This window comes from Leptospira soteropolitanensis (genome assembly GCF_026151655.1).
Classification (GTDB): Bacteria; Spirochaetota; Leptospiria; order Leptospirales; family Leptospiraceae; genus Leptospira_A; species Leptospira_A soteropolitanensis.
This window is the reverse complement of record NZ_JAMQPN010000001.1, coordinates 1-57,671: the sequence shown is the minus strand read 5'-3', so window position 1 is coordinate 57,671 and position 57,671 is coordinate 1. Positions and strand designations below refer to the sequence as shown.

Here is a 57,671-nt window from a genome sequence, read left to right as displayed (position 1 = left end):
TTTTTCAATAAGGTTAGATTTTGCTTTTTTGGCTAAATTGATATCATTACCTTTCATTGTATGCACTTCTTCTAACAATAAATTAATATATTTATGTAATTCTTCATGCCCTTGTCCGGTCATTGTACATGACGAAAGAATTTCATTGATTATGGATGTGATTTGGTCCGCTTGTCTATGGTATTCCTCTATTGATTCGTCAGAATTTGCATGGTGAAATAATTTGTCCATCTTCTGAAACCCCATCCTTGTCGAATCGTCGGCCACCCAAGGTTTACCATTGTTTAGTTCCGGAAGTTTTGAACCCGCATGTTCATGACATGAATAAGTTACGCTAAATAAGAATAATATAAAACCATAAAAGGTGAATTGGTAAAACTTCATGATACAAACTAGCATTTTTGTTTCAGGAAAGAATTGATCTAAATCAATTTTGATTTTTTTTTTATAAATTTTTTACAGAGCAACTATTGGTTATAGGAAATCACACGAGACCAAGCTATCTTTATAAAAGTGATTAAACCTAAAAAAATTAGAAATTTTCCGATTAGAACCAAAAATTCAAAAGGAAATATAAATTTTGTGATTAAAAATAAAACTAAACCCGAGTTGTAACTATAAAATAGAAACCAAACTTGCCAGGTAGACCCTCTCGGCTTTTCGGAAAGAAACTTTGGAAACATCCAATAAGCGGTACCCATGATCAATTGTATGAAAAATCCCCAAATTAAAATCGAATAATGGAGCGGAAGGTATCTCCATATTTCTGGATCTAAGTTAAATGCTTTATTTAACATTAGGATGGCACCTAATGAAGATCCAATCATCAAATAAATTAATGAAACTCGAATGAACCAAACGGATGGGCGGGGAAACATAACTATTATTTTTTGCCCTGCGGTTCTAATCTTGGCCAAATTTCCAAGACAAAACAAAGAATTCCTAACAATTGAAATAATATGGAAGAAACAAATGGAAAAATAGAAAGTTCTTTATGTTTATATAGGAATGGTTCTGAAATGATCCGAAGAATAAGTCCAAAATTTAAACAAAAATAGGCCATCCAAGCAATGTTAGATCCGTTTTTTGGCGACGGATTTTTTCCTTTTGGATACATCCAAAGAGAAACACCCATGATAATTTGAGTGATCCATCCAAGAGTTATCATGTGCCAATAAACGGGCATTAGATGGATTTCCCATTGGGATCCTGGAAATTCAGAGAAAGCATAAACAATAACTCCGAAAAACAAATATAACATTCCAGATTTTATAAAGTATCTTGAAAGTTTTGGCATAAGAAATTCGGTTTTAATTTAAGTTTATTTTTCTTTTACGTCTACTTCAATTTTGTAACTAGCATGGCAAGCGACACAGTTACGAGTGAGTTCATCCATCTCTTTCAGTAGAGAATGAATTTCTTGTTTTTTGCGAATTTTGACAGCAATTTCATCAAATTTTTCATGCGTTCCAAATCCCAATTTTTTAAACTCCACGGGGAGTTTTAATAGAATTGTTTTTTCTTGGTTCTCTAAACTCGCAACAAGTCCCATACCGACTGCATCAGCTGCTTTAGCGGCAATCTCATAATCTTTGTCTGCCAGCCCAGAAAGCATCCCATTGACTGCTGTGAGGAGTGCTCTCATTTCAGTAAGTACTAATTGTCGCTCTGCTGGTGTTAGGTGGATAGCCGTTCGATAGTCAAGAGAACGACTTGTGCTGCCGAAATAAAAAAAATATCCTAATGTAATGACAGTAACAATCCAAAGTCCAATGGCAAATTTTCCAATTAATTTTGAATTCATAGATTTTCCTTTTATATATTTTGTTCCATTCCTAGATAAATACTAAATACACTCATTTGTTTGTTATAAGCGAATTGAAATGGATGGATTTCTTTATTAGAAAAAACGGCATGTGATAAAGTCCAGTCGGAAGTTTTTCCACCATAAGTTTTTTTAGGAAATCCATACTCACAAGCAATATGAAACGAAGTATCGTTCCAAGAAATACTTCCTCCCATTGCAAGATGGTGTTCGATACTTGCCCCCAACATCGGACTCACTCCGCTTGCCGGAATGACATTATTACCATAACTATATCCCATACGGCTCATAAATCGTTCGTTCCATTTGTATTCAAATCCAACTGCCAATATGGTTTGGTTTTTCCAATTCAAGTTGAATTGAAAAGCATTGGCTTCGACTCCAATCGGTGTTCTCATCCAAACATCTTCCAATCGAAACTTACTTGTGTTAAAACTTTCTGACCAAGGGATATATTTGATATCAAAATCGATGATAAACTTATCGGTGCGGTATGAAATCCCCGCTACATGTTTGTCAGGCCAAATCATATAACGAGATACTCTTGTTCCAAAGGATCGTTCCGGTGCATAACCGTCTACTTTCATGGTTCCATCCATAGGCAAAAAATTTCTGGTTGTATAAGAATAAGCAACTCGTATGTTTTCTGTTAAATCATAGGAGACTCCGATTTTTCCTCCCATTGTATATGCAGAATCACTTTGGTAACGAATTCCACCAGGAATGGTAAGGCTTCTTGTTTCATCTTGGTAGGTTCTTTTTAATTCCATAAACCCATATACAAGATCAATTCCTGCTCCAATCGCAAAGTTTCCTTTCTTGTAACCAGCACCAAACGTCGATTTCATGGTCATAAATCTAAAATTTAAATCTTCAACTGCATTTGTGTTCTCTCCGATGAAGGGAATATTGATACCAAAGGTTTCATTTAATGTTCTTCCATCAGGAGTATGCCGTTTGATATTTTTAAATTGTCCACCGCCACCTCCTTGTGCATAGAGAGCAAATCCAATACTGATATTTTCTGTTACCGGTTTTATGATACCGACATAAGGTAGAACTGCCCTCGGATGTTCTATGGTAGAATTTTTGTAAGAACGACTAGGATTTGGATCTGTATATTCATCATTGTATTCGATGGTTGGGAGATGGATAGCAGAACCTAACTCCCATTTGGTCTTTTTTACTCTCGCTAGGTGGGAGGGATTGGATTCTAAATCCAACACCGATCCACCGACTGCTTGGAAGGCTCCCCCCATCCCCGCTTGTCTTGCTCCAAAGGCAGGTTGCATGATCCCGTGAAAAGCTTGGAGTTCTGTTTCCCGAAAGCCCGGCTCCAGGATTAGAATTAGAATGAAAGTAGATATGAAAATGCGACTCGGAATCATTTGTTTCAAGGAAAAGAGGGAGTCTTGGGTGTCAAGGGGAATAAACGGCTAAAAAATGGAGAACCCTCGGGAAACCAAAATGCCAAAAATGGCAATGGTTACAGAAACAAGTAGGTTAAACCTTCCAAAAAAAGCAGAAGTTTTTCTATACCGTTCAAAACGTACGGGATCGGATCTGAGATAAGTAAAAGTTTTAGGTCCGGTGACAAAATCATGATACAAAGAAGATAAAAATAAAACAGTGAACAAACCAATTTTGGTTATAAACATGAAACCAATGTTAGATGCCCATAGATTCCAATTCATTCCATTTTGAAAAAAACCTTTTAAATATAAAATTCCTATTCCTGAAATGATAAATATAGAAAATAAATAATAAGAAATATTTCGAAATTGAATCGCTGTGAGTTGTAGTAATCGAAGTTTTTGATCTTTTAGTTCTGGGTTCCGAATGACAGGAATAAAAACGATTACATAAAAAATCATTCCTCCTACCCAAATCATTGCTGAGAGAACATGAAAGATTAAAAAGAAAAAGTAAAGGAACATGATAACTTAAAATTAAAAATATGGATCTCTTTGTCGTTTCCTTTTTTGATTTTAGAAACAATCTAAAATTCTTTCTATATATTTTTCCTTTTGAGAAATGAGGATTCTTTTGGGATGGATTTAGAGTGTGTCCCAGATGAGAAAAATTCCAGAATTATTACTACCTGCAGGAAATTTAGAAAAATTAGAAATTGCTTATCTTTATGGCGCAGATGCCGCTTATTGCGGAGTGCCTCGGTTTTCGCTGCGTGCGAGAGAAAATGATTTTACGATGGAAAATTTGGAAAAGGGCGTCGCACTCGCAAGGCAACTTGGTAAAAAAATTTATTTTACGGTCAATAACATCCCAAGAAATTCAAAACTTCCTTCTTATCCTAAATATTTGGATCAAATGGCAGCATTAAAGCCAGATGCATTGATTATGGCAGATCCAGGACTAATTCTCATCACAAAAGAATCTCATCCCGAAATTGACATTCATATATCGGTTCAAACAAACACGATGAATTATGCGGCTGTTAAATTTTGGAAAAAGTTTGGCGCCACACGTGTGATACTTTCACGTGAAGTTTCTATTTCTGAAATTGCTGAAATTAAAAACCAAGTTCCTGAAATGGAAATTGAAGTTTTTGTTCATGGGTCGATTTGTATTGCTCATAGTGGTCGATGTTTTATGAGTAACTATTTCAAAAAACGAGATGCCAATCAAGGTTCTTGTAACAATGCATGTCGTGATTTGTATAAAGTGTTTGTCACAAATCCCAAACAGAACGATGAACCTATGGAACTCATTACTGATGAAGAAGGAACTTTTTTAATGAATTCGAAAGACTTACGTGCGATCGAATTCTTGCAAGAGTTATGTGATGCTGGCGTTGATTCTTTGAAAGTAGAAGGTCGAACAAAAAATGATTATTATGTAGGAATGGTGGCTCGTAGTTACAGGAATACATTAGATAATATTGCACGAGGAGAAGGTTTTGATCGAAAGTGGTTAGAAGAATTGGATAAAGTTTCTTCTCGGAAATATTTTTCTGGTTTTTTAAGTCGTGGGATGGAAGACAAAATTCCTGAAGAGGAAAGGGACTTTCAAAACAATGAATTTGGCACTAGTTTGCATATGAGTCAAAAGTATGCAGGTTTAGTAAAAGAATATAAACCGGATACAAAACGTATTGTGATTGAAGTTAAAAATAAAATCCAAAAAGGCGATTTGATGGAAGTCATCACTGCCATTGATTCTAACCCTACAACCTTCACCGTTGACCAAATTTTTTATAAACAAAATCCAGTAGAAGTGATTAGCGGTGGGATGGGAACTGTGGAGTTGGAAGTTCCTTTTGCCATTCCTTCGAAGTCGTTTTTAAGCAAAAAAATATAAGGATCTTTTGGTGTTGGACTTGCCCTAAACATGAGAAACTTTTCAGTGAGAACTGTTAAGTGTAAATAGAAACAAGTAGGGTCTTACGTGAAAAAATTGATTAAATTGATGATCTTCATTTCTTTTGCCTTTCTTTTACAGTGTGGCAAGGAATCAAACGGAGAAACTTCTGCACCCGCGGAAGCAGAATTGCGTTCTATGGACATGCCAATGGAGAAAAAAATGGCTCCTGGTTCTTCAAGTTCGCAAGAAGCCATAGAACCTCCGTCAGTTGAAAATCAACTCGGACAGGTATTTGTTCCCATCCAAAACACCTCAGAGCGATTACTCGAATACCAAGTTCAATTAAGTTACCAAACTCAGGATTTGATTAAAACTAGAAAAGACATCCTTGGTTTTATCACAAAGTATGGTTATATCGAAAGCAGTTCCGCAGTTAATACAGATGCACCATTTATGAGTTTGCGAATTCATATAAGGTCAGAAAAATTATATGAGGCTTTGATTGAATTAGATACATATGGAGTGTTACTCAGTGAAGATATAGCAACTGTGGACCATACAGAAGGAATGGTTTGGCAAAAGATCAAATCAAACCGTGAAAAAATTCGTTTAACACGACGAACGAGTGCAAACAATCAAACATCCGCAAATTCTAAAAATTGGCAGGCGATTGAAGAAGCTGTAACAGATAGTGAAAACAATTTGGATCATGCAGAACACGAAATTTGGAAAATAAAGGACAAAGTCAAATGGGCCACGTTGAGTATCAATTTTTCAAGTCCGATTCCTCCAGATAAAATTCAAGTTCCTACATATAGAAATGCTTTTGTTGGGATTTTGAACGTATTTTTAGAGTTAACCTACTATTTGATTTGGATGATTCCCTTTCTTTTGGTGGCAGTGGTTATCTATTTTCCCATAAAAAAAATTTACAAAAAGTTCCAGAAGTAAAAATGGCTTTGTAAATCATTTTATTTATTAATTGTTACTTTAGATTATTTATCACAACTTCCGGAAGAGAGATTAAATTCTTTTTTCTCTTCTGGATCTATAATTGATTTTCCATAATTACTTTGGAGTTTGAAGCAACTCATCCTGTTTTGTATTCCTTCTTTTTGAAAACAATCACAAACAGCCGATACTTTTTCTTGTGTTGTAAGATTTGTATTAATTTCTTTTGATCCAGCTAATTCTTGTTCGCACTTCTGTATGTAAGATAGATACAAGTCATAAGATTTGGATCCTTTTTTTAGGGTTGAAACATGCGTTTCTCTAAGGGTCAAACATTCCTTTTTATTTGATTCGTTTTGTGGTGTTTTTCCATTTTTTAGACAATCGCAAAGTGCTTTCGCCTTGGATTCAGGATTTGCAATCAAAGAAGTTTCAATTAAGAATAATAAAAAAATGATAGTTTGTTTTTTCATTCCAGTGATTGTAATTTATTAAATGAAATGTCAATTAGGATTGTAGTTTTCCAATTAGAGAACAAGATTCTTTTCTAAATACAAAGATCCATTTCACAATGGAATAGGATGGATCTTTGTATTACCTTTTTATAAGTTAAAGTGTAGACACCGGATAACTACGGATCCATTTTTCCGATTTTTCTGGATCATCATAAAAATGTTCTGATGTCCTTCCGAATCTGCGTTCATATTCATTGATTTTATAACTATCATGATGGCAATGAACAGCGGCTAGGCACTCCATCCCGTTTTCAGATGTTAGCTTTAAATCTTTTGCTTCTTCGAATAAATCTAAATATCCAATCCGCCAATTGTATTTGCTTAAGAGAAGTGGGATGATGTCCCGGTAGGCTTTGTGCGCAGAGACGGAAGTAGGATTGAGTCCATAAAGGTTGACAAAGATTTTAAATTTTGCTCCGGCTGGAATTGAAGAGAAGGTTTTTTCTAAACTTTGTTTCCATTCAGAAACTTCTGCTTCAGATATGGCCCCAGAAATGCGGGTTATGACTAAGTTGGAATCCTTTTCCCATTTAGTATAGATTTCATTTTTCATATTTCTTGGACTTGAGGACTTACCCTTATGTTTTGAAAAAAGGATTTTTCTTTAGAATCGTTCTAGGTAGATTGCCAAAAATCAAAGATTTCAAACTCTGTACAAAAAGCATGGGATTATGGTCTTTCCGTATATTTTGATATACTAAACCATCTTCAGCACAAATCCAGAGGAAATTTTATGCAGCGTAATTCGATTAAATTCATTTTGTTACTGAGTGGTGCATCCATTCTATTGGTTATCAGTTGTCTGGTTGGAACTGTTGCCTATTATTTTGGACAAAAAAAAATACAAGAAGCTTATGTCGGACAAATGCAAGGGACTGTTGCCATTGTTGGCCAATCAATAAGTGACTTTTTTCAAAGTCACGTCAATGTAATTAAAACTGTTGCAAAAGACCAAAGGACGATAGCTTCTATCAAAACAGGAAAACCTCTTGCACAATCATATTACAAAGAGCTTACCGACCTCTATAAAGTTTACGAAAATATTTATACTCATACTTATGATAATGATCCTCGTGTCGTAACTGATGCAACTGGTAAAGCTATCGGATGGAAAATGAAACCGGCAGATATGGATCCTGCCGAACTGAAAGCTGGTAAAGAAAAAAGACATTTTATTGGAAAACCACTTTTAAATCCACTTACAAACAATCCTGTCTCAACAATTACTTACCCAGTTTATGAAAATGAAAAGTTAATTGGAAATTCAGGAATTGCACTTTCATTAACCGATCTAACGGATTTAGTAATTAATAAAATTAAAATTGGTCGCGATGGTTATGTGTTAATTGCTACGACTGAAGGACTCCTAATTGCATTAAAGGATAAATCTCAAATATTAAAGTATGATTTTTCGAAAGATGAATCAGGCGCACGTATGTTAGCATTAAAAAAAGGTGAAGTACTCGAATTTGATTATTTAGAGAAACCTCATATTGCTGTAAGTTATCCATTAAAAGAATGGGGAGTAGTTATACTTGCCATCCAACCAAAAGCAGAAATTAAAGAAGCACTTTTCGATTTAATGACGACCATAGTGGTTTCGTCAATTTTCATTGCATTGGTATCAATTTGGCTATTGTATGTATTGCTTAGCAAACGATTGAATCCATTGGAAGATGTTAGTGGAATATTTAAAGCTATGGCTGAAGGAGATTTAACTTCTTCCATTAAAGTTATTTATGATGATGAAATTGGGAGGATGGGCAACGGACTCAATGCTTTTATTGCAAGTTTAAGAAAATCTTTTGAAGAAATCCAAAGGATAACGATGGAATTGGCTTCTGCATCAGAACAACTTACTTCATCTTCCAATAATTTTGCAACTGGCGCTCAGTCAACAGCAGCTTCTTCAGAAGAAATGTCCGCTACCGTTGAAGAAATGTCAGCTGGTATGGAATACATCGCTGCTTCAACAGAAAGGCAGTTTGGAAACTTCACAAACTTTCATTCCAAAATTCGCGAATTGTCTGAAAGTATTCGTAAAATTGGCTCAGAAATAGAAAGCACTTTGAAGTTAGCAGAATCTATTTCCAACCAGGCCAAAAAAGGCGAAGAGTCAATTCAAGGAATGAGTCAAATGATCGAGAATATCCTTCATTCCTCAGGAGAGATGACAGCCATCATTCAGATCATCAACGAGATTTCCGACCAAACACAACTATTGGCTTTGAATGCTGCGATTGAAGCGGCAAGAGCAGGTGAGGCGGGAAGAGGGTTTGCTGTGGTTGCTGATGAAATTTCTAAACTCTCAGAAAAAACGGCTTCATCCATTAAATCCATTGCTACAATGATTACAAAGAACAATAAAGAATTAGATTCAGGTGCCAACGCCATTCGTTCTTCTGCTGAGATTTTACGTAATATCATCCAAAATGTAGAAACAGTAAACTCAGCAATGAATAAACTATATTCAATTACATCCGCACAAGAATCTATTAAACGAGAAGTAGATGAAGGTGCAGAACTAATGGGGCAGGATGCAGAATCGATTAAACTCTCCACGAACGAACAGAAAAGAGCAGTGAGAGAAATTTCTGAAGTCATCATTCAGATCAACGAACACACGTTAAGTACTGCTTCTGGTTCAGAAGAAATGTCCTCTTCTGCGCAAAATTTAGCATCTACTGCAGAAATTTTAAAAGGAATCACTGACCGATTTAAGTTATAAAAAATAGTTCGACAGAGAATCAAAATTTGCCATAGTATTTTTACCAAGTAGTCGTTTAGGGGATTCTATGGCTAATTTCCATAAAGTTTTAGTCTTTTTCTTTGCGTTTGTTTTTTTCTTCCAATGTTTCGGCACTCGCCGGCCCATCGATCCTTCTTATATTGATCCGCAAGGAAATCTGCGAGATGCAGTCGTTGGGAAAAAGTTTATGGTGGCTACAGGCAATCCGCTTGCTACGAAGGCTGCTATCAAAGTATTGGAAAGTGGTGGCAATGCAGTCGATGCAGCAGTGGCAGCATTGCTTGTGTTAAACGTAACTAATGGAGAAGCCGCAAGTTTTCCATCGGTAGCTCCTACCTTAATATATGATCAAAAAACGGGACAAGTAAAAAGTTATATAGGAGCTGGTACGGCCCCAAAAAAAGCAAACATCGATTGGTTTAAAGAGAATGGATACGATGTGATGCCTAAAAATTCCATTTTAAGTCAATTATTGCCAGCTTCTCCAGATGTCATCGTACGTTTGTTACAAGATCATGGAACAAAATCGTTTTCTGAATTAGTGCAACCTGCGATCGTTGCTGCTGAAGTTGGGTTTCCTGCCAATCGCATCCTTGTCAAAAACTTAGACTTACCATTTTATAAACGTTTAGGTTTTACCATTATCATGCCGTATAATTCCGAAGTGTATTTGGAAAAAAAATGGTGGTATGGCATTCGAGAAGGTGAATTAACCAAACGTTTGGATCTTGCGAAAACTTGGCGATCTATGGCGAATGAAGAAGTTATATCTCTCAAAAAAGGAAAGACCAGAAAACAAGCTTTGGAGTCAGTAAGAGATTATTTTTACAAAGGACCGATCTCTGATGCAATCGTTAAATTACATACAGAAAAAAATGGATTATTCACGAAGGAAGATTTAGCAAATTATTCGGGTGGTTGGGAGAAACCAGTTTCTGGTGAGTTTGGAGAATATAAAATTTTATCCAACCAAACTTGGACTCAAGGCCCAGTAGTTCCTATGGTTTTGCAACTGTTAGATGGTATAAACCTAAAAGCTCTGGGCCATAATTCACCTGAATACATTCATACTGTATCACAAGCGATTGAACTTGTTGTTGCAGATAGAGAAAAATACTTTGGAGATCCGAAATTTTTAGATGTTCCTTTGGAAGGTTTATTATCTAAAAAGTATGCAAGCCTAAGACGGAAGTTAATTCAAAAAGATGCCTTTGGAGCAACTCCCCCTTTTGGGAATCCTTGGACGTTTGATTCTAAGAAAACAACCTCTTCCAATAACCAATCCTATGAAACCAAAGACCAGGATGTTAGTGAAATCAAGTATGGAAAAGATACAACTTATTTGAGCATCATAGATGCGGAAGGTAACGCAGTTTCTCTTACTCCAAGTGATTTTCCTCAATCACCAATGGTTCCTGGTACAGGATTAACATTGGGTATACGAATGACTCAGTTCCGATTGGATCCAAACCATCCATCTGCTCTAGCCCCTGGCAAACGACCAAGAATCACTCCTAACCCAGGTATGGTTTTAAAAAAGGGAAAGTTATGGATGAGTTTTGGAACTCCGGGAGGAGATGTTCAAAGCCAAGCTATGATCCAATTCTTTTTGAATATCATAGTTTTTGGAATGGATCCGCAAAAAGCAGTGGAAGCACCTAGATTTCGTTCGGTGAACTGGCCGGATAGTTTTTCGCCACATACATACAGACCTGGCGGAATTGAATTAGAAGAAACGCTATATACTTCCGTTTCTGATTCTCTGAGAGCAAAAGGATATAAAGTTTATAAAAAAGGTCATTTAGACAATGATTTCGGTGCAGTATGTGCAGTGTTAAATGATGAAAAAAAACTAATTGGTGTGGCAGATCCTAGAGAAGAGTCTTGGGCAGAAGGAAAATAGTTTTTAAATAATGACAAAAATACTTCTGATCGAAGATGAACCAGGAATTCAGGAAACCATTCAAATAACATTGGAGTCAGAAGGGTTTTTTGTAACTCTCGCTTCCACTGGAAAACAAGGAATACAACTACTTTCAAAGGATCTATCTTTAATAATCCTAGATATTGGATTACCTGACCAAAATGGATTTGAAGTATTAAAAGAAATTCGGAAAAGACAGCAAACTCCTGTTATATTTTTAACTGCAAGAAATACAGAGATTGATAAAGTATTGGGTTTGGAGATTGGAGCAGACGATTACATTGTTAAACCTTTCAGTCCCAGAGAGCTTTTGGCAAGGATACGCGCTATTTTTCGAAGGACGATTATACCACAATCGATAGAAGAATCTAAATTTAGCATTTCATTGGACAAGAAGTTAGTTTATTTGAATGGAAAAACATTAAACCTTTCTCCTTATGAGTACAAAACGTTGGAGTTGTTTTTTAGGTGGCCCGGTCGAATTTTTACTAGAGAAGAAATAATGGACAGTGTTTGGACAGAACCAGAAGATAGTTTCGATCGCGCAGTAGACACTGTAATTAAAAACATCCGTGCTAGGATTAAGGAATTGGAACCAGACTTCGATCCCATTGAAACACGAAGGGGACAAGGGTATGGGTTAAAGGAAAAGATATGAGCCTTTGGATTCGAATCATGATTAGTTTTTTTTTATCCTAAGCATTGGTTTCTATTATTTAATCGATAAAACAGAAGATTCAATACGACCTCGTTACATGGAAACTGTAGAGGAGTCGTTAAATGACACAGCTCATATTTTATCTGCGATTGTGGAAGAACAGTTGATTCAAAATCCACAGGCATATTCAAAGTTTAAAGTTACCTTACATTCCATTTTTTTTCCTGTTTTCAAAAATACCCAAAAACGGTCTTTTAATGCAAAAATTTATTCTCTTATAAAAACCAATACTGACATCCAAGTTTATATCACGGATGAAAAAGGAATAGTGATTCTTGATTCGGAAGTCTATCGGGAAGGTCTCGACTATTCAAAGTTTAACGATGTATATCTGACTCTACAAGGTAAGTATGGAGCAAGATCTAGTAAACTTTTGGATAAGGAAGGTGAAGGGGCTCTATTTGTTGCTTCACCCATCCGATACAAAAACAAAATTGTTGGAGTTCTTACTGTGATCAAACCCAAAACCGGTGTGATTCCTTTTATCGAGGAAGCAAAAAGAAAGTTTTGGCGTATTTCACTCCTCGTGGCTTCGTCGATTGCGCTTTTATTTAGTTTACTTGCGTATTTATTTTTTCGACCGATTTTACGCCTTTCCCAATATGTAAGTTCTCTTCGAAAAAAAGAAAATGTTATATTTCCGAAAATCGGAATTCGTGAGTTAAATGAATTGGGAAAAGAAGTGGATTTATTAGTCCAAGAAATTGAAGGTAAAAAATACATAGAGTCTTATGTCCAAACCTTGACACATGAAATTAAAAGCCCTCTTTCTTCTATATTGGCATCTGTAGAACTTTTACAATCCCATCCAAACGAATCTCTCCGACTTACCAAAAATATTCATGAGGAAGCAAAACGAATTCAAAATCTCATTGAACAAATGTTAGAGCTTTCTTCTCTTGAGGGCAAAAAACATATCTCACTGGATGATCGAGTCCTTTTATACGATTTGGTTCAGGAAGTTCTATCAAATTTTAAATCCGAAATAGAGTGGAAGTCGCTTCAGGTATTAGTTCTATGTGAAAATAGAAAATGGGAGGTAAAAGGAAATCGAAATTATTTATATTTGTCCATAGAAAATATAATTAGAAACTCAATCGATTTTGCAAATAAACAAGATGTTATCAATATTGAAATAAAAGAAGAATTGGAAGGTTTTCTTAGGTTTTCTGTTTTAGATGAAGGAAATAAGATTCCCGACTATGCGTTAGATCGGGTAACCGAAAAATTTTATTCTTTGCCAAGACCAACGAATAACCGTAAAAGTTCTGGTTTAGGTCTTAGCATTGTAAATCAAATTGTGGATCTACATGGAGGTAAATTAGAGATCCAAAATCGGGAACCTCGTGGAGTGTCTGTATCGATATGGTTGCCAAAAAGCTAGACCCTCACACAATCCTCACATTTAGAACATAAAAGACTCACGATAAAGATCTATCCTAAGGATAGGAGATTTTTTATGAGTAAACTACAAACATCTGTCAACCTTCGTTTGGTTATCCTTGGAGGTATGGTTTTATTATTTATCATACCTTTGGCAATGATTGGTTCTTTAATCGAAGAAAGAAATACAGCTAGAAACGAAGCTGTTATCGAAGTTGGAGAAAAATGGGGAACGAATCAAACGGTAATTGGTCCTATTTTAATGGTTCCTTATAACGTAAGGATTCCAAAATCAGGTTCCACAAAAGAAAAAGATAAATGGGATTATATCACAGATTATGCATATTTTTTACCTGATGAATTGGATTCGGTGGTTGATATGAAAACGGAACTTCGTAAAAGAAGTATATACGAAATACCATTATACACGAGTAAGGTGAAAATTGCCGGAAAATTCTCATCGATTTCGTCCTCTGATTTTCCTAATGACACTACATACATTTATTGGGATGATACGCGGTTGATTCTTTCTGTTTCAGATTTGAAGGGGCTTGGTGGAGAAATGAAGTTAACTTGGTCAGGAAAAGAAAAAAAGTTTTTGCCAGGAACCAGATCCTCACATTTACAATCAGGACTTAATGTTCCAGTTTTAATTACCGATTCTGGTAATTCCATTCCTTTTGAAATCCAGTTAGAAGTGAAAGGATCGGAATCCTTTTCTATGATTCCTATTGGAAAAAAATCTAAACTTTTCATGAGTTCTGATTGGAAAGATCCGTCCTTCAATGGAAATCTTTTGCCAAAAGACAGATTGATTCAAGAAGATGGGTTTTCTGCAGTGTGGGAGTCAACTTATTTTGCAAGATCCTATCCACAAGTGATTCATTCTATGGATGACTCTATTTTAAACACAATTCTGAATTCAGGATATGGAGTGAGTCTTGTGATCCCTGTAGATCATTATCTAAAGATGGAGAGATCTGTAAAGTATGGACTTCTATTGATTGTTACTAGTTTTGCTTTATTCTTTCTAATGGAAGTGTTTGGTGGAGTTTTGTTACATCCCATTCAATACATTTTAATTGGATCTGCAATGGTTTTATTTTATATTTTGAATTTGTCTTTTTCAGAACACTTTGGTTTTTTATTAGCCTATATTGTTTCAAGTACCGCAGTAACTGGACTCATCGGTTATTATGCAACCAACGTTCTAAAAAATAAAAAAAAGGGAATCATCACTGCTCTGTATTATTTGGTTTTGTATTCCTTTTTATATGTGATTTTAGCCTCCGAAGAACAAGCATTAATATTGGGATCTTTAGCTCTATTCTCAATTTTGGCAGCGGTGATGCATTTTACCCGTAAGGTGGATTGGTATCAGTTTGGATTGAAAAAGGAAGTCTAAGGGAAATATAAAGAAAAGAACCATCTTAACTGAAGTAAATGGATAAAAAACCTAACAGAGAACTTCATCTCTGTTAGGTTTTATGGACTATTCGTCGAAACTTTTAGAAAATTCAAAAGTGATATTCATAGAACCGAATTCCATTCTTTGTTTTTGAGAACTTTCTAATGCTGAATAAACCATTGTAGATGGGATATCATCATCTACATAAAGAAGGTATTTTTTGTATTTTACGTTATATCGTTCAATTGTATAACCCCATCTGGTAGCAAACCAAGAAGAGAATCGAAATACAAAGTCTAATGTTGTTTTTTCTCCTGTATAACTTACTAAACCTTTTGAAAAATCAAAATAGCCAAATAATAGATTAGTATTTCTATCATTTACCAAAACGATATCAATTGTTGACCTAGTGTCATTTCCTGAGAGATTATAGAATTGTTTTCCAATATGAATTTCAAACCAACGTAATGGTTTAATTTCAATATGGATTCCTGGCACAGTGCCTCGCACGTTCATGCTAAATTCTCTATTTCTAGGGCCAATGAGTGGAGGAAAAAGATCAAATAACAAGTAGTTATTTTTTGTGTTTTGTTCGATATCAACCTGCCTCAAACTAAACCCAATATTAAAATTAGGAGATAAAGGATGAAAATAAGCTACACCTAAACTAACATAATCTTCTTTGAATTGTAAATTTCTCTGGTCGTTTTTTCCGGCTTTTAAATTCACTAAGGATCGAGTTTCATAAAAAACTCGGAACTTATCCATATAACGATATTCAAGTTCATGTTGAACAGAAATCGCATTATAACCATCATTTTTTGCAAATGCTCTAATCGCAGTATTAGTATCATATCCTTGAACTAAAATTGAATTAAAGTTCTCGTAACGTAAGTAATCCATGACAGGAAAATTGATTCCGCCATAACCTTCATTGCGACGAAAATAAATTCTATGTTTATCAGGTTCCCTTACTTTTGGTAATTCATGTGTTGAGTCAAAGTCCTTGGAGAGAATACTACTAGAATATAAGCAACTAATCCAAAGAACAATAATGAATATTTTATGGGACACGGTCTATTCTCCCCAGACTATCACACATTCTCGATAAAAAATACCGAATGGCAGAATAGTCAGAGATTCTCTATCGACGACTGCAATCTTTTGAATATTTGCATGCTGAGATGCTTCCTCAATGGAGTTCCCCGCACCATAAAAGAAAAGGTTCACCACAAATCCAGAGAAACTACAAGACTTGCCTGATTTCTCTAATTTAGCAGATGTTACCATATTGCCAGTGGCATCACCATTTAAATGTTGAGTTGTGTATGTGAAATAATAACCAGGAATAGGAGTTGTTACACAATTGATAACAAATAATAAACTTAGGATTGGAAGGAATAGATATTTCATAATTATTCTCCGTAAACGATCGTACAATAAGATCGATAAACACCAGTTAGAAATGATACAGTCGAATGATCGATAGTAGCGATTTTAATAATTCCATTTTGTTTTGCTACAGAGCCTGCACCGGCGTCTCCGAAACTAAAAAGATATAAAACTGTAAATTGGCATCCAACGCCTTCTTTTATAGCTTTAACGTTATTTTCTGGATTAAAAGTTCCGGCAAATCTTGTTGAGGTTAGTATATAACCATGCGTAGGTCCAATTGCACAATTTGTGAGCAGGAATAAACTAAGTAAAAAGATAAAGATAGGTTTGATTTTCATAATTAATACCGTTTATGATCCTTTAACAATGGTGCAAAATCTATGATAAATTATACCCATAAAAATCCCCACTTGTTCGTAATCCAAATAAGCTACTTTCGTAATGTTTCCTGCTCTTTTTGCGGCCTCGATGGTGGAATTTCCTGACGAAAATAAATGCAGAACCGACTGACTACAGCTTCGTCCCTCTAAATTGCCTTCTGTATTTAATCCAATAGGTCCAGGAACATATGTTTTGTGATAGATAAATCCACCCTTGAGTAATACCGATGGTGTTGCATATTCTCTTGTCGGGTTTGTATTGGCATTCGGAACATAAGTAGAATGTATTGAAGCACCAGTACAGTTGATGGATAATAGAATCAAATTTATTGCGATAACAAAAATTATATTTTTTTTCACATAACTCTCCATATGATTTTCTGACAGTAGTTATATTTTTCTATTTTATGTCAATCGACTGGTGATTTCTTTGAATAAAAACTAACAGCAATACTGTGGCAAATTAGGAAAAACCATAATATTAAATAAAACTAATGGTTTTGTTTGGGTTTGTAGCTTAATGTTGATATTGTGAGGATGGGTGGATTTTTAATTTTATTTAAAGTCTTGTTTTGAAATGTTTTATCCTTCTTGGACCATTTCGAAACCATAGCATTTTCTCCCCTTACTTACAAAAATCCCTAGATAAACATTTTTTTTTACAAACTATCTCATTCTTTTCGTCCAATACATTTTAAATGAAATTGATTTTTGAATCATTTGGGTCCATTGATTTAGGAATGGAAATGAAATTTGTTCTTGAGAAGGGATTTGGGAATGATATTTCTTGGTTACTATTTTAGAATTTTTCTAGTTGCCTTAGGGACGTTTCTTGCCAAACGATCCATTTCCTAAAGTATGACATTAAAATTAGTCTAGGTATAAAGAAGGTTCTGTTTGATCGCTAAAATTTTTTCCCCAAATAAGGTGATGACCATTTCCGAAGACCTTTTCACGGAAGTGATGTTACGGAACAACAAACGTATGTTCATGTCGTTTCTTTCGATCCTGGCTCTTGCGAATGTAGCAACATTATCCATCAAAATAGCCGGGAAAGGCTCTGATTATTTAACCTATCAGAGCATATTGATAGAATTTGTTCTGGCAACGTCGATATTGATCGTTGGTTTTTTGCTTTCCAGTAGATTAAAAACACATTGGTCTTCGAGTTATATATCCATTACCGGTGTGACATTATGTTTGCTTGTGTTTCAGTATGTAATTTATGGTGCGACGGAACTTGCTGCGACTTTTTATATTTCGTTTGTACTCAGTGTTTTATATTTTAATCGAAATGCCTCTATTTATAATTTTATTTTAATAATCGTTTCTGAGATTCTTTTGTTTTCCTTTAGACCAGAACTAATACCTGGTGGACCCAAAAGTAATATTATTGTTAGGTTTTTGATTTTTGTATGGGTTGGTATTGGAGCGACAGTTGGAGCAACCGCAACGAGAAATCTACTGAACTTAGCTGTTGAGAAACAAAAAGAAGCAAAAAAAACTTTAGACAATTTAATGAATATGGCTAAGACCATTCTTCAAACCATTGATCTTATGAAAGAACAAATCAGAAATCAGGATACTATATCAGATGAGCTGAAACATATATCGGAACACCAAGCGTCCTCCCTATCTGAAATTTCGACATCTTTATTGGAATTATCTTCAAAAGCAGACTCAAACAATAGAATCGCCAAATCCTTGTACAATGAATCAGAAGTTTCGATTCAATCGGTAAATGATCTAAAAGCAATTAATGAAACTGTTCAAACCGGGACAGGAAGAATTTATAAAAATTTAGATGTAGTTATGAGTTATTCGAATGATACATCGGAACATATTCATCTTTCAATCAATAAGTTTAATATTTTACAAGAGAAGAGTACAGAAATTTCGGATTTTGTTTCAGTGATTAACGATATTGCAGATAAAGTAAATTTGTTATCTTTAAATGCGGCCATTGAAGCTGCAAGAGCCGGCGAACACGGTCGGGGATTTGCTGTAGTAGCGGAAGAAATCTCAAAATTAGCGGAAGCAACAACTCGAAACTCAAAAGAAATCTCTAAAATCATCCAAGAAAATCTTTCTCTGATTGGAGAAAGTAGCGAACTCATCAATCGATCTTCTGATCTTATGGGAAAATTAGACACTGCCATTGGAATCATCAAAAACGAAATCACCGGTGTAGGTTCTAAAATTGTGGAAATTGATAAGGCAATCGAAACGATCGACAACTTAAATACAAGGATTTACGAAACCAGTAAAACCATCGAAAATTCGACAAATTTCCAAAAGATCGCAACGGAAGAATCTACTAAAATTACAGCGAATATTTCCGAATACGCTGCCAATATAGTCGAAATTTCCAAACAAATTTCGGATAGTAGCAAATCTACCGGAGGAATCATCGTTCAGCTTGATTCTTTGGCGAAAGAAATGACAAATTAACATTGTATTTGCGGAAATTTTTAAATTCGCACCAAGGCATTCGGTTTTAGCCCCCAATAGATAAAAAGTGAGTGAGAACTCATTTCCTGGTTGACCGATTTTTTTTAGTACGTAATGTCCATCATTTGTGTACTTCCCTAGGTCAATGAATCGATATTGCAGCCATGTTCTTTTTTCCTTACTGGTTAGTTTTTGTTTGGTGACGCCGAGTTTCCTTTTGGCTCAGGAATACGTTCCCAGTGCTGGCTGCGAAAAAGATCCTCCTCCCAAAAATCTTCCCTTCCCTATGGATGTAACCAAACAACTCTGTAAAAAAGATATAGAGGACAAAAGAGAAAGTTGGTATTTAACTGGATTGCCGCTGATCAATTCTGACCCGAACGAAGGGATTGGTTATGGAGCTCGTGCCTATGTGTATGATAACGGAAAAAAATCTGACCCACTTTTTTATTACACACCTTATCGTTCCCGCGTGTTTGCTCAATATTTTAATACCAATAAAAATGCGCAGTACCACCAAGTTAGTTTGGATATGCCATTCATTGCGGATACACAATGGAGGCTACGGGCAGACCTCTTTCTTACGATCACACCAACTACACTGTATTTCGGTATTGGCGAAGATACAATGAAACCTTTGTCCTATTTGGATCGTAATCAACAAGATGGAAGGCATATCATCAATGCGAGTTATATCGATCAGGAAAATAACCTAGCTTACTATCGACCAGGAACTAGGTCAGACCCGATTAGTTTCGGAGGAAAAACCTATTCTGGATTTCCGCCAACTCCTGGTTATGTTGTAACAGATAAAATGTACAACCGTTATATTATAGAAACTCCAATGGCCACTACAAGTACAGAGCGTTCATTTGTTGGTGGGACTGTCAGGCTTGTCGCTGGTTTAAAATTTTCTAACAATATTGTTAGAACCTATGATGGTAAGTTGGCTCGTGGTGTAGATCCAATTCTTGGTGGGGAACATACTGCAGATGTACCGAATGGGAAAACACGCCTTACAGAAGATTATGAAGCAAAAAAAATAATTGGGTATAATGGTGGTTATGTGAATGCTCTTCGTGTGGGTTTAGTATACGATACTAGAGATTTTGAGCCAGATCCGAACTCAGGAATTTTTGCAGAGGCAACCTATGAAAAACACACCAAGGCCATCGGATCTGATTACGATTATCAAAAATACTTTGCTCAGACTAAGTTGTTTTGGAGTCCTTTCCCTAAGGTTTTTGATAAATTAGTCATCGCCAATCGATTTGGACTAGGTGTCACCGATGGAGAAGCACCTTTTTATGAGTATAGGAATATGTGGGGAACAGAAGGACTTGTTGGGGGACTCGGTGGACTTAGAACACTAAGAGGTTTCAAACAAGATCGATTTGTTGGCCGTGCAATGGGTTGGGGAAATACGGAGATTCGTTGGAAATTTGCAGAGGCCAAATTTGGAGATGAATTTTTTGCCTTTAATTTAGTTCCTTTTTTTGACTATGGTCGTGTATGGGACGACGAACATAAATTAGGTTGGAAAGGGTATGCTTATTCGCGGGGGATAGGCTTGCGAATTGCTTGGAACCAAGCAACAATCATTATGATTGACTATGCGAAATCAAGAGAAGATGAGCAGCTATTCGTCAACTTTAGCCATGTTTTTTGATTTAAACTATTGATTTTAAATATTCTTCAGGACTTAATCCTATTGTGTTTTTGAAATCTTTTATAAAATGAGACTGATCGTAATAACCAAGATCTAAAGCCATTGCTGCATAATGAATTTTTTTTTCTTTTTCAATGAGTTCGGCTACCTCTTGGATTCTAAATCGTTGGATTACCCATTTGGGACTAACTCCGACATATTCCTGAAAGAGCCTTTGTAAATTGCGAAGACTCATTGAAAATAGTTTTGAGACTTGGTCTACTGATTGGATGGACCTATCTGATTTTACTCTATCTATAATATGATTGATTATTAATACTTTGGGATCTTTTTCGGGTAGAATAGTTTCTAACCAAGTTTCGATGATTTTAATTCTACTTTCGTCATCTTCTTTTTCAAAGATACTGGATTCGAGAGAAAGAATATTTACTTTAGTTAGATCTGAAATAGGTATCGTTTTATTTGTGAGTATTGAGATGTTTTTTTGTAAGAAGGGGAAAAATCCTCCAGGCCGAAATTTGATACCGAATACAGAACCTTTTCCTTGTAATAAGGTGGAAAACCTGCCTTTGGTAACTCCAAAAATTTTCGAATTTCCCTTTTCGAATACAATATGTATGCTTGGATAGGGAAGCGTTTCGGCAAGATAGGGATCTTTATTAGTTAAATCCCAACTAACAGTCCAATAGTGCTCAATAAAAAAATCTAGATTCTCATTGGCAAAAAACCGATTGTGTTTGGCAATCAGGTTGGCTTTGGATTGGCGTAGAACTCCGCGGGTCGGTTTTCCTTTTTCCTTCACCATACAACTTATTTATTGTTTTGTCGCTTTTTTACAATCCAAATCTTTTCTTATTTGTTATCTTTCTTGTAGGAGTAAAGAAAACAATGAATACCACAAATCAAATGAATCATAATTTAACATTGAGTCTTACAAAAACCATTCCCTCTAGTCTGGAACGCATTTGGGAAATACTGACAACCCCAAAATACATTAAACAATATTTGTATGATACTGATGTTATCTCTGAATGGAAAGAAGGCAGTTCCCTTATTTTTAAGGGAGTTTGGGAAGGAACTCCTTATGAGGAAAAAGGAAAAATAATCGTACTGCAACGTCCTCAAACATTTAAATATTCTTATTTTAGTGAATTTTTTGGATTACCTGATCTACCTGAAAACTACTCCATTATAGAAAATAAGTTAACATTCGCAGACGGTTTTGTGACTATCCACTTAACTCAAACTGGTTTTACCGCAGAAGATAGACGAGAACATTCTTTGCAAAGTTGGAAACAGTGTTTAGATATCATAGAAGGCATTGCCAAAACATTGAATTAAGAACTATGTGATTTGATAAGAGAAATAAATGTTTTGCATTATATAGAGGGTCTGAAAGAATTTTGTCCTAGAGGCTCTCGGCGAGAAATCAAAGGTAGTTGTCAGTTTTGATCCAGAAAATGAGAATCTGGAAGAAATGCAACGCGGCGGATGGCAAGCCATTCTAGATAACTTTAAAAAGTATGTAGAGGCCAATTGAACCTTTCTTCTGGAATGAGGGTAGATTTTAGGGTTTTTTCCTTTATTAAAAAAAATGATTTACGCGGTTCCCATTCGCCTTCTATTTTTAATGATTTTTTCGTCTTTATGTATGTATGTTTTCTGCGAATGCAAAGATTAGAAATTACATTCGGGAAATTTCTCTCCAGACCTTTGTATTTTTAATTTATCTCATTGCAGGAAAACTAAGTTTAACCCTTTCCTCCATTGATGGTTACAGCACGCCCATTTGGCCTCCAGCAGGTTTTGCCCTTGGCTTTGTTTTGTTATTTGGCAATCGTGTTTGGTTTGCCCTCTTCTGTGGTGCTTACTTCACCAACACGACGCATCTTCCAACCTTAGAAACCTTAACGCAGTTTTTAATTTCTGATCCACAGAATTTAACGATATCGTTAGGAAATTCAACTTCGGCATTGTTAGGTTCTTTTCTATTAAAAAAATATTCAAAATCAAATTTGAATATTTTCCAAGCAAATGAGATAATGCATTTTTTTGTTTTTGCGGGGCCAATTACAGCTCTAGTATCTTCTGTGATCGGTAGTTTATCTCTATTATATTTTAAAATCATTTATTTCGAATTTCTTTTCCAAACATGGATCACTTGGTGGATGGGTGATACGATCGGGATTATCATTTTTACTCCGTTAATGGTTTTGATTTATAAATGGTATAAAGGTGAAGAAAAACTTTTAAGATTAATTATTTTTGCATCCGCAACAATGAGTACTTTTGTTTTTACATTATCGATATTCTTTTTAACCCGCAATTGGGAAAAGGAATTTATAAAGTATCGAATTAAATCGGATGGTCAAATTATTTCAGCAGGAATAGAAAACCGATTGTTAGAAAATTTAAGAGTACTAAAAGGTTTGGGTACTTTTATCTCTCTAACAAATAACTTAAACCGTAAATACTTTGAAGCTTTTTCTAAAGGTTTTTTGACAGATTCTGACAGCGTAACTACATTATCATGGAATCCTTGGATTAGTCATTCTTCACGATCAACGGCAGAGGCTAATTTAAAAATCGATTATCCAGGTTCCATTGGAATTTCAATTCAAAAGGATCGAAAATTATATCCATCGCCAAAATACGAAGAGTATGTATATATTAAATATATATTTCCATATGCAGAAAATAAAGATGCCATTGGATTCAATTTACTTTCAGACATGACAAGAAAAGAGGCACTTCTCCGCGCCAAAGAAATGTTTGGAATTGAGATGACTGGAAAAATCAACCTTGTCCAAGTTGCAGAGAATAATGTAGGTTTTTTGGTTTTTTATCCAGTTCGTAGAGGGACTGGAGAGTTTGGGATGGCTACCGCTGCGATTCGTATTTCAAAAATCATAGATAAAGCATTAATTGGAAATGATCAAAATCATTTGTGCATAAAAATTGAGGAGAAAAGTAGCCTTTATCACCAAGAAATTTTTTCGAAAAATTGTTCTAATATGAAGGAGAAAATCTTTTCTGATTTTTTTTATGAACATCAACTGACGATCGGTTCTCATATTTTAAAAATCAAAACAGTTGCAACTAAAGAATATTTTGACAAGAATCTAACGAATGCATCTCGTTTTTTACTAATCATCTCATCTCTATTAACTGGATTACTTGGTATATTGCTTCTTATCATTATGGGAAAGGAAAAAAGTATTCAGGATATTGTTGAAAAAAGAACGTTTGAGCTTGAAAAAGCAAATCGAGTTAAGTCTGAGTTTTTAGCAAATATGAGCCATGAAATTCGCACTCCAATGAATGGTGTGTTGGGTATGTTGACCCTTCTCGAACAAACTAACGTCGATGCTGAACAAAAAGACTACTTGGATAATGCAGAAAAATCAGTCTTATCTCTCCTCACTATTATAAATGATATATTGGATGTTTCTAAATTAGAGAACAAAAAGTTAGAAATTGTTCCAAAACCTACAAATATAAATAAACTATGTAAAGATATAACTAACTTGTTTTTATCGGATGCAAAGAAAAAGAATTTGAATTTGAGTTTGAATGTAAATGATTTGGAACCAAATCTATTCATTCTGGTTGATGAGAATCGGCTTCGACAGATATTAATTAATCTAATTGCTAATGCTATTAAATTTACAATGGCTGGGTCAGTAAGTTTGAATGTTCACCTAAGTGAGGACAAGAAGTTTATTATTTTTGCAGTTAGAGATACCGGGATTGGCATTTCAGAAGAAAACATTAACAGGTTATTTGATCGATTTGTTCAATTGGAAGATTCAAGAACCAAAAAATTTGAAGGTTCCGGTCTTGGTCTTTATATTTCAAAACAACTAATCAATTTGATGGGTGGTGATATAAAAGTATTTAGCATTTTAAATGAAGGATCAACGTTTCAATTTTATATTCCATTCCAAAGGACGGATCAAAGAGAAGAAAATTTGGGAAACGTTAATACTATGTTCGTAAGTTCCGAAAAAAAATTTCATATTTTGATCGCAGATGACAATTTATTGAATCAAAAGTTCATGGTAAAAATTTTTCAGAAAGAAAAAATGAATGTTAGTATTGCATCCAATGGTCTCGAAGTGATTCGTCTGTTAGATGAATCACTACCACATTTGGATCATCGGTTCGATATGATATTAATGGACATTCAAATGCCAGTTCTGGATGGATTGGAAGCAACGAAACTCATTCGAAAACGAAACGATTCTTATCGAAACATACCCATTATCGCAATCACTGCAAATAGTATGGAATCTCAATTGAATGAATATTTGGAAAATGGTATGAACGACTGCGTCAAAAAACCGATTATCCTTTCTGAACTCCTATCAACAATATATAAAAATATAAACTAACTTTGAATATATAGTATTTTAGTCTGCCTCGTACCTATTTGATTTTTTTGATTTTCATTCGTTTTATTCCATTGACAAAATATGTCTCTTTGGGTTTCTTTAGATTCTATTCCGGGAGGAATGAGGTGAAACTCCTCAACTGACGGTGCAACCGTGAATTCTTATCTGTTTCGATAAGGAAAGTCGGATCTTCCCACAGATGAATCGCCCGTAAACGATCATTTGTACCGAAATTTTTTTCAGGGCCCCGGACTATTTTTACCGGGATACCCACAGCCTCTCCTTAAAGAAAGATGTATGTGTTCCGGACTAAAGGAGATTTAGTCTTGGGAAAATACGAGCAATCCAAAACTTTCTCCGTTAGCAAACAAGCGCTTGTTGGTTTTATCTATGTAAATGGATTAAATCATAAACAAAATATATAAAATTCGGAGCTGTTGTATGGATTATAAATCGGAAATTTTATTAAAAGAAAATAAGGATCGTTTTGTGATCCTTCCTATCAAGTATCCACAAATTTGGGAAATGTACAAGAAGCAACAAGCTTCCTTTTGGACCGCCGAAGAAATTGATTTAAGTAGTGATTTAGATGATTGGAATTCACTTACAGATAATGAGCGAATTTTTTTGAGTTATATATTGGCGTTCTTTGCAGCAAGTGATGGTATTGTGAATGAAAATTTGGCTGTTAACTTTATGAGAGAGGTTCAGCTTCCCGAAGTTAGGTGTTTTTACGGATTCCAGATTATGATGGAAAATATACACTCAGAAACTTATTCGCTTTTGATTGATACGTATATTAAAGATCCCACAGAAAAGGACCGATTATTTCATTCGATAGAAACCATACCTGCAGTACAAAAAAAGTCAGAATGGGCATTACGATGGATAGGTGAAGGGAATTTTGCCGAACGTCTAATTGCTTTTGCGGCCGTGGAAGGTATCTTTTTTAGTGGGAGTTTCTGCGCTATTTTTTGGATGAAAAAACGGGGACTTCTACCCGGACTTAGTTTTTCAAATGAACTAATTAGTCGAGATGAGGCGTTACATTGTGAATTTGCTTGTATCCTTTTCAAAATGTTAAATGACAAGCCAAGTGCAGAGCGAGTTTATGAGATTTTCTCAGATGCGGTCAATATTGAAAAAGAGTTTATCACCGAATCATTGTCAGTTGATCTTATCGGTATGAATGCTAAATTAATGCAACAATACATTGAATTTGTTGCAGATCGATGGCTCATTGAACTCGGATTTGAGAAACTATTTTATTCCACAAATCCTTTTGATTTTATGGAAATGATTTCATTACAAGGTAAAACCAACTTTTTTGAGAAACGCGTAGGAGATTATCAGAAAGCTGGCATATTCAATTCCACTGTCGGTTCTAAATTTTCGTTGAGTGAAGATTTTTAAATTTTAAAGGATATTATATGTTTGTAATTAAAAGAAATGGAAAACACGAATCGGTTAAATTTGATAAAGTTACCGCAAGAATTGAAAAACTATCTTATGGATTAAGTCGTTTGGTCAGCCCGATCGATGTTGCGAAAAAAGTTATCGAAGGTATTTACGATGGAGTTAGCACTTCGGAATTAGACAATTTAGCTTCGGAAATCGCTGCTTCACTGACGACAAAACATCCTGACTATGCGCTACTTGCAAGTCGCATTGCTGTGAGTAATCTTCATAAAAATACAACTAAATCTTTTTCGGAAACTATGGAACGTCTTTATTCCCACGTTGATTCGAAAACAGGAAAATGGATGCCACTTATTGCTGATGATGTTTGGGAAATTATAAAGGAACATTCAGAATTGTTGGATAGTTCAATTATTTATGATCGAGACTTTGGGTTTGATTATTTTGGATTTAGAACATTAGAAAAATCATATTTGTTAAGGCTAAATGGAAAAATATTAGAACGCCCCCAACATATGTACATGCGAGTGGCTATTGGTATTCATAAACAAAGAATTGAAGATGTAATTAAAACTTACGATTTGATGAGCGAACGTTGGTTTACTCATGCAACTCCTACACTTTTTAATGCGGGAACTCCCAAACCTCAAATGAGCAGTTGTTTTCTGCTAACTATGAAAGATGATAGCATTGATGGGATTTATGATACTCTTAAACAAACTGCAAAAATTTCCCAAAGTGCCGGTGGGATAGGCATTTCCATCCATGATATTCGAGCAACAGGCTCTTATATAAGTGGTACAAATGGTACTAGTAATGGAATTATTCCCATGTTACGTGTGTTTAATGACACTGCACGTTATGTAGATCAAGGTGGTGGAAAAAGAAAAGGTGCTTTTGCCATTTATTTGGAACCTTGGCATGCCGATATATTTCCTTTTTTAGAATTAAAGAAAAACCACGGGAAAGAGGAAATGCGTGCTCGTGATTTATTTTATGCACTTTGGATTTCTGATTTGTTTATGAAGCGAGTAGAAGAAGGAGGAGAATGGAGTTTATTCTGTCCCAATGAAGCTCCTGGTCTTTCTGATGTCTATGGTGATGATTTTGTCAAACTATATGAAAAATATGAGAAAGAAGGACGAGCACGCTCTAAAGTGAAGGCACAAGACCTCTGGTTCGCTATAGTGGAATCGCAAATTGAATCAGGAACTCCATATTTATTGTACAAGGATGCAGCAAATTTAAAAAGTAATCAAAAAAATTTGGGAACTATAAAAAGCAGTAACCTTTGTACTGAAATTTTAGAATATACGAGTCCGGATGAAGTAGCGGTTTGTAATTTAGCATCTGTCGCATTACCTAAGTTTGTTTCTGATGGAAATTTTTTATTTGATAAACTATATGAAATTGTCTATCAAATGACAATCAATTTGAATCGTATCATTGATGAAAATTATTATCCAGTAAAAGAAGCCAAAAATTCTAATTTAAAACATCGTCCAATCGGGATTGGTGTTCAAGGTCTTGCCGATGTCTTTATTTTATTACGTATGCCTTACGAGAGTGATGCTGCAAAAAAACTAAATATCGAGATATTTGAAACCATCTACTTTGCTGCAATGACAGCGAGTAAAGACATCGCAAAAATAGAAGGGCCTTATCCAAGTTATCCGGGTTCTCCGCTTTCAAATGGGATATTTCAATTTGATTTATGGAATGTTAAACCAACTGAACGTTGGGATTTTGAAACACTACGCAAAGAAGTAAAAAAGTACGGCGCAAGGAATTCTCTTCTTGTGGCTCCAATGCCAACTGCTTCTACTTCCCAGATTTTAGGAAATAACGAATGTTTTGAGCCTTATACATCAAACATTTATACGCGAAGAGTATTGAGTGGCGAGTTTATTATTGTCAATAAACATCTATTAAATGATTTGATTGAGCTTGGCATATGGAATTCTGAAATGAAAAATAAAATTATCGCTTCTGGCGGAAGTATCCAATCTATTCCTTCAATTCCCAGTGATATCAAAGAAATTTATAAAACGGTTTGGGAAATGAAACAAAGATCTCTAATTGATATGTCGAGGGATCGTGGAGCATTTATTTGTCAGTCCCAATCCTTGAACTTATTTGTCGAAAATCCTACTGTTTCGAAACTTTCTTCTATGCACTTTTACGCCTGGAAACAAGGCCTAAAAACAGGTATGTATTATTTGCGAACCAAAGCCGCAGCACAAGCAATTCAGTTTACGATAGAAAAAGAAAATCTATCACAAAAAGATATCGATCTTCTCCCTTTGCCAAATAACAAATCTGATCTTAATTCTGAATTTGTTGGCGAAGCCTGTTCAATGGAAGAAGGTTGTCTTGTTTGCGGTAGTTAACCAATCACTCTGGATAATTTCTGATCCTGTTTTTAAAATCGGATCTACGGCATGAGTGAAATTGCCAAAAAGGATGCCATAATCACTAAGTGGATGAGTCCATGAAGTGATGTGGTTCTTCCTGATCCAAATGTAAAACTACCCGCTAAAAAGGTTACCATTAGAAATACAATTCCTTTGGTATCCAAACCAAGAGTTAACGGTTTTTCAAATAACATCGAATAAATGCTGACTGCAGGTATGGTTAAAGCAATACTTGCTGCACCCGATCCTAATGCTAAATTCAAACTGGTTTGTAGTTCGTTTATTTTTGCAGCATTCATGGCAGCCAATGTTTCAGGAGCAAGAACCAGTATCGCAATCACTATTCCCACCACTGCTTTTGGTGCACCTAATGCGGAGATGGTGCTTTCGATGGTAGGGCTGAGAATTTTCGATAAACCAACGACAGCAATTAGTGAAAATAATAATGAAATAAAACTAGTAATCGCTCTTTTTTTTGTGGGTTTGGTAGCATTTATCTCTTCAGACGAAGATTCATTTTCTCCGGCTGAAAAAAAATTCTTATGCGATTTTGTTTGTGACCAAACAAGAGATCCATATAGAACAAGCGATGCTATGGAAACAAAAATCAATTGCCCCGGACTATATGTCCCTTTGTTTGTCGTTGTAGTATACAATGGCAGAATTAAAGTGAGAGTAGAAAGTACGGCAAGGACTCCCAGTAAAGCTGTTGTTCCTACTGATTGAAAACCTAATTCTTTATGCTTTAGTCCACCTAACAATATGCAGATTCCGATAATTCCATTTGTGACTATCATTAAAGCTGCAAATACTGTATCTCTTGCTATTTGAGGTGAATCTGCTGTGTCATTGCTCATTAAGCTGACAATCAGTGCCACTTCAATGACAGTCACGGAAATTGCCAAAATCAAAGTTCCGAGGGAAGGGCCCACTCTTTCTGCGATGACTTCTGCGTTATGAACCGCACTGGAAATTCCAACTGCTAAAAATACAACGGCGAACGCAATGAGAAGTCCTTCGCCAATAGGTGCTAACATGGTGAAGACCAAAACTAGAAATGAGGAAATAGAAAGCCAATCATTAGATGTTAATGTTTTTGTATTCGACATAAAGTTATTCGTTTATTGCAATAGCCCTTTTCTTTCTCAGACTTTCAGAAATATTTTAAAGTTCAACCAAATCCACAAATTTGCCATCTTTATTGGATCTTTTGGCGCCTCGAATTTCTTACTGAACTACAACCCACACACGACACGACCGGGCTTTCCGTTCCAATCTCAGCTTCGCTTCGATTTCCACTGCAATCCCTGGCGCAAACCTTAAATCAAATTCAAATGATTTCCAATCAAGTTGCAATTTTGGGATGACAATTTTTATTATCCGCTTTACTTATGTTTGTTGATTCATATGAAAACAAATCGTTCTCATCGATTGCATCCTACGATCGTCAAAAAATTTCAGAAAGTATTTTATTTGCTGATTTGTCTTTTTTCCTTCAATGCCTGTCTTCTCAACCCAATTGTTCATCATCTTCTTTTTCCAGATAAAGAATCTTCTTCTAAAACATTACTTGCCCTTTGGGCCTTACTTGCCAATGCAGAAGCTTCTGTAGAGTTAAACCGCAATTGGGCCGGAATACGAAAAGGGGATAGCTTGCAACTCGAAGCGCAGTATTATATTTACGGGGCGAGAACCGATTCTACTTTCCAGTGGTCTAGTAGCAACAAATCTGTGGCCACAGTCGATGCCAATGGACTCGTCCAAAGTATCGGCAATGGAAAGGTAATCATCACTGCTACTTCGATAGATGGAAGGGCAAAGGCAGATTGTGATATAACAGTATATACTGGTTATGTTTATACAAGTTTGGATTCGAGTAATTCTGTTGGTCATTTAACAATGGATGAGATTAGTGGACTATTGACATTTAATTCATCTGTTTTAGTTGGAACATCCACTCCAACAGGTATCGGTGTCGAACCTTTTGGTAAGTTTTTATACACTGGTGATTTTGGTGGCGCGTCCATTTCTCAATTTTTAATCAACCAATTGACTGGTGTTTTGTCTCAAAATACCCCAATCACGGTACCGGCTGGATTAAGTCCTCGAAACTTAGTGATTACTCCCGATGGAAAGTATCTTTATTTAGCATCGGAAGGTACTTCGGCTATCCGAGCATACTCCATTAATACTGATGGCACTTTGAGCTTTCTTACTTCTTATCCCACAAACATTGGCCATTCACAAATTCAAATCTCGCGTAGCGGTAGTTTTATTTTTTATATGGGTAATTCTATAACAGAAATTACTTCTTACCGAATCAATTCTAACGATGGAAGTCTATCTCAAGCCGCAATCAGTCCATCATTTCCCAATGATGGGTCTGGCCATGTTTCAACTCATCCGAATGGAAATTTTATTTATGTTGGTTCCTCTCCTTCAGTAACTATTTTACGTTTAGATAAGAATACAGGTAATATGAGTTTTGTGGATTCAGTCTTTCATGGTTTGAGTGTTAATAGTACCGCCATCCACCCGAGTGGTCTTTTTTATTATTTATTAAATATCAACGAAGGTATTATTTCTTGTTATCTGGTAGATCCAAAAACTGGAAAAATTACTTATTCTTCGAATGTGACTGGTTTTGTACCAGGTAATTTACGATTTATGATTATCGATCCTACAGGAAGATTTGCATATGCTGCAGATATTAATGCAGCTAATTTGTTACAATTTAGCATTAACCAAACTACAGGAGCTCTCACATCCATTGGTAATGTAAATCCAGGAGGTAATCCTTGGAATCTTACTTTTTTGTAGATACAATTGTCAAAAAAAAGATAAAATTCTTTGAACTAATTGGTTTTTTAAATCTTAGGAAGTTCCAATGCATCCATTCCAATTTTTAATTCCGAAAACCAATTGATAAACCGTTCCACATCGGGACCTTGAAATACAGATCCATGTTGTGGACAAAGCATATCTGGTTTGAGATGGGAAATTCGTTCACACCAGGCTACTTTGGCTTGTTCAGAAGCCATCCAACGTTTATGGAATTTTTCCATAAACCGAATGTGTTTATCAAAATCTTTTACTATCAATTCCATTTCGTCTACTGGAAGTAAGGCGGCACCCACATCCCCACTGAATAGAATTTTTGCCTTTGGATCCCAAAGATTTAAGTTTCCAGCGCTATGTAAAAAATGAGCAGGAATCGATCTCAGTTTGATGTTTTGGTGTATGATTTCCATTCCTTCATCGGGCATAGGAATAAAAGTATTTGCATTTCCCCCAAAGTGTGGGAGAAACCCCGTCCATAACCAACTCACATAACAACGAATCGACGGATTGACTTCAAGCCAAAGGGAGATAGAGGAAACAATATCCGGGTCTTGGTGAGAAGCAAAAATATTCTGAATCTGAGAAGCAGGAAAAACTTCGACAAGAGCGGAAAAAACTTCGGGAAAAATTTCACTTCCACCTGGATCAGTGAGTAGCCCCATTCCATCCGATTCAATTAAATATTCATTGGTATCAATGAGCCAATTGGGTTTGGCAGGATCTCTTGCAATCACTGACCATTTGTGATCTTTGTCGGAATAGATGGTTTGAATTTTTTTCATGATTTACCAGAGTTTTGCTAAATAACGATAGGAAGATTCGATGATATTGAGTGCCCCATCAAAACTTTCTGCCACAGCTAAAAATAGTTTTTGATTCTCTAAGATGGTTGCTGACTCAATACGAGTCTGTAGAGAAACGGTTCTTCCTTCCAAACATAACTTAGTTGAACTTTTCACAAGATTGTGTATGGCACTAAATTCTTTTTTCAACTGTGAATCCAACATTTCTTTTTCTTCAAATCGGTAACGTAAACTCGATTCTATATTTTTAAAATGATTGGGGTTTACTTTTCTTGTTTTACAAGTTTCTACAGCTACTTGTAAAAGGTGATAAACTTTGGCAATTTTTTGCATTTCACTAGCCATCTTTATGACGATGGTGATTGCCTTGGTAAGTCTTTCGTTTACTTCTTGGATTTTGTGATTAAAATGGATGATTTCGGCAGAAACAACACCATAACTGGCGGCAAATGATCCAGAGTTTGCGGAAAGAATTTGAGCATTTAATGCACGTATTTTTAAGCTATAAAGTAAGATTCGTAGTTTTAAAATCTCTTCATTGGTAAAAATGATCTTTCGAAAAAAATCTTTTGTCTCTTCGTCAGCCATAGTGGAACCTAACAGGAATTTATAAACTAGAACTTAATTAGTGGACCATTATTATTATGAATTGTCAAGAAGAGATATGGTTTAAGTTAGTAAATTATGGGTTTCGTAAAATTTTTTCCATTGGTTTACCCTTGGCCAATTCATCTACCAGTATGTCCAAATATCTAACTTTTTGTGTTAAAGGATTTTGAATTTCTTCCACTCGATAACCACAAATCATCCCTTTGATAAGGTGAGCGTTTTTATTTAGTTTTGCTTTCTCAAAGAAAGTTTTGAAGTTTACTTTCTCATCCATTAGTTCTTTTATTTTTTTTGCATCATAGGAAGTTAACCATTCAATCACAGCATCTAATTCTTTTTTAGTTCTTCCTTTTTTTTCAATTTTATTTAGATACATTGGGTAAACTGTACCAAAAGTCATTTGAGCCATTTTTTCGTTATGTTTGTCAGATGGTTCCATAGCTTAAGAAATAAAAATCAATCTTGAATGAATTTTATAGGATAGCAAGAAATATTTGCTCACACAATTTTAATCTTTCCACTATAAATTAGAATAAATCCTAATTTAAGAACTCTATAAATTGTTTTTTTGAAAGGTTTTTGAAAAAAGATAGCAATTGTTTGGTTTGAATTAAATGATCGCAACCATGAAAGTAATGTTTGGAATATTTTTGGTTCTTCTTGCATGCAAACCTTCTAATATGGAAAATTCATGTGACATTAGTTCAAATTTGTTTTTACAAACATTATTAGTTAAAACTATGAGAGGTGATAAATCTCCTCACTGTGGAATAAAAATAGCAACGAATATTTGTGATCTCGATTTTCCTTCTGTGATCCAAGTGGAAAATTCGCAAAAATTTTTGAATGAATTAAACTTTCAATCTCAACAAGGATCTTCTGGAAATCCTACTTTTGATTCTACCTCAATTCCTATACCCGCAGCATCTTTTAGGTGGTCAGGTTCTGTTCTTGCTCCAAATGGAAAAATTTATTCAATACCCTATCAAGCAACATCAGTTCTTATCATCGATCCAGTTACCAGTTCGGCTGATATTACTTCTATCGTTGGCCTTACAGGATCTAATAAATGGAATGGTGGTGTATTGGCACCAAATGGCAAAATCTATGGTATGCCCTTTTCGAGTACGAGTGTCTTAATTATAGACCGAAGACAAATACTGCTGATACAACTTCGATTACTGGCTTAGGAACTGGTAGTAAATGGAATGGTGGTGTATTAGCACCGAATGGGAAAATTTATGGGATTCCTTCGGAAAGCGATAGTGTTCTCATCATTGATCCAGTTACGAATACAGCTAATACAACAACAATTACTGGGTTAGGAGCGGGAGGTAATAAATGGTCCTCTGGTGTATTAGCACCGAATGGAAAAATCTATGGAATACCTTATAATGCTACTGACAGCGTACTTATCATTGACCCGGCTACAAATACCGCCAACACTACTACAATTACAGGACTTAGTGGGTCTTACCGTTGGTCATCCGGTGTATTAGCACCCAATGGAAAAATATACGGAATCCCAAATGATACAACAAATGTCCTTATCATTGATCCACAAAAAAATACTGCTGATACAACTTCCATAGCAACTATTTCTGGTACTACAAAATGGAATGGTGGAGTTTTAGCTCCCAATGGGAAAATTTATGGGATTCCAGCATCGAGTGATGTAGTCCTTATTATTGATCCATCGAATAATTCGGTAGACACCACAACAATAACCGGATTAGTCGGAGTTAATAAATGGAATGGTGGAACTCTTGCACCGAATGGAAAAATCTATGGAATTCCATTTTCTACGACAACAAATTCGGTTTTGATACTTGATCCAAAATCTAATGGTTCATTTTGCCCTTCGATTTTAGAATCTTCATATTTGAATAAGTTTTAATTCAGATATTTAAAAAGTCTGAATTATTTGCTAAAAGAATCGGATTACTTTTTAAATAGAGTGAATATTTTCAGATTTAAGTTTCCTGCTGACCGAATCAATAGATTGATCTTCTATACCATTGTTAACTGTGTATTATGATCTATTATCTTTCTTTATAAGATTTGAATTTGTAAAAGAAAACTAATGGTAATGCAAAGTGGATTGTATATTCTTTTTGTATAATAAACAAATATAGGTTTCCACTGTTTGGTGATAATCGGAAAGTAAGCAAGCACACCTCGTAAGAAAAATATTACAGAAATCATTGTAATAAGAATTCTCAATCCAAAGATCATTTTGCTATCAAGTGCAAGATTATTCTTCAAAATCCATGCAATTGGTAATATGGAAAATAAAAATAAAAAAATGGCGACAAACAAACACGTTAGCGGTGATGGAAACTGATTTCCTTTCCCGAAAACAAGATCAATTAATTCTTGTTTGGTCTTTCCGGGCCATAGTCCTCCTATAGCCCAATAAATATGAATTGCGGAGATGGATAAGAGAAGTAGGGCTGAGGTAAAGGTGATAAAGATCATAGTGGAAAGTTGAAAGTAGGATCTGACCGAAATAAACTCTTTTTTTATGACAGAAGGATTCCAATCAAAGAAATTGAATTATTTATAGGAAACAATTTTTTGTGTACCGGCTCGAGCACCTTTCCCTTAGGAAAGTGCCGAATATTTGGGGACAATCAATCTGTGTTGTATGCGCAATTCCCTGACCAATCTGTCTCTCTGTAACTCACTTCGTATGTTATTTGTATTGCGTATATCATCAACCTAAAACCTCTTTGCAGATTAATGCAATGCGATAAAAAACCGCAAATCCGTTGATATTTGTATTTCGTTTAGCTCGCATAATCACGCCACTATTTGCTTTTCGTAAAGCTACCTTCGTTCCTTCACTTCGATCTTTCAATAAAAAAGGCTATTTGTTTTACGTATATCCGCCCGAATCGTTTGGATCTTCGGAATCATTGGTAGGAAAGCTTCTAAATTTTAAGGAAGTCTCAACATTTTTTCGATCTCTTCATTTTGAATGTACCAACGAATCGATTCACCTTTTTGGAATACTACGGAAGGCGAAATTCCAAAAATTTCCCGAAATGCATTCGTGAAGTGAGCTTGGTCGTAAAAGCCTGCACCGAGAGCCGCATCAGCGAGGTTACTTCCTTCTTTGATTGCGATTACTGCGGTTTTGATTCGAAACCACTTGCGAAAAGCGCGGAGCGGGAGACCTACTGCATTTTTAAACTCATGTTGGAGCCAAGACTCCGACATCCCGATCTCCAATGCGAGTTCTTCGATGTTCGTGGATTCTTCTGGATTCTCGATCAGTTTACGTATAACATATATTAAACGCTCGTTGTCTTGTATTTTTTGGACCGGAGCCAATCGGTTAAACGGAAACGAACGATTTAAAATTTCGGGATATTGTTCCGGGTTAGCTGTTTGAATTTCAAAACAAGTCGCTATCAATTCTGGAGCCCAACTTGGGTTGGCAGAGAGTCCAGTGGGCCCGGCCTCTTTCGTGAGAATTTCTCCGATTTCGCTTCCTGGATCGGCAAACAAAATTCCTACCGATCCATTGAGAATTGTCTCGTGACTCAATGCTCCATCAAAAACAAAACATCGGGAAATCATCCACTGTTTGTTCCCTTTGACACGTTTTTTGATTTCCGTATCGAGGCCTACAACCATTGTAGAGGTAACGGTGGAATGAAACGCAAGATACGGCAATTTCCCGACGAACAACGCAGTACCCCGAAGTGCACAGATTACATTCTGCATCTGCTTATGTTAAACGATGATTTAACAAAAACAATCGAAAACTTTAATAAATCCTATCGATATGAAGAAAAAATTTAACGAGGTTCAGCAATTGCATATTTATATTTTGCTTGTGCTGTTCTTTTATTGTCTTCGTTAAAAAAATCACAAACGTATTCTAGTAGTTTTCCGTTCTTTTGAACGAGTCTTGCTTTAGCGCGAATGGTTTCAGTTCGTACGGGGCGTCAGTATCGTATCGAAACATCCATCGTAAAGGTTCTTTCTCTTTCGTTTTCCACATGAAAGAATGCCATAATCGATGTGAGCGTATCACCGACGCTAAAGAAACAACCTCCATGCATAAATCCATGAAGGGCTCTGTTGCTTTGAGAGTAGGGAATGTCAGCTTCGGAAATTTCCGCGCTGAGATTCAAAACTTTCATATTCGTCGCACCTGGATGACATTGGTCGATTAAATTTTGGGACTGATCAACGAGAGAACAGTTCTCCTTTAATGTAAAAAGATCCATTGGTACATTATGATATAGTAATTCTAACACATTCATCTTTCGCTCTTTCATTTTTAATAAATGAAGAGTAACATTTTCCTAAATTGTGGTCTTGGAAAAACCTGCAAAAATTTTGGGATTGATTCCAAAAATTCTAACCTTATTGTGGATCTCTGGTTAGAATTCGGAATCCAATGTATTTGTTAGGAACTGATATATTTCCGAATCCTTTGCAGTTCCGCTTTTTTCATAGTACCTGAGTTTTTTGCATTGTATTTGAATTTCTGTCACCCATGTAACCACCTGATTAAAAGTTCAGGGTCCAGAACAAGTGCTGTTGCAGCCATCACCGTTAGCCACGTTTCCGTCGTCGCAAACTTCGCCATTGGGAGCGTTGCGAATTCCGTCACCACAGACTGGTGCAGTACAGTCTGAATCGCACGCAGGTGAATTGACACCGCCCACGTCACATGCTTCAAAAAGGTTCTGCCTGATACTGTCCCCACAAAAGCCGACTCGTTTGCCTGGCCTGTGTGCACGTAAGGTGAGGTCACGCTGGCAATTTTCGTTCCGGACTGAATTGTGACGCCTGTTGCTGTCGAATGATAGAGATTATACGATTCTGCACCAGCGTTTGTATCCCAGGAAAGTGTAATCTGGAAATTGCCACCTTCCGCCTTCAAAGTCGGTGTAATGGGCCCTATTGTCGACGTTGCTGCGGCAAGGAATGCAAGAATCCCTACGTTTCATTTTCATCTTTTTTGGCAATTGTACTGGCCGTGACGATTCCTGAAATGAGGAGCCCCCCGATCCCTATTTTAAAAAGTAAGCTTCTTCGTTTGTTCATTGTGTTCCCCTTGATAAAGTTTCAAATCTATGGATTCTTAAGAACGTAACGTAAAGTTAGGTGTTTTTTGTGGCTTCACTTTTGTCAATCAAATCTTTGTAATGCGGTGCATAATGTCAATTTCTTTGGAAACCTGCCACAAAGTCCCCAAAATATTTTTTTGCTAAGAAAGTGTGATTGATTTACTCCGAAATCCGATCCCTGGACGACAATTTGGGAGATTTATTATAATATATTAATTTGTTTCAACTGAAAATAAATCAAAGGTAGCTAAGGTATATGAACCAAAAAGTATTTCGTTATTCTTGAATTTTTTTATTTCTTTCGAGTTTGTTTCGAAGTAATCTGGAAGAATCAAACATTTCAGATGTTCTTGATTCCTTTAAATTTGGAGAGCAGGTGATGAAAAAAATATTTTTGATTTTAATTTTGACGACTACTTTAGCGCTAGTTACATGTAATGTATATACGGCTGTACCGGCAGATATGGCAAAAGAGGCTCATTGGCCTTTTGATCCTAAGAAAAAGAAAGTAGGCGAAGAGTGCAAAACTTCGGATGAATGCCAGAAACACCATTCCTGCACCAGTGACGGTGAGAAAAATGTCTGCACGGAACCTCCAAAACAAAAACTTCCTCCTGGTGCTGTGACTTAGTTCATCTGAGAGATGAAAAAAATTGATATATGGATTTTGATAGGCTGAAGATTTCCTACTTTGATTTATTCTTCATTGTAGGAGTTGCACTGCTTGCAAGTCTAATGGCGAGTGTAACAGTCATTTGGCCCTTGCTATTTTTACCAATCCTAACGGTTCATAGTTGGCTTTTTGGATACGAACATCTTTGGGCGACATATACTAAACTTCTGGTTCATCCAGATGATCGCAAACGGTATGGGCCATTGATTTATTTTGTACCCCCTTTGGCCTTATTAGGTCTTTTTTCTTTGGGACAAACCTTTGGTCTCAAAGGAATCTATGTTATTTATTTTTTTGGTCAATTTTTCCACACAGTTCGGCAGAGTTGGGGATTAGCTCAAGCTTACCGTCGTCAGGCGGGTGGACTCGTTTGGGATCCACCTTTTTTATCCGAAGTTACTTTGTGGTCGGTGCCAATCTGGGGCTTACTCCATAGATGTGCACAAAGTCCTGATGAATTTCTTTTCCAAGAATTCTGGTTACCGCCAATTCCACAGATGATCGTAATCGTTGCCTGTTTCGTAAGTTGTGCCCTCTGGTTGTATTGGATTTATACACGTTTTGTCGCTTACCTCAGAGGAGAATTAGCGGTTGGTCATAGTTTATTTATGATATCACATCTACTGGTATTTCTTGGCGGATATATTTTGATAGAGGAAATATGCTCTGGTTGGTTACTCGTTAACGTCTGGCATAATGTCCAATACATTGCCTTTGTATGGATCTACAATCGAAATCGTTTTGCATCTGGACTTGATTCGAAGTCGCGAGTGATGTCCTGGATTTCACAAAGGGGCGCAAAAAATACAATTTCGTATTTTTTGGTAACCCTGACCTTTGCTTTACCGGTGTATTACCTTCTCCCTGAGTTAGGATTTACACTTGATTCCTTTCTGAAAAGCACAGCAGTACCAATGGGGGTCATACTTGCTATGACATTGACATTTCATCATTATATTGCCGACGGAATCATTTGGAAACTTAAATACAATGAAGAAATTAAGGATGAAGTTTTTTTAAAATATTAATTATAAAGATACTTTCACCTTATGATCGCTAGTTGTCTTCTTTTCTTTTTAATCTATTATTTGTTGAAATCGTTTTCATTTGGGATATATGGTCCTCCTGTTTCTCCCCAACCCCATTTAGGCATCGGTTCATGAGTATCCATTGGATTTTCGGTAAGTTGAGAATTAATTACCGCTAGGCGTGTTCCCCATTCAATATAACCTACAAAGGCAGAGCGAAATTCTGGATCGTTTTTTAAACCGACTTCATCAGCTGTATGTAATAATAGTTGGACCCATCGTTGTCTTTTCTCTTCTGAAAGCATTTTTCCAATGTGGTGTCAAATCATTTGGGAATGGCTACCCTTGTCCAGGTTAGTATACAATTTGTCTCCACCGAATACTTCCGCAACAAAATGTGCTACATGCCAGACATGGTCTGGCGACATATTTTTAAACACATCACCTTATAAATCGTCTTGGAGAACTTTTCCATAAAATTTTTCAAATAACCTATCAAAGGTTTCCATATCTCCTGCCCATTCGAAAAGGGTTGGGATGTTTTTCTTTTGAAAATTGTTTTCGCTCATAGTTGGCTCCGATTGGTCATTTGCAATTTCAAAAGTTGAGTCTTTTGGTGTCAATGAGTTGAATTTCTGAAGTTAGATAACAGAGTTTTCAATTGACTACTGTCTGTCTTAACATATGGTTTTGTAAGGAAAAAATCGTCGAAAATTTGTAATGAAAAGAACCTAAAGCTTATCAGTTTAGTTCGTTGGTGTCGATAGAATAATTTAAAAAATCCAAACATGGCTTTCGATGTATTGGTTCTCTTTTTTTCATAAAATGCTATGGAAGTCTTTGCTCCAACTATCAGTGAATTTAACAGGCAAAAAGCATATTTATTTCATACTTTGTAGTTAACTCTGTATGTTTTATCATTCTTAGTTGTGCAAAATCTGAACAAATATAGCGAAATCATTTTGACGATCCGCGACCATTCTTTAAAATAAAACCTAAATCATGGCGAAATTCTTTAAAAAAAAATCGTCTGGTTATACTGGAGATTTTACGCAATGTCATCTGTTACTGGAAACTACTTAGAAAAAGGAAGTATGATAGCGAACACCATTCGCATTTCTTTTGCGATCGTGATGCTAACTATCAATATTTTCTTTATGGTAGCGATTCCTACAACCGAACGAACCATGAGCCTCACACTTTCATTTCTAGAATTTGTGGTTTTATCTTATGGTGTTTATACTTTTTTGCTTTATAAAAAACAAAAATTCTATTTAAAATTTGCCTACATCTCCATTTTACTCGATATCATCATTTACTCCAGTGTTTTTGCCATTGTGGTCATTATGTCCAAAACACCAGCAGAAAAGGTTTCGATTGCAACATTACCATTCGTAATGTTGGTGCTTCTATTCGTCGTTATTTACTCAGGTTTTCTTTTGTCATACCGCCTAACTATGACAGTTGGATACATTGCAATCTTCAGTTTACTTTTATACGTTTTTTTAGGGGTAAAAGGTGGTGCTGAAATTAAATTTATTGCTACTGCTGCCAATCAATTCGGCATTCCATTTATTGGAATTAATACCATTGCTTTGATTTGCGGTGTGCATATGATGAGTGCCGTTGTAAAATTTATGTCGAATTCTAGCAATGAAGCAACAAAGTCTGCCGAAGAAGCAAAGCTACAATCAGAATCTGCAACTCAAACAAAACAAAATATCCAGCAAGAAGCAGAAACACTGAATAATAGTGTCCGGGAAATGTTGAAATTTATGGATTCTTTGAATTCTGAAATCCAAACGCAAGTTTCAAGTGTTGAAGAGATCAGTGCATCTATGGAAGAACTTGCTGCTTCAATGGATAGTGCAAGCGATTTCGTAAAATCACAATTTACAAGAATTGATGACTTAAACCAAGAAAGTTCGGTCATGGATAAAATTTTGTCTGAAGTTTACACATCAACCATCAATTTGGCCCAAACCACAGATGAATCCAAACAATATAGCGTTCAAGTAACCACTGCTATGGATTCGGTAAGTTCCAATTTTGAAGAAATCAAAGAAAGTTTTCAGAAAGTAGAAGAAGTTAATCAAATATTACGAGATATTGCTGATCGAACCAACTTGCTTGCGTTAAATGCTTCAATCGAGGCTGCGCGCGCTGGTGAACATGGAAGAGGATTTGCAGTAGTAGCTCAAGAAGTTGCCAAACTTGCCGATAGTGCACAAGAAAACGCATCATTAATTTCAAAAATCATTACGCAAGCAGCCAAACAAATTGTAAGTGGAAACACCGCAGCCTCAGAAACAAAAGAAAAAATGGGAATCCAAGACAAAAGTTTCGGTATTCTAGTCTCAAACCTTTCTGATTTAAAAACTAAAGTTGAAAGACAAACATCGATACATAAATCTTTTTTGAATTCATTCCAGGAATTGTTTTCACTTTCCAAACAATTGGAAGTTTTGGCATCAGAACAAAAAACTGGTACACAAGAAATGTCGAGAGCCCTTGTATCGATTGAACAATCTGCTTCGTCACTTGCATCTAATACTTCCCACTTGCGTGAAAATGTGGATGGACTCTCAAAACAATCAGAGCGATTGGCGAAACACATATAGGATCGATGGTAAAATCACCGGAGAGTTTATTGCAGTCTTGGACAATAGGCAGATATCAAAGATATCCAGTTGAAAATGCGATCATAAATTGTGCAGAATAATACATGGGAAGACCAATCGCTCGATTCAGAAATTCTTTCTGAACGAACCTGTGGCGTGCCACAAAAATATCAGAAATGTAGAAAAGTATTGCACCACCTAACACTAGAGAACGTCCCGTGATATTGAGTGTTTTTTGGTCCCAGAAGGAACTAGCACCCAAAACCATTGCAGTGATAATCAAAATATAACCCACTACTGGTAATTTCATGTTCCCAAGGCTTGACTTTAGCTTTATAAAAATAGTAGTACTGATAAGAATACAAATAGAACCCACAATAGCCATAATCCATCCTATCTCGCCCAACTGGGAAAAGGCAATTGTATACATGACATGACCTGTGAGAAATGCTCCAAGCCCTGCTGTAAAAACTTTTTTATGGAAGAAAAAAATCAGACAGATGTCTCCGATAAGGCTTAAAATCAAACCAGATAGGATGAGAGAATGATAAAGTGAATATTCTTGAATTTGTAGAAATGCAGTCACAACAAAAAGTGCTGATAAAACTGGTTTAACACTTAAGAGTCCCTTTATAGATTCTTTTTTTTCAAAGTAGAGAAGGCCCGCAAGGAGTGGGAGTGCTGCTATTAGTATGAGATTCTGTTCCATTGAGAAAATCCTTTGCCATCCTTTAGAAGAACTTTAATCTTCATCTGTAGCAAGCAAAAAAACTGGTTCTGCTAGTTTGATTCAGAAGGATCAATTCAAATCATTAACATTAGTAATATGACTAGAATTTATTCCCATTTTACTATGTTTCCATTTTCAGTTACATTTCCTGAATGAACTGTATTTGTAATAATGAAAACGTCTGATTCTCCTAACTTTAAATGTTTTTTCAATAACTTGTCTAAGCTAAGTTGTATTCTTTCAATATTTGGTTTATCTCAAAGAGAAGGTAGAAATAGGATTACCATTACTTTGTAGTTTTGACCTGCCTGTTGAGAAACATCTATAATGGGAAGGCAGATGTCTTTCAAATCAACGTCAATTGTTTCGGCCCACTCTTTTGTAAGCGTCTCAAGTTGTTTGTTTGTAATTTTTATATCATTAATGCAACAGTTGGCTATCGGCATATGATTATAATTGACTATGAAGATGTTTAACGTTTTCTTTTAAATGTCAACTCTTGTTATCTTTAAGAGTTTCCCGTGGGTATGTAAAATCATAAACCACTTGGGGAAGTCCCTTTGCACTCTTTAGAAATTTTGGTTGAGGTGGAAGGCAAAGAACATCGATTTTCCACCATCTTACATTGGAATAGGCCTCCATATCACTTAGGAGACTTTGTTGCCGATGGGTTTTTTGCACTCGTGATCGGTCTTGTGCTTTTAGTGATGGGAATCGGGTTTTGGTAGTCGGATAGTTTTGGAATCAGATTCAAACGAAAATAGTTGCTCGGTTTTTGGGACAGGTTGTGCATGACTTGTTCTAAATTTATCGAAGGATAGAAATCCAATCGGCACGACTGGCACCTCGCAATCACTAGGATAAGAATTTAGCGATTGCCCAATGAAACTACGAAAAAACCAACGACAGACACTGGAAGTTTTAATGACGCCAATAAAACGATAGCGAAAGAATGACATTTTCAATTCGAGCCCAAATATAAGTTTTGTCTGCAAGCTCCAACTTCCTGATTTCAACAAAAAAAATATTGAGTACCACCCAGATTCTTGCCGGAATTGAAAGAGAATCTGTTATGTATCTATTTTCTATTCGCAGGCATACTCGATTTGCCATTCTGTAATATTTCTAGTGTTAGAAGTTTGAGCAGTTGAAACGGATATATTTGTATTTGATTTTGTAAAACTAGAATTATTTCTTTGCGCATTTACGTTTGTATTTTGATTTACATTCGTTGTCGTTCCAACCACTACTTCTCCTTCTTGTAAAATTTTAACTTGTTTTGAACCACAGTTAGTTGCCATAAAATTATTTGCTTCCGCTTTCGCTTCTGCAGATTTTAATATTCCTTGCGTAAGAGCGACAGTTCCACCTTCACCCGGTTTTGAACTAACAACTCGTGCTGTTGCACAATTTAAAATAGAAAAAGTAAGTATACCAATCATTACTAAATGAATTCGCTTCAAGCTTATATCTCCCGATTTGCTTTCCATGATAACTTGATTTCAGTAAAGTCAAATAAAAAAAGTTAGATGGGGTTAAAATTCTTTTATTCTATTGGTAAAACTTGGTCTTTAAAAGCTTTCAAGAAATCAATAGATATAACTTTGATTTATAATAAGTCGAAAGAAAAATACTGCTGTCCGAAAGTTAAACATGAGCTTTCGCCAATCATTTTGTGATTCCGTCTAGGAAGGTATTTTCGATTTTGGGCACCTCGCAATCGTTAGGTTAATTTTGATTGTGTTTTGTAAGCGACCGGGCTTTCCGTTTCAATCTTTTCGCATACGCGAAAAGGATTTCCACATTTTGCTTTTTACTTCTTTTGTATTGATCTCGGAGATTCAGTTGCAACTGAGTTCAAGTCTATCAAGTGTTGAGTTCTCTGCGCTCACTCACCAAGTCAAACTTTCAGTTTGCTTGTATCCTCGCTCCTATGGTCGCTGCGGATTAATCCCTGGTGCGGGGAGGGGATTTTAATATAACTATTGATTGTTGATCAATTTTCTAAAATCTTCCGATTCTAGATGGAAAGTGAAATTTTCAGCGGCTTTATTGAGAGGATATTTATCCGAATTGCCTTGAAGAGTGTTTTTTATAATGATCCCGGATTTGATTCATTGGATAAATTGTTCCCCAGCCTTTACCGACTCAGGACTTGCATCTTTAAGAATTTTGGTCATATAGTAATGCAATTACAAAGTTCGACTGTTCTCAAACACTAAAATCTTTTGTCACTTTGGATCCTGCTTTATTTCTAATTTTTTTATATCTTCTTCCAATTCTTTCAGGCTTTCTTCTTTCTCTTTCGTTTTTTGAGTGAGCCTATATTTTTCATATTCTTCTTCTGATTTTTTCAATGCCATTTCGTGACTGATTTGACCTGCATGGGTCAGGAGTTCTCTACCATTCAATTGTAGAATTGTATCGAGCCTTGCGATCCAATCTTTCATATACATGGGAACTCTTTGTTGTGCCATTGTTTCAGCAAAAGCAAGATATTGTTCAACGAGAAGCCCAAGCAATTTGATTTCGTCTTCTTGCAAATAGTTCTTCGCAACACTAACATCCGATTTACGAATTGAGTTGGGATTTTTCTTATCTAACGAAACCATACCCAAAAGAGGAGTTTCTGCATTCACTCGCTTGAACACGAGTTCGGCGGCCGTCTGTTCACTGATTGCCCATAAAAGTTTGTTTTGCACTACCTTAAAAAACTCTATAGATTTTTCATCTTTTGGGTCATAGTCAATGCTCGTTGTATAAATATCTTTGATTTTCTGGTAAAAGAATCGTTCTGAAAGTCGAATCTCACGAAGGCGTTCTTGCAATTCGTTGAAGTAATTCATGGAATTGCCTTTCTTGAACCTCTCATCGTTTAAAGCAAAACCCTTGGTTATGTATTCTTTTAGCCGTTTCGTCGCCCAGATTCGAAATTGAGTGCCCTGGGGAGATTTTACGCGATACCCTACGGATATGATGACATCAAGGTTGTAGCCATTTACTTCAATATCTTGGGTTTTTTCTGGAATGGCGCCGTGGGGAGTGGTTGTTCGGAATTTCCGAACAACCACTTTTTCATCTAATTCACCTTCGGAGAATACATTTTTGATATGTTCACTGATGGTAGATTTGGATTTCTGAAAGAGTTCACAAATCTGTACTTGAGTCAACCAAACCGTCTCATCTTCCAAGCGAACATCAATCTGGATATCACCTGTTTGGTTTTGGTAGAGGAGAAATTGGGAGGAGTTCGAGGGATTATCTTCCATTTTAGTTATTTCCCAATTCCCGAATTAACCATTCTAACTCTGTTCTGGCTTTAGATATGATCTCGTAGTAACTTGATATTACTATCGATCCATCTTGGTATTTTGAATCGATTTTTGAATCCTTCTTCCCGCCAATTACTATTATTTCTATCTTGCCAGAAGTTAAGTATTGATGTAATTCATCTCTGTATTTTTCAGCTTGGTTTTCATCATCTCGATCAATTTTATGATTGGATCTTTTAAATTTTAAAAGGAGATACCTTTCAGAAAAGTCGGCAGATAGAAGTAAATCAGGTCTTTTCTTTTTTTTGTCACCTTGATATTTACTAAGTATTTTATTCTCTACTATACTCTTAAGAGATTCATTAGACGCCATAAAAGAATAATGGCTACCAAATACCCAAAGGTTCTTTTCTAATGCCTTATGAATTGTGATTTCTAAAGTATTGTCATCTTCTATAAGTTTTTGAATTTCATCTAATAATTTTAATCTTCGTTTCGCTTGTATTGCAATATTCGCCATATCAATTAAACCAAACTCAGATAAGGCGTCAGCAAGCTTGAATATATCTCCTTTTTGTGCACTTTCAATATTCTGGATTACAAGCCAATATTCATCATATTCCAAAGCATCAAGTATAACGGAAATAATAGTATTAATTCTTTCATCGTTTTCATAAGAAAATCTTTGAAGAATTCTCTCTAATGTCTTTTTTGCATATTCTCTTCGATTCTCTGGTAATTTTTGGAGTTGTGAATTTATTTTCTTTTGAATTCTGGCTTTTTGAAGATTAACTTCTCGATTGAAAGTTTTCTTGACTTCTTTTTCTACAATTGCATGAACTTCTTGAGTAACATCTTGAAACGCATTACTGTTCTCAATTATCGCTCCCCAGTCGGCAGTCACATCGTTCGCCAAACCATCTGCTTCTACTTCTCCATAAACACGCTTTAACAACTTTCCAGGGATGTTTTCATTATCTTCCAACCCAAAAAAACTAGGCTTTCCAATAACTTTACCATTTACTTTTACTACTATCCCTGGGTTCTTTAAAGGTTTCTCCTCGGAAATCGTAAACTTTAAATTAACTTCTCCTACATCTTCCAATTCGAAATGCTTAACAAAAGTCTCCCCTGGTAAATCCTCTACCCCAACCAATTGATCATTCACAAAAATCTTGAAGTCAGACTGTCTTCCATATTCAAACATTAAAATTGATTTCATTTTTTCAATGCTAGGAAATACGAAATTCTGATTGAGGTCTGAAAGAATTATTGCCGTTCCATTGTCTGTGTCCTTAACTTTGGTCGTAATAGTAGGCAATTGTATTTTTTCGAGTTCTCTTTTGGACTGCAATAAAACCTCTTTTTTTATTATTAATGATGTTTGAATTCCTCGTGCCTTGGATTGGATTTCCATTGTATTTGCAGTGACCAAACCAGCAAATTTTCCAATTCCTTTTCGTCCCTTAACTTTTCTATTCTTCTTTTGAGTCTTTTCACCTTTTCTTGCTATACGGTCACTAGCAATTACAAGATATTCATTTTCCAACTCTTTGGTTGTCATCCCACAACCATCATCAGAGATAATAATTGGTCCATCTTCCAATGCTTGAGGTAGATTGATCCTAACATTTTCTGCATCAGCATCCCAGGCATTATCGACCAGCTCTTTTAGTGCCAGTTCTGTAGAACGGTAATTCTCTCCTAATATCAATGCAAGCCGGGTATCAACTTTAAATCGAGCCATAGAAGTTAATTAGTGACTTCCCCAATGCTCTCCAATAATGCATCATATTGGTCATTGTCATTTTCCTTTATCTTATCCAATATAAATTGAGCTACTTTTTTTAATTCTGGAATATCAACTGGAATCATTCCCCTATCAAAAATCTCCTCTAAGTGAGAAAGCTCGTTGTTCACTCTGTCGGTTAGTACAGTTGCTTGATTATTATTTCCAAAATATTTTAGTAACCTTTTTGAATTTGCATTTCGGGTATCGTTGTCAATCCTTGATGGGTATTTATAAAACAATAAAGCTTCTAAAAACTTTCGGGCATTATTTCCAAAATTGTAGTAAGTGGAATAATTAGCTTCATCACTTATATTAGCATTTGCACACAAATAAATTTGATGAAATAAGAAATTAAACTCGGTTACATAATCTTTTAGATATTTTGGCATTAATTTAAAATGGCTCTTTTGAGCTTCTCGAATTACTATGAAAAATTGAGTTTTTCCACTATTCGGGAGTCTCTTTAAATATTTCAAAAAATCAAGATTATGTGTGGAAATAAATAATTGTTCAAACTCCTGTTTTGCTACAATCTCGGAGTTAATAAGACTATAAATGAAAAAAATATGGTTACTGTCTAGACTTGAAATAGGGTCATCAATCCAAATGATCGGCTTACTCCCTTTTGTTTCAATATCTTCAAGTTTTGCCATAAAGTAACAGAAAGCAATTAGGCTGCATTCACCTTCGCTTAAATGGTGGGCTTTTTTGCCGTTTCTGATTATTTCAAAGCGAATTTTTTTGCCTCCGAATTGGTCAGATTCTTCTAATGCTTTTAACGTAAGAAAGTCGTGTCCAAAAAAATTGTTGAGATATTCATTTACCTTCAAAGCTCCTTTTTCCTCATCCTTCATTAATCGCTCTTTATCTTCAATCGCCTTGATTTGTTTTTGAATTTTTGAATCAATGTCTGCTTTTTCGTGTGCTTTGGTATCAGCAATTTTCTTTAATGCATCAATTCTTAATGCTTCGGTTGAATACTGAATCAAATTTGCAAAGTCGCATACTTCTCTCAAACGCAACAACCTCTTTGCCTCAGTTTGTTCGTCACCGAGTAATGTGCTATAAGTGTTTGCTTGCGTTCGAACGTTTTCAAAAATTTGCCAAATCCAGTCAAGACGTTTGCTATTGTCTTTTACTGGCATAAATATTTTGGTGTTTAGCAGGTCATTCTTCCGATTGGCTAATTGTTCAGAAATCTTTTCTAGTTCTAATTTTATGCTGTCAATAACGTATTGTCGAAGAGCAATAAGACGGTCAATATCCTTATGAAATTTGGAGTAAAACAGCACTTTATTCAATTTCAAACAATTAGCAAGTGCTACAATCTGTTGCTGAATATCATCAAGCAAAACATTAATTTCTTTTTCAAGTTTTTCTGATTCTTCATCAAAATGGCTATCAAGTACTTTCCATCTTTCATCAGTTATATCACTTCCACAAAAAGAACATTTTGCTAATTTGCCTTTATGATGTTGTTTTCCTTCATTTACCCAACGATTTAAGATAGAATCTTTCACCAATTGTTCAATTTTATCTGAACTACTTATTGGTTTTGTTATAAGTGCTTCCGCTTTACTTGAAATAGTTGAAATATCAATATTATGTTTTGGTAGTTCCCTAACATCTTGATTAACATTTTCTTTCAGTAAAGTGTCTTTTTCTGCAACTTGGGTATCTGTTAAAGGAGTAAAACTTGATTCAGTAACAATGGCTATTTCATCTTTAAGCTTGCTTATGTTGTAATTTTGGTCACCAAAACGGTCAGATTTGTATTTAATTCCGTTAGGGTTATTGGTAGCTTTATTGCTCAACTGCTGATTGAGGACTGAATTAGCTGACTCATAAGCTTGTTTAGAGTTCTCTGCAATTTCCTTTGCGTTTTTCAATTCAAGATAAAGGCCTGATTCGATACCCTCATCGTCTTTTCCAAGGATTAATTTAAAAGCTTCTATTTCAGCCTCTATGTCTGCATTGCCGCCTAGAATAGCAAAGGGGTTAATGCTTTCATCTGGATTGACTATAAAACGAAGATTATCCTTTACAAAATCTTCGTTAAATACTCTTATCTTTTTTCCGTGTGATGTAAGATTGACTTGTGTTGCATCTTCTAAGTCCTTTATACCAACTTCAAATTCTGGGTTTTCATACTTATTTGAAATTGTACCTTTTTCTAAAGCCCTAATAACTCTTGATAAGGTGGTTTTGCCAGAATAGTTTCTACCATAAATAACATTGATTTCCTTAAATAGTTGAACAGTGCCAGCTCCATCGCATACCGCAGTGTCCCAATCGTAATTTTGGAATACTGCAAAATTCTTTATGCTTTTGAACTTAGTTATCATTTTTACCCACCCCCTTCACACCGCCCCTTCCACAATCGCAATCTCTTCCTCATCCAACCCATACAACTGATACACGAGCGCATCAATTTGTTTGTCCAAAAGTTCCGCCTTATGTTCTAAATGTTTTTTGTCAGAGTCTGTTTTTGAATTTTCCATATCTTTTATGACATTTGTCAGTTGATTTACCAGTTCGATGAATAAAGACTCATGATTTTTTTTTGGAATCCTTATTTCGGAGACATATTGATGTATCCATCGATAATATCCTCCTCGAATGGTGGAAGTTAGTTTTCCGTAATACCAAGTAATTAGTTTTGAATTAATAATCGCTAAAAGGAAAATATCTTTTTGGGGAATTATATAACAAGTATTCACAAGATAACTATTATTCACATCAAATGTGAAATTTCCTCTCGTTGAGATGTCTGGAAATACTATCTTCTCTTTCTCGAACTCTTCAAAATATGTATTTGCACATCGTTGTAAAGCATACCACTCGTATCGAATACCTGTTTCAGCTTTGTTTCGATTCTCTAATTTAGATTTGAATTTTAATAAATGATTATATATTGCTGGATATATTTTTTTAAATTCGCCTTCCGCTTTTTTTGAGGAACCACTAATAGACTTATCCTTGTGAAGAGGAAAATGCCATGGAATAAACAAAACATATTTTTTTGGAGAAAGTGGAGCATATCTTTTGATATCCTTGCCTTCCAAAAACGGCTTAATCACTTCTGCACTCTTCGGATCCTCCGCCACCAAACGATTCTTTGTTGTTTCATCAATCACAAAGGCTTCATTAAGACCCGTTTTAATTCCGTAATAGATTTTCCCCTCTACGTATTCTCCGAGTGGAATCCCTGCCTTCTTAATTTTATCTAAAAGTGCAGATTCCTTTTGGTTAGAGAGCGACCATCCTTTGTCTTCTAATGATTGTAAATCGACTGTATACGAATTTTTCTTCACCGCATCTTTCAAGGAAACAAAGTCCAGAGTTTTCAATTGGGCAACGCTCAAATTTTTGGGTTTTTCATTGCTCAGTTTTAAGATACAAGGGTAAGTGGTGGCCGATTTGAAAACTGGTAAGTCACCAAAATCGATGATTTTATAGATGCGTTTGGTTTTTAAAAATTTTCGTAAGTTTTCTCCGTAATTGGCCCGCATCCATTTGTTGGCCACAATGATGGAATAAATCCCTTTGGGGTGGAGAAGAGAGAGGGCTTTTTCAATGAAATACACATAAAGGTCTGCGGTTCCGGCAAAAGTTGTGAATCTTTTTTTAGCGTACGTTTTGAACTCTTCTCCTAAAATTTCTTGTCTGACATAGGGAGGGTTTCCTACGATCACATCAAATCCACCATCAGCAAATACTTTTGGAAAATTTTCTTTCCAATCGAAAGTGTTTACCTTTCGCATTTCTTCTTTTCCAAAAAGAGAAAGATTTTTGTCTTCATAGAAGTCTTTATCAACGAGCGAATTTCCACATTTGATATTTCCTGAAAGGTCGGGAAGGAGTTTGACTTGGGAGTGTTTGAACAACTGTTCTGCACTTTCCGTATTTTCATCTTCCATCAGTTTCAGAAGTAGCGAGAGTTTTGTGACCTCAACAGCTTGTGGATCAATATCTACTCCGTAGATATGGTTGAGGAGTATGGTTTGTTTGACCGTGATGCTCAAACGGTAGGTATTTGCGGAGACTTGGTAGATCAGACCTGTTTTTAATGCTTTGTCGATTCGTTTTGGATCGGTATAGGCTTCCAAATATTGATGGAGTAAAAATGTATAGGCGCCCACAAGAAAACTTCCTGAACCACATGCCGGATCGAGTAGAGAAAGTTTGGGATGGGAATACAAATCCAATCCCTCCAATTTTTCTCCAAGTGTGCTTTCGATGATATAGTCTACAATGTATTGAGGTGTGTAATAAACTCCGCCAGCTTTGCGAACTTCTTCTTTTTCTTCCACTTTGGCCTGATGGGAAGAGGTGAGGCGAATGGATTTTCCTAAAAATTGTTCATAGATATTTCCCAAAATTTCAATGGGCATTACGGACAATTCGTACGGACATTCTGGGTAATAAAGATTACTGACTATGGATTGAAAAACTTTATCATCAACCTGTAGATTTTGGATCCAAGGTTCTGGGTGGAACAAACCTGAATTGTATTTTGAGTTTGCATTTAGAAAGATTTGGTTGAACTTTGTATAAGCAGAGTCACTGTTTTCTTTGGATGTTTTGGTTGCCTCAAGTAACATCCCATACTTTTCCATATTGCGATCTTCCGCAATCCGTAAGAATATGATTCGATCGATTAAGATTTGTACGGCAGTATTTAAAGAAAAAACATCCAAATCCTGGTTTCTAAGTGCCAAGTTTTTGGCAAGGGACTCCCGCCAACCTTCAATCATTGATAAAAATTCTTTATCAACTTCCGAGGTTCCTTTTTTCGATTTATTTTCTACCGCAAATTGGTCAAAGCTACCTTTGAGAATTGCTGATTTGGAAAATGTATTGTATATAAATTCGAAGTTCTTTTCATATTCATCAAATGTACAATAGAAGACCCGTCCAACCCCGGCTTTATCATTTTTGTTGGGTTTGATTCTTGTATCATAAATGGCAAATTCTTCAAAATCAGTCAAAACACATAAAGGAAGTTTGGCGGTATAACCATAACGTCGAATCTGGAAAGCTGGTTCAATTTCGTCTTTAATGTTGACTGAAGGCTTTTTTGCCTCTAAAAAAAATTTTCTCACTCCACCTACACGAAAACTATAATCTGGCGCTTTTGGTTTCCCTTCAATGATGACTTTGTCTTCACGAACCACATCTTTATAGGATTCGGAAAACCCTTGTTTGTTGGCTATATCCCAATCGAGCAATTCAAAGAATCTGTCTATGAATTGGGTACGAGTATTGGCTTCATCATATTTGGCATTTTTATATTCTTTGAGATTGGATTGGAAAAGGTCTGTTAGTTCTTTTAATTTGAGTAAGTTTTCTTTCATAAAAATGCCAAAGTTAAGATTTCTTGTCCTAAAAGAATATTAATGTACCATAAACCTAGGACAAAAACAAAGTCTAACGGGGATTCAATTGCGGAAAAGAACAAATTTATACTAAATGACAGTTATGGCTTCGATTCTAATTTCCCGAATAAAGCAAATTAAATTTTTTATAAATGGAATTAGACTTTTATCTCTGATCTGCGCTCCATATTTTTTTAGCTAAAATTTTTAGTTCCTTGAAGTCTTGGCGCATCAGAGACTCTTTTTTCTTCCGCGACCAACCTTGTATTTGTTTTTCTCGATAAAAAGCATGGTCAATCCTTGTATATGCTTCAAAGTAAATTAATTTTACAGGCAATCGTTTCTTTGTGTAATTTGATCCCTCGCCCCTTTGGTGTTGATCAAGCCTTCTATTTAAATACTTCGTACTACCAGTGTAATACGATCCATCCGAACAAACTAAAATATACATGTATCCCATAAAAATATTACCTTCATTTCTTGCTGGTAGTCTTTGTGGTTTCCGTTGTCTGTTGCTTCGATCGTTTCGCGTTTCGATACGCTTCGCTACTCAACGACCGAAACGACGGCATCAAATACCGAAACGACGGCATCAAATACCGAAACGACGGCATCAAATACCGAAACGACATCCGACCAACAAAGCCGAGCCTTGAGTAGGCCGAAGGCCGTATCGAAAGGCGAACTCTTCTTCACCAAATAAGCTAAAAAGAAATCATTTTGGTTCTAAAAAGTTTAACCTTTTTACCAACAAACCCTGCACCCTGGATCGACCAGCGAAGCGAGCGCCCTCGCCTTAGGGAGAGCCGGAACTGTGCGCCCAAAATAAAAAAGGGATCCATTCCTGGCTCCCTTCCTGCAAACATCTAGTCTTGGCGTTGTTTCTCGTTTCGTCGTTTCGATCGTTTCGATACGCTTCGCTACTCAACGACCGAAACGATGGCATCAAATACCGAAACGACATCCGACCATCAAAGCCGAGCCTTGAGTAGGCCGAAGGCCGTATCGAAAGGCGAAAGGCGAAAGGCGAACTACTCCTTATCTTATCCCTGGTTTGATGTATTTCAATTCATCCAAGTAACGACCCGTTCCAAGCACCACACAAGTCAGTGGGTTTTCGGCACGGAAGACAGGCACACCCGTTTCTTTGGTGAGGTAGTGTTCGAGACCGCGAAGGAGGCAACCACCACCTGTGAGAACGATTCCTCGTTCTACGATGTCGGCGGCAAGTTCTGGAGGAGTTCTTTCCAATACGGATTTGATTCCGTCTAGGATTTCGTCTGTTGGTTCTTTGAGGGCTTTACGGATTTCGTTAGAATCAAGTTCGAGGGTGCGTGGAAGACCAGAGATCGCGTCACGACCTTTGACTTCCATAGTGTCCACACGTTTGTCAGCGAAGGCAATGGGCACCTCGCATTTTTTCGATTAGGGTGCTCTTTACTTATACGCGACCGGGCTTTCCGCTCCAATCTTTTCGCAGGTGCGAAAAGTATTTCCACTGCAATCCCTGGTGCGGGGGTAGGGATTTTTATTCTTGCCGATCCGTAAAATCTGATGGGTAATGATTGCTAAATGAAAATTGTGATTGTTGCAGGACCAAATGGAGCTGGAAAAACAACTTTTGCTCGATTTTTTTTGGGCTCTATGCCTGAAATCTCCCACTATCTGAATGCTGATACAATTGCTGCTGGACTTGCTCCGCTAAAACCTGAAGCTGCAGCAGTGGAAGCAGGTCGATTTCTACTGACACAAATGGATCAGCTTGTAGGACAGAAAATAAACTTTGCATTCGAAACTACTTTATCTTCAAAAAATTATCTACGACGAATCAGAATCTGGAAAGCCTGTGGATATGATGTTAGGCTAGTTTTCCTGAGTCTGCCAAGCCAAGATTTTGCAATCAATCGAGTAAAGCAACGCGTGAAACAGGGCGGTCATAACATTCCAGAAAAAGTAATTCGAAGAAGGTTTAATCGTGGATTAGAGAATTTGGACGCATACAAAAAGATTGTCACAACTTGGCAGGTGTTTGATAATAGTGTTACACCCCCAATTTTAATTGAATCAAGTGATGTACAGAATGAAAAAAGAAAAAAATAATCTAAATGATTCAGTAATTGTGGAGAAGGCTTTGAATGAAGCCGCAAAGTATGCAAAGAAACTTGCAGTTCAGACTAAGACGAAGTTCATTACTCGGAAAGTAAAGTCAAAGAAATCTGTTTTCGCAGGTAAGTAGCGAGCTTCATCTAGTATTCACCACATAGGAACTTGGTAAGAGTTTTGCCAAGAACCAGTCCCCCCGACTCAAGAATGGTTATTCCATATTCGTGACAGATTGCTCATTATGGGAATCCAGTCGGCTTAAAGGCGACTATATTTACTGATTTACAATTGACCATTGTTGGAAAGAGAACTAGTACTGCGGATTATCCATGTTTACCGGGAGCTATATCAGCAAGAGATACAGCTAATAGTTGCTTTTACACAATTAGCACTGTTCGTGTTAGTATTGATGCCATTGCTAGTTTTGGATTTAAGGTGTTTTCGAATCCTACCAATAATCCTGTATTCAATAATCTAAATGCACTTTTTGTACAAATAGATCCATACAATAATTTTTATTATTCTCTAGACGTGAGAGAGGGAAATACTGTAAATCCGTATGGATTAGATCCCGAGGCAATCAGAAGTGTAGTTGACCCGCTCGTCAAATCTCTGGTAGTTCCGTTGGTTAATAATATTTTAAAGGAAATTCCATTACCAGCTAAACTAGACTTTCCTGCATTAGTGGACAAGAATGCTGGGACTAGTGGAGGAACAGCTTGCAAATTAAATGTACAAACTACTGCGATGAATTTGACAACTACTCCCACACCCAGTACAGAACAGTACATTCTCAATAAAGTGCAGCCTCTCGGTAGTTTCGCGACTAACCCTGGGAGCCTGGTGGAGTGTCCTTAATATTTTAAACTTGAATTTAGTCTAGAATCACAAAGTTTGTAAATCACCCCGATTTTTTATCCTTAAAAAGCAATAAAATTTTCCTTATCCTTTAAGAGAGATAAGGAAACTAAAAAATCGGGCTGAGGATTAAAATTCAATGACTGAACTTCGTAATTATCTAATTGCTTCTGATTATCCAAATCTTATTAAAAAAGTCAGGGCTTTAGTCAAAAAGAATAAAAGAAATTTTAAAAAACAAGAAGTCAAAGAATGGTGTGCAAAGAGATGGAGAAATATCTTCATCAACGAGGCTGTTAAATTTCCAGAAGCAATCGAAGCTTCAAATCATAAAAAATTCTTTGGTGGAAAAGATGAGAGAAGCGACAAACAAAAGATAGCCTCTCGATTCCTCAGGGACGAGGGTCCAAATGAATGGAACCTGGAAATGCCCGAAGCAGAATTTGGAAATCTAAAAAATACTACCTTACTTTTCTGTCCTGGCTTTTTAAGCGGACTTTTTCCTGTTATGGCATTTCAGGATGCATTTCCCTATTTGGAAAGAGAATACGGTGTCCGAATTTTACAGTCAGATTCTCATCCAATGAGAAGCTGTGAGGCTAATATGGCTGATCTGCTAAATGCTATTGAAAGGGGAATGGGGCTAGATGCAAATGAAAATCTCATCCCTGAAAAAGATGCAATTCCGCCGAAGGATGTATTTGTGATTGCGTATAGTAAGGGCATGCCTGACTTACTTTTTTTACTTTCAAGGAGACCGGATTTAAAAAAAAGAATTCGGTGCATTTTTAATTGGGCAGGCGCACCAGGTGGATCTTATCTCGCAGATTCTTTGTATGATTCTATAAAAGATATTAATTTTAATATTAAGGATGAATTTGATACATTAATAAAGTTAATCTCTCCCATTATACAGGTGCCGCATAAAATTAGAAGGCTTTCCGAGTTTAATGTAAA

53 protein-coding genes and 1 pseudogene (1 of these 54 running past the window's edge) are annotated in these 57,671 nt (G+C 36.0%); 23 read left to right on the top strand and 31 right to left on the bottom strand.

Annotation, left to right across the window (positions count from 1 at the left end; genetic code table 11):
* From ND811_RS00265 to ND811_RS00240, 6 genes are all read right to left on the bottom strand, one after another.
* A protein-coding gene (locus tag ND811_RS00265) for a hypothetical protein (protein WP_265350905.1) crosses the window boundary here: on the bottom strand, positions 1 to 384 show its 5' portion. Its footprint begins 30 nt before the window's first position; only the first 384 of its 414 coding nucleotides appear in the window; its start codon is at positions 382 to 384; its stop codon lies off the left edge, out of view.
* Positions 385 to 467: 83 nt separating this feature from the next.
* Positions 468 to 878, bottom strand: coding sequence for a heme-copper oxidase family protein (locus ND811_RS00260; RefSeq protein ID WP_265350906.1), 411 nt, complete (start codon positions 876 to 878; stop codon positions 468 to 470).
* Between the two features lie 5 nt (positions 879 to 883).
* On the bottom strand, positions 884 to 1,297 hold the full coding sequence (locus tag ND811_RS00255; RefSeq protein WP_265350907.1) for a hypothetical protein: 414 nt from the start codon (positions 1,295 to 1,297) through the stop codon (positions 884 to 886).
* 24 nt (positions 1,298 to 1,321) lie between these two features.
* Positions 1,322 to 1,804 (bottom strand): hypothetical protein, encoded by a 483-nt coding sequence (locus ND811_RS00250; RefSeq protein WP_265350908.1) that lies wholly within the window; start codon positions 1,802 to 1,804, stop codon positions 1,322 to 1,324.
* A gap of 11 nt (positions 1,805 to 1,815) precedes the next feature.
* Positions 1,816 to 3,213: an OmpP1/FadL family transporter gene (locus ND811_RS00245; RefSeq protein WP_265350909.1), complete on the bottom strand. Its 1,398-nt coding sequence runs from the start codon at positions 3,211 to 3,213 to the stop codon at positions 1,816 to 1,818.
* A gap of 48 nt (positions 3,214 to 3,261) precedes the next feature.
* A complete protein-coding gene (locus tag ND811_RS00240) occupies positions 3,262 to 3,699 on the bottom strand; it encodes a hypothetical protein (RefSeq protein WP_265350910.1) in 438 nt (145 codons plus the stop codon).
* A gap of 190 nt (positions 3,700 to 3,889) precedes the next feature.
* On the opposite strand from ND811_RS00240, the gene ND811_RS00235 reads away from it, so the two are divergent.
* Both ND811_RS00235 and ND811_RS00230 read left to right on the top strand, forming a co-directional pair.
* Entirely contained in the window at positions 3,890 to 5,143 is a 1,254-nt protein-coding gene (locus ND811_RS00235; RefSeq protein WP_265350911.1) for a U32 family peptidase C-terminal domain-containing protein, read from the top strand.
* A 108-nt stretch (positions 5,144 to 5,251) separates the two neighbouring features.
* Positions 5,252 to 6,097, top strand: coding sequence for a DUF4349 domain-containing protein (locus tag ND811_RS00230; protein WP_407658863.1), 846 nt, complete (start codon positions 5,252 to 5,254; stop codon positions 6,095 to 6,097).
* A gap of 44 nt (positions 6,098 to 6,141) precedes the next feature.
* Here the strand turns inward: ND811_RS00230 and ND811_RS00225 are convergent, their stop codons facing one another.
* Complete coding sequence (locus ND811_RS00225) at positions 6,142 to 6,570, bottom strand: hypothetical protein (protein WP_265350913.1); 429 nt, start codon at positions 6,568 to 6,570, stop codon at positions 6,142 to 6,144.
* 136 nt (positions 6,571 to 6,706) lie between these two features.
* On the bottom strand, positions 6,707 to 7,165 hold the full coding sequence (locus tag ND811_RS00220; RefSeq protein WP_265350914.1) for a hypothetical protein: 459 nt from the start codon (positions 7,163 to 7,165) through the stop codon (positions 6,707 to 6,709).
* Between the two features lie 180 nt (positions 7,166 to 7,345).
* Here ND811_RS00220 and ND811_RS00215 point away from each other — a divergent pair, with 180 nt between their 5' ends.
* The 5 genes from ND811_RS00215 (at position 7,346) to creD (ending at position 14,791) form a co-directional block, all read left to right on the top strand.
* Positions 7,346 to 9,340 carry a methyl-accepting chemotaxis protein gene (locus ND811_RS00215; RefSeq protein ID WP_265350915.1) on the top strand — a complete coding sequence of 665 codons (1,995 nt, stop codon included), beginning with the start codon at positions 7,346 to 7,348 and terminating at the stop codon, positions 9,338 to 9,340.
* Positions 9,341 to 9,407: 67 nt separating this feature from the next.
* Positions 9,408 to 11,264: a gamma-glutamyltransferase family protein gene (locus ND811_RS00210; RefSeq protein ID WP_265350916.1), complete on the top strand. Its 1,857-nt coding sequence runs from the start codon at positions 9,408 to 9,410 to the stop codon at positions 11,262 to 11,264.
* Positions 11,265 to 11,274: 10 nt separating this feature from the next.
* A complete protein-coding gene (locus ND811_RS00205) occupies positions 11,275 to 11,943 on the top strand; it encodes a response regulator (RefSeq protein ID WP_265350917.1) in 669 nt (222 codons plus the stop codon).
* Positions 11,944 to 12,004: 61 nt separating this feature from the next.
* Positions 12,005 to 13,387, top strand: a complete 1,383-nt coding sequence (gene creC / locus ND811_RS00200; RefSeq protein ID WP_407658864.1) for a two-component system sensor histidine kinase CreC — start codon at positions 12,005 to 12,007, stop codon at positions 13,385 to 13,387.
* A 75-nt stretch (positions 13,388 to 13,462) separates the two neighbouring features.
* Positions 13,463 to 14,791, top strand: coding sequence for a cell envelope integrity protein CreD (creD, locus tag ND811_RS00195; protein WP_265350918.1), 1,329 nt, complete (start codon positions 13,463 to 13,465; stop codon positions 14,789 to 14,791).
* Positions 14,792 to 14,878: 87 nt separating this feature from the next.
* On the opposite strand, the gene ND811_RS00190 is transcribed toward creD, so the two are convergent.
* Genes ND811_RS00190 through lsa14 form a run of 4 tightly spaced genes read right to left on the bottom strand, consistent with a single transcriptional unit; the run spans position 14,879 to position 16,929 of the window.
* Positions 14,879 to 15,868: a hypothetical protein gene (locus ND811_RS00190; RefSeq protein ID WP_265350919.1), complete on the bottom strand. Its 990-nt coding sequence runs from the start codon at positions 15,866 to 15,868 to the stop codon at positions 14,879 to 14,881.
* A 3-nt stretch (positions 15,869 to 15,871) separates the two neighbouring features.
* The gene (locus tag ND811_RS00185) at positions 15,872 to 16,207 is read right to left on the bottom strand and encodes a TRL domain-containing protein (protein ID WP_265350920.1); all 336 of its coding nucleotides are present in this window, start codon (positions 16,205 to 16,207) and stop codon (positions 15,872 to 15,874) included.
* 2 nt (positions 16,208 to 16,209) lie between these two features.
* A complete protein-coding gene (locus tag ND811_RS00180) occupies positions 16,210 to 16,527 on the bottom strand; it encodes a TRL-like family protein (protein WP_265350921.1) in 318 nt (105 codons plus the stop codon).
* A 12-nt stretch (positions 16,528 to 16,539) separates the two neighbouring features.
* On the bottom strand, positions 16,540 to 16,929 hold the full coding sequence (gene lsa14, locus ND811_RS00175; protein ID WP_265350922.1) for an adhesin Lsa14: 390 nt from the start codon (positions 16,927 to 16,929) through the stop codon (positions 16,540 to 16,542).
* A gap of 537 nt (positions 16,930 to 17,466) precedes the next feature.
* On the opposite strand from lsa14, the gene ND811_RS00170 reads away from it, so the two are divergent.
* Complete coding sequence (locus tag ND811_RS00170) at positions 17,467 to 19,020, top strand: methyl-accepting chemotaxis protein (protein ID WP_265350923.1); 1,554 nt, start codon at positions 17,467 to 17,469, stop codon at positions 19,018 to 19,020.
* 145 nt (positions 19,021 to 19,165) lie between these two features.
* Positions 19,166 to 20,689 carry an Omp85 family outer membrane protein gene (gene omp85, locus ND811_RS00165; protein WP_265350924.1) on the top strand — a complete coding sequence of 508 codons (1,524 nt, stop codon included), beginning with the start codon at positions 19,166 to 19,168 and terminating at the stop codon, positions 20,687 to 20,689.
* A gap of 1 nt (position 20,690) precedes the next feature.
* Here the strand turns inward: omp85 and ND811_RS00160 are convergent, their stop codons facing one another.
* Complete coding sequence (locus ND811_RS00160) at positions 20,691 to 21,494, bottom strand: helix-turn-helix transcriptional regulator (RefSeq protein WP_265350925.1); 804 nt, start codon at positions 21,492 to 21,494, stop codon at positions 20,691 to 20,693.
* Between the two features lie 83 nt (positions 21,495 to 21,577).
* Here ND811_RS00160 and ND811_RS00155 point away from each other — a divergent pair, with 83 nt between their 5' ends.
* The 5 genes and pseudogenes from ND811_RS00155 to ND811_RS00135 all read left to right on the top strand — a co-directional run bounded on the left by ND811_RS00155 (position 21,578) and on the right by ND811_RS00135 (position 28,892).
* On the top strand, positions 21,578 to 22,030 hold the full coding sequence (locus ND811_RS00155) for an SRPBCC family protein (RefSeq protein WP_265350926.1): 453 nt from the start codon (positions 21,578 to 21,580) through the stop codon (positions 22,028 to 22,030).
* A gap of 85 nt (positions 22,031 to 22,115) precedes the next feature.
* Positions 22,116 to 22,229 (top strand): annotated as a pseudogene (locus ND811_RS00150) (activator of HSP90 ATPase); the annotation flags it as partial.
* A 115-nt stretch (positions 22,230 to 22,344) separates the two neighbouring features.
* Entirely contained in the window at positions 22,345 to 25,083 is a 2,739-nt protein-coding gene (locus ND811_RS00145; protein ID WP_265350927.1) for an MASE1 domain-containing protein, read from the top strand.
* A 441-nt stretch (positions 25,084 to 25,524) separates the two neighbouring features.
* A complete protein-coding gene (locus ND811_RS00140) occupies positions 25,525 to 26,496 on the top strand; it encodes a ribonucleotide-diphosphate reductase subunit beta (RefSeq protein ID WP_265350928.1) in 972 nt (323 codons plus the stop codon).
* A 17-nt stretch (positions 26,497 to 26,513) separates the two neighbouring features.
* A complete protein-coding gene (locus ND811_RS00135; protein ID WP_265350929.1) occupies positions 26,514 to 28,892 on the top strand; it encodes a ribonucleoside-diphosphate reductase subunit alpha in 2,379 nt (792 codons plus the stop codon).
* 44 nt (positions 28,893 to 28,936) lie between these two features.
* On the opposite strand, the gene ND811_RS00130 is transcribed toward ND811_RS00135, so the two are convergent.
* The gene (locus ND811_RS00130) at positions 28,937 to 30,025 is read right to left on the bottom strand and encodes a calcium:cation antiporter (RefSeq protein WP_265350930.1); all 1,089 of its coding nucleotides are present in this window, start codon (positions 30,023 to 30,025) and stop codon (positions 28,937 to 28,939) included.
* A 298-nt stretch (positions 30,026 to 30,323) separates the two neighbouring features.
* Here ND811_RS00130 and ND811_RS00125 point away from each other — a divergent pair, with 298 nt between their 5' ends.
* A complete protein-coding gene (locus ND811_RS00125) occupies positions 30,324 to 31,736 on the top strand; it encodes a beta-propeller fold lactonase family protein (protein WP_265350931.1) in 1,413 nt (470 codons plus the stop codon).
* Between the two features lie 47 nt (positions 31,737 to 31,783).
* Here ND811_RS00125 and ND811_RS00120 read toward each other — a convergent pair whose 3' ends face one another.
* The 3 genes from ND811_RS00120 to ND811_RS00110 form a co-directional block, all read right to left on the bottom strand.
* Positions 31,784 to 32,539 carry an oxygen-binding di-iron domain-containing protein gene (locus ND811_RS00120; RefSeq protein ID WP_265350932.1) on the bottom strand — a complete coding sequence of 252 codons (756 nt, stop codon included), beginning with the start codon at positions 32,537 to 32,539 and terminating at the stop codon, positions 31,784 to 31,786.
* Positions 32,540 to 32,542: 3 nt separating this feature from the next.
* Entirely contained in the window at positions 32,543 to 33,148 is a 606-nt protein-coding gene (locus tag ND811_RS00115) for a hypothetical protein (protein ID WP_265350933.1), read from the bottom strand.
* A gap of 94 nt (positions 33,149 to 33,242) precedes the next feature.
* A complete protein-coding gene (locus ND811_RS00110) occupies positions 33,243 to 33,608 on the bottom strand; it encodes a DUF2200 domain-containing protein (protein WP_265350934.1) in 366 nt (121 codons plus the stop codon).
* 630 nt (positions 33,609 to 34,238) lie between these two features.
* On the opposite strand from ND811_RS00110, the gene ND811_RS00105 reads away from it, so the two are divergent.
* Positions 34,239 to 35,066: a Kelch repeat-containing protein gene (locus ND811_RS00105; protein ID WP_265350935.1), complete on the top strand. Its 828-nt coding sequence runs from the start codon at positions 34,239 to 34,241 to the stop codon at positions 35,064 to 35,066.
* Between the two features lie 155 nt (positions 35,067 to 35,221).
* Here ND811_RS00105 and ND811_RS00100 read toward each other — a convergent pair whose 3' ends face one another.
* From ND811_RS00100 to ND811_RS19600, 4 genes are all read right to left on the bottom strand, one after another.
* Positions 35,222 to 35,647 carry a DUF3995 domain-containing protein gene (locus ND811_RS00100; protein WP_265350936.1) on the bottom strand — a complete coding sequence of 142 codons (426 nt, stop codon included), beginning with the start codon at positions 35,645 to 35,647 and terminating at the stop codon, positions 35,222 to 35,224.
* A 462-nt stretch (positions 35,648 to 36,109) separates the two neighbouring features.
* Entirely contained in the window at positions 36,110 to 36,850 is a 741-nt protein-coding gene (locus ND811_RS00095) for a helix-turn-helix domain-containing protein (protein ID WP_265350937.1), read from the bottom strand.
* A gap of 275 nt (positions 36,851 to 37,125) precedes the next feature.
* Complete coding sequence (locus tag ND811_RS00090; protein ID WP_265350938.1) at positions 37,126 to 37,440, bottom strand: hotdog family protein; 315 nt, start codon at positions 37,438 to 37,440, stop codon at positions 37,126 to 37,128.
* 264 nt (positions 37,441 to 37,704) lie between these two features.
* On the bottom strand, positions 37,705 to 37,854 hold the full coding sequence (locus tag ND811_RS19600; RefSeq protein ID WP_407658857.1) for a DUF4215 domain-containing protein: 150 nt from the start codon (positions 37,852 to 37,854) through the stop codon (positions 37,705 to 37,707).
* A 784-nt stretch (positions 37,855 to 38,638) separates the two neighbouring features.
* Here ND811_RS19600 and ND811_RS00085 point away from each other — a divergent pair.
* Both ND811_RS00085 and ND811_RS00080 read left to right on the top strand, forming a co-directional pair.
* Positions 38,639 to 38,890 carry a hypothetical protein gene (locus ND811_RS00085; protein WP_265350939.1) on the top strand — a complete coding sequence of 84 codons (252 nt, stop codon included), beginning with the start codon at positions 38,639 to 38,641 and terminating at the stop codon, positions 38,888 to 38,890.
* A gap of 29 nt (positions 38,891 to 38,919) precedes the next feature.
* Positions 38,920 to 39,960 (top strand): hypothetical protein, encoded by a 1,041-nt coding sequence (locus ND811_RS00080; protein ID WP_265350940.1) that lies wholly within the window; start codon positions 38,920 to 38,922, stop codon positions 39,958 to 39,960.
* Between the two features lie 56 nt (positions 39,961 to 40,016).
* Here ND811_RS00080 and ND811_RS00075 read toward each other — a convergent pair whose 3' ends face one another.
* Positions 40,017 to 40,265 (bottom strand): globin family protein, encoded by a 249-nt coding sequence (locus ND811_RS00075; RefSeq protein WP_265350941.1) that lies wholly within the window; start codon positions 40,263 to 40,265, stop codon positions 40,017 to 40,019.
* Between the two features lie 141 nt (positions 40,266 to 40,406).
* Complete coding sequence (locus ND811_RS00070) at positions 40,407 to 40,583, bottom strand: globin family protein (RefSeq protein WP_265350942.1); 177 nt, start codon at positions 40,581 to 40,583, stop codon at positions 40,407 to 40,409.
* Between the two features lie 432 nt (positions 40,584 to 41,015).
* Here ND811_RS00070 and ND811_RS00065 point away from each other — a divergent pair, with 432 nt between their 5' ends.
* Positions 41,016 to 42,581 (top strand): methyl-accepting chemotaxis protein, encoded by a 1,566-nt coding sequence (locus ND811_RS00065; RefSeq protein WP_265350943.1) that lies wholly within the window; start codon positions 41,016 to 41,018, stop codon positions 42,579 to 42,581.
* A 55-nt stretch (positions 42,582 to 42,636) separates the two neighbouring features.
* On the opposite strand, the gene ND811_RS00060 is transcribed toward ND811_RS00065, so the two are convergent.
* Positions 42,637 to 43,290 carry a lysoplasmalogenase gene (locus ND811_RS00060; RefSeq protein ID WP_265350944.1) on the bottom strand — a complete coding sequence of 218 codons (654 nt, stop codon included), beginning with the start codon at positions 43,288 to 43,290 and terminating at the stop codon, positions 42,637 to 42,639.
* 581 nt (positions 43,291 to 43,871) lie between these two features.
* Between ND811_RS00060 and ND811_RS00055 the strand changes: the two genes are divergently transcribed.
* A complete protein-coding gene (locus tag ND811_RS00055; RefSeq protein WP_265350945.1) occupies positions 43,872 to 44,039 on the top strand; it encodes a hypothetical protein in 168 nt (55 codons plus the stop codon).
* A gap of 357 nt (positions 44,040 to 44,396) precedes the next feature.
* Here ND811_RS00055 and ND811_RS00050 read toward each other — a convergent pair whose 3' ends face one another.
* The 7 genes from ND811_RS00050 to ND811_RS00020 all read right to left on the bottom strand — a co-directional run bounded on the left by ND811_RS00050 (position 44,397) and on the right by ND811_RS00020 (position 55,163).
* Positions 44,397 to 44,801, bottom strand: coding sequence for a hypothetical protein (locus ND811_RS00050; protein ID WP_265350946.1), 405 nt, complete (start codon positions 44,799 to 44,801; stop codon positions 44,397 to 44,399).
* Between the two features lie 741 nt (positions 44,802 to 45,542).
* The gene (locus ND811_RS00045; protein ID WP_265350947.1) at positions 45,543 to 46,580 is read right to left on the bottom strand and encodes a virulence RhuM family protein; all 1,038 of its coding nucleotides are present in this window, start codon (positions 46,578 to 46,580) and stop codon (positions 45,543 to 45,545) included.
* A 1-nt stretch (position 46,581) separates the two neighbouring features.
* Complete coding sequence (locus tag ND811_RS00040; RefSeq protein WP_265350948.1) at positions 46,582 to 48,330, bottom strand: ATP-binding protein; 1,749 nt, start codon at positions 48,328 to 48,330, stop codon at positions 46,582 to 46,584.
* Positions 48,331 to 48,335: 5 nt separating this feature from the next.
* Positions 48,336 to 50,720, bottom strand: a complete 2,385-nt coding sequence (locus ND811_RS00035) for an AAA family ATPase (RefSeq protein WP_265350949.1) — start codon at positions 50,718 to 50,720, stop codon at positions 48,336 to 48,338.
* A 15-nt stretch (positions 50,721 to 50,735) separates the two neighbouring features.
* Positions 50,736 to 53,732 (bottom strand): Eco57I restriction-modification methylase domain-containing protein, encoded by a 2,997-nt coding sequence (locus tag ND811_RS00030; protein ID WP_265350950.1) that lies wholly within the window; start codon positions 53,730 to 53,732, stop codon positions 50,736 to 50,738.
* A gap of 187 nt (positions 53,733 to 53,919) precedes the next feature.
* Positions 53,920 to 54,213, bottom strand: coding sequence for a GIY-YIG nuclease family protein (locus ND811_RS00025; protein WP_265350951.1), 294 nt, complete (start codon positions 54,211 to 54,213; stop codon positions 53,920 to 53,922).
* Positions 54,214 to 54,791: 578 nt separating this feature from the next.
* Entirely contained in the window at positions 54,792 to 55,163 is a 372-nt protein-coding gene (locus ND811_RS00020; RefSeq protein ID WP_265350952.1) for a rod shape-determining protein, read from the bottom strand.
* Between the two features lie 162 nt (positions 55,164 to 55,325).
* Between ND811_RS00020 and ND811_RS00015 the strand changes: the two genes are divergently transcribed.
* From ND811_RS00015 to ND811_RS00005, 3 genes are all read left to right on the top strand, one after another.
* Positions 55,326 to 55,853 carry an ATPase gene (locus tag ND811_RS00015; RefSeq protein ID WP_265350953.1) on the top strand — a complete coding sequence of 176 codons (528 nt, stop codon included), beginning with the start codon at positions 55,326 to 55,328 and terminating at the stop codon, positions 55,851 to 55,853.
* Between the two features lie 291 nt (positions 55,854 to 56,144).
* Positions 56,145 to 56,714 carry a hypothetical protein gene (locus tag ND811_RS00010; RefSeq protein ID WP_265350954.1) on the top strand — a complete coding sequence of 190 codons (570 nt, stop codon included), beginning with the start codon at positions 56,145 to 56,147 and terminating at the stop codon, positions 56,712 to 56,714.
* 139 nt (positions 56,715 to 56,853) lie between these two features.
* On the top strand, positions 56,854 to 57,671 hold an 818-nt coding region (locus ND811_RS00005), incomplete at its 3' end, for a hypothetical protein (RefSeq protein ID WP_265365502.1).

Excerpts from the sequence above, each read along its gene's own strand:
- ND811_RS00260 (WP_265350906.1), bottom strand. The coding sequence starts at position 878 with ATGTTTCCCCGCCCATCCGTTTGGTTCATTCGAGTTTCATTAATTTAT.
- ND811_RS00255 (WP_265350907.1), bottom strand. The coding sequence starts at position 1,297 with ATGCCAAAACTTTCAAGATACTTTATAAAATCTGGAATGTTATATTTG.
- ND811_RS00250 (WP_265350908.1), bottom strand. The coding sequence starts at position 1,804 with ATGAATTCAAAATTAATTGGAAAATTTGCCATTGGACTTTGGATTGTT.
- ND811_RS00245 (WP_265350909.1), bottom strand. The coding sequence starts at position 3,213 with ATGATTCCGAGTCGCATTTTCATATCTACTTTCATTCTAATTCTAATC.
- ND811_RS00240 (WP_265350910.1), bottom strand. The coding sequence starts at position 3,699 with ATGATTTTTTATGTAATCGTTTTTATTCCTGTCATTCGGAACCCAGAA.
- ND811_RS00230 (WP_407658863.1), top strand. The coding sequence starts at position 5,252 with ATGATCTTCATTTCTTTTGCCTTTCTTTTACAGTGTGGCAAGGAATCA.
- ND811_RS00225 (WP_265350913.1), bottom strand. The coding sequence starts at position 6,570 with ATGAAAAAACAAACTATCATTTTTTTATTATTCTTAATTGAAACTTCT.
- ND811_RS00220 (WP_265350914.1), bottom strand. The coding sequence starts at position 7,165 with ATGAAAAATGAAATCTATACTAAATGGGAAAAGGATTCCAACTTAGTC.
- ND811_RS00215 (WP_265350915.1), top strand. The coding sequence starts at position 7,346 with ATGCAGCGTAATTCGATTAAATTCATTTTGTTACTGAGTGGTGCATCC.
- ND811_RS00210 (WP_265350916.1), top strand. The coding sequence starts at position 9,408 with ATGGCTAATTTCCATAAAGTTTTAGTCTTTTTCTTTGCGTTTGTTTTT.
- ND811_RS00205 (WP_265350917.1), top strand. The coding sequence starts at position 11,275 with ATGACAAAAATACTTCTGATCGAAGATGAACCAGGAATTCAGGAAACC.
- creD (WP_265350918.1), top strand. The coding sequence starts at position 13,463 with ATGAGTAAACTACAAACATCTGTCAACCTTCGTTTGGTTATCCTTGGA.
- ND811_RS00185 (WP_265350920.1), bottom strand. The coding sequence starts at position 16,207 with ATGAAATATCTATTCCTTCCAATCCTAAGTTTATTATTTGTTATCAAT.
- ND811_RS00180 (WP_265350921.1), bottom strand. The coding sequence starts at position 16,527 with ATGAAAATCAAACCTATCTTTATCTTTTTACTTAGTTTATTCCTGCTC.
- omp85 (WP_265350924.1), top strand. The coding sequence starts at position 19,166 with ATGAATCGATATTGCAGCCATGTTCTTTTTTCCTTACTGGTTAGTTTT.
- ND811_RS00160 (WP_265350925.1), bottom strand. The coding sequence starts at position 21,494 with ATGGTGAAGGAAAAAGGAAAACCGACCCGCGGAGTTCTACGCCAATCC.
- ND811_RS00155 (WP_265350926.1), top strand. The coding sequence starts at position 21,578 with ATGAATACCACAAATCAAATGAATCATAATTTAACATTGAGTCTTACA.
- ND811_RS00145 (WP_265350927.1), top strand. The coding sequence starts at position 22,345 with ATGTTTTCTGCGAATGCAAAGATTAGAAATTACATTCGGGAAATTTCT.
- ND811_RS00140 (WP_265350928.1), top strand. The coding sequence starts at position 25,525 with ATGGATTATAAATCGGAAATTTTATTAAAAGAAAATAAGGATCGTTTT.
- ND811_RS00135 (WP_265350929.1), top strand. The coding sequence starts at position 26,514 with ATGTTTGTAATTAAAAGAAATGGAAAACACGAATCGGTTAAATTTGAT.
- ND811_RS00130 (WP_265350930.1), bottom strand. The coding sequence starts at position 30,025 with ATGTCGAATACAAAAACATTAACATCTAATGATTGGCTTTCTATTTCC.
- ND811_RS00125 (WP_265350931.1), top strand. The coding sequence starts at position 30,324 with ATGAAAACAAATCGTTCTCATCGATTGCATCCTACGATCGTCAAAAAA.
- ND811_RS00120 (WP_265350932.1), bottom strand. The coding sequence starts at position 32,539 with ATGAAAAAAATTCAAACCATCTATTCCGACAAAGATCACAAATGGTCA.
- ND811_RS00115 (WP_265350933.1), bottom strand. The coding sequence starts at position 33,148 with ATGGCTGACGAAGAGACAAAAGATTTTTTTCGAAAGATCATTTTTACC.
- ND811_RS00110 (WP_265350934.1), bottom strand. The coding sequence starts at position 33,608 with ATGGAACCATCTGACAAACATAACGAAAAAATGGCTCAAATGACTTTT.
- ND811_RS00105 (WP_265350935.1), top strand. The coding sequence starts at position 34,239 with ATGGAATGGTGGTGTATTGGCACCAAATGGCAAAATCTATGGTATGCC.
- ND811_RS00100 (WP_265350936.1), bottom strand. The coding sequence starts at position 35,647 with ATGATCTTTATCACCTTTACCTCAGCCCTACTTCTCTTATCCATCTCC.
- ND811_RS00085 (WP_265350939.1), top strand. The coding sequence starts at position 38,639 with ATGAAAAAAATATTTTTGATTTTAATTTTGACGACTACTTTAGCGCTA.
- ND811_RS00080 (WP_265350940.1), top strand. The coding sequence starts at position 38,920 with ATGGATTTTGATAGGCTGAAGATTTCCTACTTTGATTTATTCTTCATT.
- ND811_RS00075 (WP_265350941.1), bottom strand. The coding sequence starts at position 40,265 with ATGCTTTCAGAAGAGAAAAGACAACGATGGGTCCAACTATTATTACAT.
- ND811_RS00065 (WP_265350943.1), top strand. The coding sequence starts at position 41,016 with ATGTCATCTGTTACTGGAAACTACTTAGAAAAAGGAAGTATGATAGCG.
- ND811_RS00060 (WP_265350944.1), bottom strand. The coding sequence starts at position 43,290 with ATGGAACAGAATCTCATACTAATAGCAGCACTCCCACTCCTTGCGGGC.
- ND811_RS00050 (WP_265350946.1), bottom strand. The coding sequence starts at position 44,801 with ATGGAAAGCAAATCGGGAGATATAAGCTTGAAGCGAATTCATTTAGTA.
- ND811_RS00045 (WP_265350947.1), bottom strand. The coding sequence starts at position 46,580 with ATGGAAGATAATCCCTCGAACTCCTCCCAATTTCTCCTCTACCAAAAC.
- ND811_RS00040 (WP_265350948.1), bottom strand. The coding sequence starts at position 48,330 with ATGGCTCGATTTAAAGTTGATACCCGGCTTGCATTGATATTAGGAGAG.
- ND811_RS00035 (WP_265350949.1), bottom strand. The coding sequence starts at position 50,720 with ATGATAACTAAGTTCAAAAGCATAAAGAATTTTGCAGTATTCCAAAAT.
- ND811_RS00030 (WP_265350950.1), bottom strand. The coding sequence starts at position 53,732 with ATGAAAGAAAACTTACTCAAATTAAAAGAACTAACAGACCTTTTCCAA.
- ND811_RS00025 (WP_265350951.1), bottom strand. The coding sequence starts at position 54,213 with ATGGGATACATGTATATTTTAGTTTGTTCGGATGGATCGTATTACACT.
- ND811_RS00015 (WP_265350953.1), top strand. The coding sequence starts at position 55,326 with ATGAAAATTGTGATTGTTGCAGGACCAAATGGAGCTGGAAAAACAACT.